Source organism: Mesorhizobium sp. BH1-1-5, assembly GCF_020165615.1.
Classification (GTDB): Bacteria; Pseudomonadota; Alphaproteobacteria; order Rhizobiales; family Rhizobiaceae; genus Mesorhizobium.
Map to the genome: position 1 here is coordinate 1 of NZ_JAIUIM010000027.1, position 57,439 is coordinate 57,439.

The 57,439-nt window shown below is 63.5% G+C and carries 49 protein-coding genes, 1 tRNA gene and 1 pseudogene; 27 read left to right on the top strand and 24 right to left on the bottom strand.

All coding sequences use genetic code 11. The annotated features are described in order from the left end of the window. Nucleotides 1–107: 107 nt before the first annotated feature. Together LB572_RS27645 and LB572_RS27650 are read right to left on the bottom strand one after the other, a co-directional pair. The gene (locus tag LB572_RS27645; protein WP_224669988.1) at nt 108–476 is read right to left on the bottom strand and encodes a four helix bundle protein; all 369 of its coding nucleotides are present in this window, start codon (nt 474–476) and stop codon (nt 108–110) included. Nucleotides 477–529: 53 nt separating this feature from the next. Next, a complete protein-coding gene (locus tag LB572_RS27650; protein WP_412033595.1) occupies nt 530–1,966 on the bottom strand; it encodes a glutamine synthetase family protein in 1,437 nt (478 codons plus the stop codon). A gap of 178 nt (nt 1,967–2,144) precedes the next feature. Here LB572_RS27650 and LB572_RS27655 point away from each other — a divergent pair, with 178 nt between their 5' ends. Continuing rightward, the gene (locus LB572_RS27655; protein WP_140806816.1) at nt 2,145–2,858 is read left to right on the top strand and encodes an HAD family hydrolase; all 714 of its coding nucleotides are present in this window, start codon (nt 2,145–2,147) and stop codon (nt 2,856–2,858) included. A gap of 194 nt (nt 2,859–3,052) precedes the next feature. After that, complete coding sequence (locus tag LB572_RS27660) at nt 3,053–3,856, top strand: MerR family transcriptional regulator (RefSeq protein WP_224669989.1); 804 nt, start codon at nt 3,053–3,055, stop codon at nt 3,854–3,856. 159 nt (nt 3,857–4,015) lie between these two features. Here LB572_RS27660 and LB572_RS27665 read toward each other — a convergent pair whose 3' ends face one another. The 3 genes from LB572_RS27665 to aceA form a co-directional block, all read right to left on the bottom strand. Further along, nucleotides 4,016–4,465, bottom strand: coding sequence for a response regulator (locus LB572_RS27665; protein ID WP_412033596.1), 450 nt, complete (start codon nt 4,463–4,465; stop codon nt 4,016–4,018). A gap of 225 nt (nt 4,466–4,690) precedes the next feature. Then, a complete protein-coding gene (locus LB572_RS27670) occupies nt 4,691–4,933 on the bottom strand; it encodes a hypothetical protein (protein WP_027168360.1) in 243 nt (80 codons plus the stop codon). Between the two features lie 54 nt (nt 4,934–4,987). Then, entirely contained in the window at nt 4,988–6,277 is a 1,290-nt protein-coding gene (gene aceA / locus LB572_RS27675; protein WP_224669990.1) for an isocitrate lyase, read from the bottom strand. Nucleotides 6,278–6,528: 251 nt separating this feature from the next. Here aceA and LB572_RS27680 point away from each other — a divergent pair, with 251 nt between their 5' ends. From LB572_RS27680 to LB572_RS27705, 6 genes are all read left to right on the top strand, one after another. Further along, on the top strand, nt 6,529–7,971 hold the full coding sequence (locus tag LB572_RS27680) for a helix-turn-helix domain-containing protein (RefSeq protein ID WP_224669991.1): 1,443 nt from the start codon (nt 6,529–6,531) through the stop codon (nt 7,969–7,971). A gap of 137 nt (nt 7,972–8,108) precedes the next feature. Then, nucleotides 8,109–9,074 (top strand): DMT family transporter, encoded by a 966-nt coding sequence (locus tag LB572_RS27685; RefSeq protein ID WP_140806801.1) that lies wholly within the window; start codon nt 8,109–8,111, stop codon nt 9,072–9,074. 337 nt (nt 9,075–9,411) lie between these two features. After that, nucleotides 9,412–10,509, top strand: a complete 1,098-nt coding sequence (locus LB572_RS27690; RefSeq protein WP_140806800.1) for a polyamine ABC transporter substrate-binding protein — start codon at nt 9,412–9,414, stop codon at nt 10,507–10,509. Between the two features lie 80 nt (nt 10,510–10,589). Further along, a complete protein-coding gene (locus LB572_RS27695) occupies nt 10,590–11,729 on the top strand; it encodes an ABC transporter ATP-binding protein (protein ID WP_140806799.1) in 1,140 nt (379 codons plus the stop codon). Between the two features lie 8 nt (nt 11,730–11,737). Further along, nucleotides 11,738–12,706, top strand: a complete 969-nt coding sequence (locus LB572_RS27700; RefSeq protein ID WP_224669992.1) for an ABC transporter permease subunit — start codon at nt 11,738–11,740, stop codon at nt 12,704–12,706. Further along, on the top strand, nt 12,703–13,521 hold the full coding sequence (locus tag LB572_RS27705) for an ABC transporter permease (protein ID WP_140806797.1): 819 nt from the start codon (nt 12,703–12,705) through the stop codon (nt 13,519–13,521). The genes LB572_RS27700 and LB572_RS27705 overlap by 4 nt, the downstream gene beginning before the upstream one ends. A gap of 33 nt (nt 13,522–13,554) precedes the next feature. On the opposite strand, the gene LB572_RS27710 is transcribed toward LB572_RS27705, so the two are convergent. After that, the gene (locus tag LB572_RS27710; RefSeq protein WP_224669993.1) at nt 13,555–15,435 is read right to left on the bottom strand and encodes an AsmA-like C-terminal region-containing protein; all 1,881 of its coding nucleotides are present in this window, start codon (nt 15,433–15,435) and stop codon (nt 13,555–13,557) included. 266 nt (nt 15,436–15,701) lie between these two features. On the opposite strand from LB572_RS27710, the gene LB572_RS27715 reads away from it, so the two are divergent. Further along, nucleotides 15,702–17,660 (top strand): acetoacetate--CoA ligase, encoded by a 1,959-nt coding sequence (locus LB572_RS27715; RefSeq protein WP_224669994.1) that lies wholly within the window; start codon nt 15,702–15,704, stop codon nt 17,658–17,660. A gap of 239 nt (nt 17,661–17,899) precedes the next feature. On the opposite strand, the gene LB572_RS27720 is transcribed toward LB572_RS27715, so the two are convergent. Continuing rightward, complete coding sequence (locus LB572_RS27720) at nt 17,900–21,871, bottom strand: PAS domain S-box protein (RefSeq protein WP_224669995.1); 3,972 nt, start codon at nt 21,869–21,871, stop codon at nt 17,900–17,902. Between the two features lie 259 nt (nt 21,872–22,130). Between LB572_RS27720 and LB572_RS27725 the strand changes: the two genes are divergently transcribed. The 7 genes from LB572_RS27725 (at nt 22,131) to LB572_RS27755 (ending at nt 33,174) form a co-directional block, all read left to right on the top strand. Continuing rightward, nucleotides 22,131–22,595, top strand: a complete 465-nt coding sequence (locus tag LB572_RS27725) for a phasin (protein WP_224669996.1) — start codon at nt 22,131–22,133, stop codon at nt 22,593–22,595. Nucleotides 22,596–22,938: 343 nt separating this feature from the next. Next, nucleotides 22,939–23,015, top strand: a tRNA-His gene (locus LB572_RS27730). Nucleotides 23,016–23,144: 129 nt separating this feature from the next. After that, the gene (locus tag LB572_RS27735; protein WP_224669997.1) at nt 23,145–24,506 is read left to right on the top strand and encodes a DUF6538 domain-containing protein; all 1,362 of its coding nucleotides are present in this window, start codon (nt 23,145–23,147) and stop codon (nt 24,504–24,506) included. Nucleotides 24,507–25,886: 1,380 nt separating this feature from the next. Further along, a complete protein-coding gene (locus LB572_RS27740; RefSeq protein ID WP_412033597.1) occupies nt 25,887–27,041 on the top strand; it encodes a DUF3991 and toprim domain-containing protein in 1,155 nt (384 codons plus the stop codon). 113 nt (nt 27,042–27,154) lie between these two features. Continuing rightward, on the top strand, nt 27,155–27,562 hold the full coding sequence (locus tag LB572_RS27745) for a DUF1419 domain-containing protein (protein ID WP_412033598.1): 408 nt from the start codon (nt 27,155–27,157) through the stop codon (nt 27,560–27,562). An 11-nt stretch (nt 27,563–27,573) separates the two neighbouring features. Then, nucleotides 27,574–27,972, top strand: coding sequence for a DUF3085 domain-containing protein (locus LB572_RS27750; protein WP_140803992.1), 399 nt, complete (start codon nt 27,574–27,576; stop codon nt 27,970–27,972). 84 nt (nt 27,973–28,056) lie between these two features. After that, complete coding sequence (locus tag LB572_RS27755) at nt 28,057–33,174, top strand: Eco57I restriction-modification methylase domain-containing protein (RefSeq protein ID WP_224669998.1); 5,118 nt, start codon at nt 28,057–28,059, stop codon at nt 33,172–33,174. A 1-nt stretch (nt 33,175) separates the two neighbouring features. Here LB572_RS27755 and LB572_RS27760 read toward each other — a convergent pair whose 3' ends face one another. Together LB572_RS27760 and LB572_RS27765 are read right to left on the bottom strand one after the other, a co-directional pair. Next, entirely contained in the window at nt 33,176–33,685 is a 510-nt protein-coding gene (locus LB572_RS27760; RefSeq protein ID WP_224670043.1) for an RES family NAD+ phosphorylase, read from the bottom strand. Beyond that, nucleotides 33,682–34,032, bottom strand: coding sequence for an antitoxin Xre/MbcA/ParS toxin-binding domain-containing protein (locus LB572_RS27765; protein ID WP_140803996.1), 351 nt, complete (start codon nt 34,030–34,032; stop codon nt 33,682–33,684). Before LB572_RS27765 ends, LB572_RS27760 begins: the two co-directional genes overlap by 4 nt. A gap of 505 nt (nt 34,033–34,537) precedes the next feature. Here LB572_RS27765 and LB572_RS27770 point away from each other — a divergent pair. Next, nucleotides 34,538–36,214 carry a ParB N-terminal domain-containing protein gene (locus LB572_RS27770; RefSeq protein ID WP_224669999.1) on the top strand — a complete coding sequence of 559 codons (1,677 nt, stop codon included), beginning with the start codon at nt 34,538–34,540 and terminating at the stop codon, nt 36,212–36,214. Nucleotides 36,215–36,426: 212 nt separating this feature from the next. Here LB572_RS27770 and LB572_RS27775 read toward each other — a convergent pair whose 3' ends face one another. Further along, nucleotides 36,427–36,726, bottom strand: coding sequence for a DUF1236 domain-containing protein (locus tag LB572_RS27775; RefSeq protein WP_140804000.1), 300 nt, complete (start codon nt 36,724–36,726; stop codon nt 36,427–36,429). Nucleotides 36,727–37,257: 531 nt separating this feature from the next. Between LB572_RS27775 and LB572_RS27780 the strand changes: the two genes are divergently transcribed. From LB572_RS27780 to LB572_RS27790, 3 genes are all read left to right on the top strand, one after another. Next, entirely contained in the window at nt 37,258–37,845 is a 588-nt protein-coding gene (locus tag LB572_RS27780; RefSeq protein WP_224670000.1) for a hypothetical protein, read from the top strand. Between the two features lie 540 nt (nt 37,846–38,385). Continuing rightward, nucleotides 38,386–38,571, top strand: coding sequence for a hypothetical protein (locus LB572_RS27785; protein WP_224670001.1), 186 nt, complete (start codon nt 38,386–38,388; stop codon nt 38,569–38,571). A gap of 277 nt (nt 38,572–38,848) precedes the next feature. Then, complete coding sequence (locus LB572_RS27790; protein ID WP_224670002.1) at nt 38,849–39,778, top strand: ArdC family protein; 930 nt, start codon at nt 38,849–38,851, stop codon at nt 39,776–39,778. Nucleotides 39,779–39,943: 165 nt separating this feature from the next. Here LB572_RS27790 and dinB read toward each other — a convergent pair whose 3' ends face one another. Both dinB and LB572_RS27800 read right to left on the bottom strand, forming a co-directional pair. Next, nucleotides 39,944–41,029, bottom strand: a complete 1,086-nt coding sequence (gene dinB, locus LB572_RS27795; protein ID WP_224670003.1) for a DNA polymerase IV — start codon at nt 41,027–41,029, stop codon at nt 39,944–39,946. Between the two features lie 12 nt (nt 41,030–41,041). Next, the gene (locus LB572_RS27800; protein ID WP_224670004.1) at nt 41,042–41,593 is read right to left on the bottom strand and encodes an SOS response-associated peptidase family protein; all 552 of its coding nucleotides are present in this window, start codon (nt 41,591–41,593) and stop codon (nt 41,042–41,044) included. A 59-nt stretch (nt 41,594–41,652) separates the two neighbouring features. On the opposite strand from LB572_RS27800, the gene LB572_RS27805 reads away from it, so the two are divergent. Next, nucleotides 41,653–42,243: an SOS response-associated peptidase gene (locus tag LB572_RS27805; protein WP_224670005.1), complete on the top strand. Its 591-nt coding sequence runs from the start codon at nt 41,653–41,655 to the stop codon at nt 42,241–42,243. On the opposite strand, the pseudogene LB572_RS34640 reads toward LB572_RS27805, so the two are convergent. The 7 genes and pseudogenes from LB572_RS34640 to LB572_RS27835 all read right to left on the bottom strand — a co-directional run. After that, a pseudogene (locus LB572_RS34640) lies at nt 42,229–42,318 on the bottom strand (exodeoxyribonuclease III); the annotation flags it as partial. The gene LB572_RS27805 and the pseudogene LB572_RS34640 sit on opposite strands and share 15 nt — an antisense overlap. A gap of 3 nt (nt 42,319–42,321) precedes the next feature. Further along, nucleotides 42,322–44,223, bottom strand: coding sequence for a DNA ligase D (gene ligD, locus LB572_RS27810; protein ID WP_318014076.1), 1,902 nt, complete (start codon nt 44,221–44,223; stop codon nt 42,322–42,324). A 55-nt stretch (nt 44,224–44,278) separates the two neighbouring features. Next, the gene (locus LB572_RS27815) at nt 44,279–44,464 is read right to left on the bottom strand and encodes a DUF3606 domain-containing protein (protein ID WP_224670007.1); all 186 of its coding nucleotides are present in this window, start codon (nt 44,462–44,464) and stop codon (nt 44,279–44,281) included. A gap of 99 nt (nt 44,465–44,563) precedes the next feature. Further along, nucleotides 44,564–47,836, bottom strand: coding sequence for an error-prone DNA polymerase (locus LB572_RS27820; protein WP_224670008.1), 3,273 nt, complete (start codon nt 47,834–47,836; stop codon nt 44,564–44,566). After that, nucleotides 47,833–49,353, bottom strand: a complete 1,521-nt coding sequence (locus LB572_RS27825) for a DUF6504 family protein (RefSeq protein WP_224670009.1) — start codon at nt 49,351–49,353, stop codon at nt 47,833–47,835. The genes LB572_RS27820 and LB572_RS27825 overlap by 4 nt, the downstream gene beginning before the upstream one ends. Continuing rightward, the gene (locus LB572_RS27830; RefSeq protein WP_140804016.1) at nt 49,268–50,020 is read right to left on the bottom strand and encodes an ImuA family protein; all 753 of its coding nucleotides are present in this window, start codon (nt 50,018–50,020) and stop codon (nt 49,268–49,270) included. Before LB572_RS27830 ends, LB572_RS27825 begins: the two co-directional genes overlap by 86 nt. Before the next feature lie 389 nt (nt 50,021–50,409). Then, nucleotides 50,410–51,225, bottom strand: a complete 816-nt coding sequence (locus LB572_RS27835) for an argonaute/piwi family protein (protein WP_224670010.1) — start codon at nt 51,223–51,225, stop codon at nt 50,410–50,412. 500 nt (nt 51,226–51,725) lie between these two features. On the opposite strand from LB572_RS27835, the gene LB572_RS27840 reads away from it, so the two are divergent. From LB572_RS27840 to LB572_RS27850, 3 genes are all read left to right on the top strand, one after another. Next, nucleotides 51,726–51,920: a transcriptional regulator domain-containing protein gene (locus tag LB572_RS27840; protein WP_224670011.1), complete on the top strand. Its 195-nt coding sequence runs from the start codon at nt 51,726–51,728 to the stop codon at nt 51,918–51,920. Nucleotides 51,921–52,164: 244 nt separating this feature from the next. Beyond that, nucleotides 52,165–52,476 (top strand): DUF2285 domain-containing protein, encoded by a 312-nt coding sequence (locus tag LB572_RS27845; protein ID WP_263498396.1) that lies wholly within the window; start codon nt 52,165–52,167, stop codon nt 52,474–52,476. Between the two features lie 391 nt (nt 52,477–52,867). Then, on the top strand, nt 52,868–53,098 hold the full coding sequence (locus LB572_RS27850) for a hypothetical protein (RefSeq protein WP_224670013.1): 231 nt from the start codon (nt 52,868–52,870) through the stop codon (nt 53,096–53,098). A 310-nt stretch (nt 53,099–53,408) separates the two neighbouring features. Here LB572_RS27850 and LB572_RS27855 read toward each other — a convergent pair whose 3' ends face one another. Further along, nucleotides 53,409–53,591, bottom strand: coding sequence for a hypothetical protein (locus LB572_RS27855; RefSeq protein WP_224670014.1), 183 nt, complete (start codon nt 53,589–53,591; stop codon nt 53,409–53,411). A 498-nt stretch (nt 53,592–54,089) separates the two neighbouring features. On the opposite strand from LB572_RS27855, the gene LB572_RS27860 reads away from it, so the two are divergent. Continuing rightward, nucleotides 54,090–54,266, top strand: coding sequence for a hypothetical protein (locus LB572_RS27860; protein WP_224670015.1), 177 nt, complete (start codon nt 54,090–54,092; stop codon nt 54,264–54,266). A gap of 363 nt (nt 54,267–54,629) precedes the next feature. Beyond that, nucleotides 54,630–54,839, top strand: a complete 210-nt coding sequence (locus LB572_RS27865; protein ID WP_140804022.1) for a hypothetical protein — start codon at nt 54,630–54,632, stop codon at nt 54,837–54,839. Between the two features lie 95 nt (nt 54,840–54,934). Here LB572_RS27865 and LB572_RS27870 read toward each other — a convergent pair whose 3' ends face one another. Further along, complete coding sequence (locus LB572_RS27870; RefSeq protein WP_318014077.1) at nt 54,935–55,156, bottom strand: hypothetical protein; 222 nt, start codon at nt 55,154–55,156, stop codon at nt 54,935–54,937. A 575-nt stretch (nt 55,157–55,731) separates the two neighbouring features. Next, nucleotides 55,732–55,941 carry a hypothetical protein gene (locus LB572_RS27875; RefSeq protein ID WP_224670016.1) on the bottom strand — a complete coding sequence of 70 codons (210 nt, stop codon included), beginning with the start codon at nt 55,939–55,941 and terminating at the stop codon, nt 55,732–55,734. A 17-nt stretch (nt 55,942–55,958) separates the two neighbouring features. Here LB572_RS27875 and LB572_RS27880 point away from each other — a divergent pair, with 17 nt between their 5' ends. Next, the gene (locus LB572_RS27880) at nt 55,959–56,222 is read left to right on the top strand and encodes a KTSC domain-containing protein (protein WP_224670017.1); all 264 of its coding nucleotides are present in this window, start codon (nt 55,959–55,961) and stop codon (nt 56,220–56,222) included. A gap of 80 nt (nt 56,223–56,302) precedes the next feature. On the opposite strand, the gene LB572_RS27885 is transcribed toward LB572_RS27880, so the two are convergent. Then, nucleotides 56,303–56,581, bottom strand: coding sequence for a hypothetical protein (locus tag LB572_RS27885; RefSeq protein ID WP_224670018.1), 279 nt, complete (start codon nt 56,579–56,581; stop codon nt 56,303–56,305). Between the two features lie 79 nt (nt 56,582–56,660). Beyond that, nucleotides 56,661–56,828, bottom strand: coding sequence for a hypothetical protein (locus LB572_RS27890; RefSeq protein ID WP_224670019.1), 168 nt, complete (start codon nt 56,826–56,828; stop codon nt 56,661–56,663). Nucleotides 56,829–57,439 lie beyond the last annotated feature (611 nt).

Consider the following 57,439-nt stretch of genomic DNA (forward strand, 5'->3'; position numbering starts at 1 on the left):
ATTTCCGTCTTTGAGGCATCAGTCCCTCTCTCAGGACTGTCCCTTATATCCTTGTCTCAGTTTTGGGGTGCACTCCAGGGAGTAGGGGAGTAGGGGAGTAGGGGAAGCTAGTCGGCTGCTAATTTTCGAATCAGAAGTCGAAGAAGCTTCCCCACGCTTTCGGTACTGGCCAGCAATGGAGTCGTTGTTTGTTGTGACGCGATACCAGTGCGTTCAGCGATCAGAAGCTGCGTTTCTAATTCCTTCAGCGACCCTTGAGCGATGCGGAGAAACTGCTGATAGGAACCTCGAATCTCCCTACCGTAACCCTCGGCTATGTTTGACAGCACTGAAGCTGCGGAGCGGCGCACTTGGCTGGTCAATCCATAGAGCTCTTCCTTGGGCCAGGATTTTGTCGCGCTGTAGACCGACACAGCCAAGTCCATCGCCTGCTGCCAGACTACCAAATCCTTGTAAGAGCCTGTCTTTTCGGCCACCCGTCCTACTCCCCTACTCCCCTACTCCCCTACTCCCCTACTGCCTTACTCCCCTATACGTTCAACAAGAGGTACTCCCGCTCCCACGGGCTGATCACTTCCATGAAGGTCTCGAACTCGGCGCGCTTGATCGCCGTGTAGGTGGCGGCGAAGGATTTGCCGAGGATGGCGCCGAGCTCCGTGTCGTCCTCGAACAGGCCTACGGCCTCCAGAAGGCCGCGCGGCAGGTCGATTTCATCCGCGTTGGCGGTCGTCAGGACCGGCGGTTCCGCCTTGATCTTGTTGTTCATGCCGATCAGCCCGCAGGCAAGCGACGCGGCAAGCGCCAGATAGGGGTTGGCGTCGGAGGACGGGATGCGGTTTTCGACGCGCCGCGCCGCCGGATCCGAGCGCGGCACGCGGAAGGCCGTGGTGCGGTTGTCATAGCCCCACTTGTTGTTGACCGGAGCCGAGGCCTGCTGCGTCAGCCGGCGGTAGGAGTTGACGTAGGGCGCGAACATCACCAGCGCATTCGGCACATGCCTCTGCATGCCGCCGATGAAGTGGAAGAACGCATCTGTTTCCGAGCCGTCCTCGGCCGAGAAGATGTTCCTGCCGGTCTTCTTGTCAACGACCGACTGGTGGATATGCATGGCCGAGCCCGGCTGGCCCTGGATCGGCTTGGCCATGAAGGTGGCGTAGATCTCGTGCTTCAGCGCTGCCTCGCGGATGGTGCGCTTGAACATGAACACCTGGTCGGCAAGCTCGATCGGGTTGCCGTGGCGCAGATTGATCTCGAGCTGGCCGGCGCCCTCCTCATGGATCAGCGTGTCGATCTCCAGGCCCTGCCGTTCCGAGAAATGGTAGATGTCGTCGATCAGCTCGTCGAATTCGTTGACGCCGGCGATCGAATAGCCGGCGCCGCCGCCGATCGGCCGGCCCGAACGCCCGACGGGCGGCGTCAGCGGATAGTCCGGGTCGGGGTTCTTGCGCACCAGATAGAATTCGATCTCGGGCGCCACCACCGGCTTCAGGCCGCGCTCGTCATAGGCCGCAAGCACGCGCTTGAGCACATTGCGCGGCGTGAACTCGACCGAGCGGCCGTCCTGGTGCACGAGATCGCAGATCACCGCGGCCGTCGGGTCTTCTTCCCAGGGCACGACGGTCAGCGTCGAGAGATCGGGCAGAAGCTTCAGGTCGCCGTCATCCTCGGGATAGTGGAAGCCGTTGCCGTCCTCGGGATAGCCGCCGGAGATCGTCGTCATGAACACGGCCGAAGGCAGCGCCAGCGATGTATTGGATGTGAATTTCTTCGACGGCATCATCTTGCCGCGGGCGACGCCCGCCTGGTCGGGCGTGATGCACTCGATGTCCTCGATGCCGCGCCATTCGAGCCAGGCGCTGGCTTCCTTCCAGTTCTTCACACCACGCTGGTTTTTCAGGAAGGCAGGCGTGCGGGCGCGTCCCCCCCGGCTTGACGGACGGACTTCCTTTTTTTCAGGCGGCATCATTCACCAGATTGTGTTGCGGATTTCGAACTATAGCCGGGCGCCATGGGGGAAGGGAAGGGGAGGCGCCGGGCATGCCAAGCCGGCTGCCCGGGGAAAGTCATTCGGCCGCCGCCATTTTCTGCTTGCTGGCGGCGCTGCGACGTCTAGATGTGCCTGTCAGGAAAGAGTGAGTGCGCTGATGGCCGCTTCCCGGTTGACGACGATCGGTTTCGATGCCGACGACACGCTATGGCAGAACGAGCAGTTCTTCCGCATGACCGAGCAGCGCTTCCTAGCCATGCTTGCCGAGCATGGCGATGCGAGCAAGATTTCGGCGAACCTGCTTGCAGCCGCCAAACGCAATCTCGGCCTCTACGGTTTCGGCATCAAGAGCTTCACGCTGTCGATGATCGAGACGGCGATCGAGGTTACCGAAGGCCGTGTTCCGGCCTCGACCATTGCGGAAATCCTGGCTGCCGGCCGCGACATGCTCAGCCACCCGATCGAGCCGCTGCCGCATGCGCGTGAAACGGTCGAGAAGCTCGCCGGCAGCTATCGCCTGGTGCTGATCACCAAGGGTGACCTGATGGACCAGGAGCGCAAGCTTGCGCAATCGGGACTGGGCGAGCTTTTCGACGCCGTCGAGATCGTCAGCGACAAGAGCGCTGCCACCTATGCCCGGATCTTCAGCCGCCATGGCGAGGGACCGCAAAAGAGCATGATGGTCGGCAACTCGCTCAAGTCGGACGTGGTTCCGGCCATCGATGCCGGCGGCTGGGGTATCTATGTCCCGCATGAATTGACCTGGGCGGCCGAGCATGCCGAGGCGCCGGTCGCGGCGCCGCGGTTCCGCCAGATCGCCGACCTGAGCGAACTGCCCGCGCTGATCGAGAGCATCGCCATGGCAGGTTGACGACGGCCGGAGGTTGTGTTCCCCAGCCTGCGCAAAAGCCCGCTGGCGGCATACCTCCGCGGCGTCGCGCGAGCCGACGCTCTGGACGTCGGTTCGGGTAAGCGGGCGGCGCGAACGAACCGACCGACGAAGCTCTTGCATCGGACCCTGGGGCCGCCCTTACAGAAGCGAGGGTCCGGAACGGAAGGTCGGCTATGAGCGGCGAAAAGGAGCAATGGTTCGGCCCGGGCGAGACAGCTCGGCGGGTCGGCGTCACCACCAAGGCGCTCAGGGTCTATGAGCGGGAGGGCCTCGTTATCCCTCACCGCGCCGAATCGAGATGGCGCCTATACGGCCCAGCTCAAATCGGCCGCTTGCACCAGATCATCGTGCTTCGCGATCTCGGCTTGCCCCTCAAATCGATCAAGAAGCTTGTCGGGGATCATTCCCGGCTTCGGGGTATTCCGCGGCTGCAACGCGAAACGCTGGAGTCCCAACAAGACAAGATCAGGCGCGCGATCGCCCTCATAGATGTGGCGCTGTGTCAGATCGATGAGGGACGGGATCTTTCTCTGGACGAGTTGGCAATTCTCACCAAGGAGACTCTCGTGCAGCAACCCACCGATAAAAAGAAATTCCTCGCAAGGTTCGAAGCTCTGATCGCGGAACAGGATCCGACTGGGCAGGCAAGCCGCACCTTTGACGAGATAAGGAAGGAATATGACGGAGACGCCCACAAGGCTGCGCTGAGGGCCCTCATGGAGGAAGCCAGCCGACTGAAGGAGGCGGGCGACGTCAATTCCGAAGCCGCCAAAGAGTTCGTTCGGCGCGTGCGATCCCGTACCGCTGGCATCAGGCGTTCGAGCCCCCAGGCTGAGCAAGAGCTTATACGCGACGCGTATACCAAAACGCTTGCCGAGGCGCAGGCAAGATCCGAGGCCCTCTGGTTCGACCCTGAGGTCCTCGAATTTTTCCGCCAGGTCGCGCACGGAATGAGGGAACGTGGCGAGCTGGACTGACCCAGCCTCACGAGAACAGTTCCCGAATGTCGCCTCGACGCGCCGGCCCAGCCTGTCGCGAAACGCCTAGAGCGTTTCGCGGAAACGGCGAACCGCTCTGTCCCCTTGTTTCAACGCAATTCCGCATGGAAAACCGCTCACACTTTTCCTGGAATTGCTCTAGCCGCGCCCGACCAGTCGATCGACCACCGGTTGCAGCTTCTCGGGCGTTATCGGCTTGGCGACCACCGCATCGACCAGGCTCGACAGGCCGAGGCCTTCCGGCGTGCCATTCCTGGTTGAAAGCAGGATCACCGCGGGCAGCGGCTTGCCGGAGGCGCGCCGCAACGCGTCGATGGCCGACATCAGCCGGTCGCAATCCTTGTTGTCCGGGCCGCCGTCCAGGATGACGGCGCCGGGCAACTGGCCGGTCAGCGTCTTCTCGGCGGTTTCGGGCGATTCCGAGATCGGCTTCAGTCCCGATTTCTCGACGATTTTCGACACCACGACCCGATTGATCGACGATTTTCCGACGACGAGCACCTTGGAAAAGTCCGCCGCGACCGCGCCAGTCCGGGCTGCCGGTTTCGGGCGTTTTTCGGAGTGGTCGTCACGGTCGGGGGGGCACATCGGCGGGCAGGCACTCTGGTTCAATGCAGGGTTGAAACCTGAGGCACAATTGGGTGAGATCACGGCCGGTGTCAAGCTGAAACGGTCGAGGTCGAAAATATAGCAAGAAATTCTGGACCTCGGCGCAAGTCGTACCTCTTGGCGACGAAGGCAAATCGAAAAAATGCGATAGTCTCCCGAACGTATAGCGCGCGGGAGACTGTCGCCGAGACTGTTGACGTTGCGTCAAGTATGACTCTGCTGGGTAACGATCACCGGGATCAAAAGGTCTCCCCAGTTGCCGTCGCCGCCATGGTGCCTGGCCGAACGCACCAGCTCCACCGAGACGCCGGCCTCGACTGCCTTCATGACCGACTGGTTGAGCCTGTGCAGATCGTTGGCGAGCATGCGGATCGTCGCCTGCTGGTCGACGCTCATCGCGCTCGATTGTTCTTCTGCCCTTTCCTTGACGCGGCTTATCGATGCCATTGGTCTTCTCCTCGATGCAAATGCCCTGCGGGCGTTTCCTCTGGTTGTTATCGGTTACTCGGCCGCCGGCCTGAACTGGGCGTGCTCGGTCGATTCATGCATGGCGGTGGTCGAGGACTGGCCGCCGGTGATCGCCATCGACACGGCGTCGAAATAGCCGGTGCCGACCTCGCGCTGGTGCTTGGTCGCGGTGTAGCCGCGGGCCTCGGCCGCGAACTCGGCCTCCTGCAGTTCCGAATAGGCGGCCATCTGGCGATCCTTGTAGCCGCGCGCCAGCTCGAACATGCCGAAGTTCAGCTGGTGGAAGCCGGCGAGCGTGATGAACTGGAACTTGTAGCCCATCGCGCCAAGCTCCTTCTGGAACTTCGCGATCGTCGCGTCGTCGAGGTTCTTCTTCCAGTTGAAGGACGGTGAGCAATTATAGGCGAGCAGCTTGCCAGGATGGTGCTTGTGCACGCCCTCGGCGAATTTCCTGGCCTGCGCCAGATCCGGCTTGGAGGTCTCGCACCAGATCAGGTCGGCATGCGGCGCATAGGCCACGGCGCGCGCGATGCAGGGCTCGATGCCGTTCCGCACATTGTAGAAGCCCTCGACCGTGCGGCCTGCATCGTAATCGACAAAAGCCCGGTCGCGCTCGTCGATATCGGAGGTCAACAGCTTCGCCGCCTCGGCGTCCGTGCGCGCCACGACCAGCGTCGGCGTGCCCATGACGTCGGCCGCAAGGCGCGCCGCGTTGAGGTTGCGGATATGCGCCGCCGTCGGGATCAGCACCTTGCCGCCGAGATGGCCGCACTTCTTTTCCGACGCCAGCTGGTCCTCATAATGGACGCCGGCGGCACCCGCCTCGATGAAGGCCTTCATGATCTCGAAGGCGTTGAGCGGGCCGCCGAAGCCGGCTTCCGCGTCGGCCACGATCGGCGCGAACCAGGTCTCGACCGACAGCCCGTTGCCTTCGGATGTCTCGATCTGGTCGGCGCGCTGCAACGTGCGATTGATACGCTTGACGAGTTCCGGCGCCGCATTGGCCGGGTAAAGCGACTGGTCCGGATACATCGCCGACGCGGTGTTGGCGTCGGCGGCCACCTGCCAGCCCGAGAGATAGATCGCCTTCAGTCCGGCTCGAACCTGCTGCATGGCCTGGTTGCCCGACATGGCGCCCAGCGCATTGACGAAATCCTCCTCGTGAATGAGCTTCCACAGCCGGTTCGCACCCATCTCGGCCAGCGTCTGGCGAACCTGCACGGAACCGCGCAACCGCTTCACATCCTCTGGCGAATAGGGACGCTCGATGCCGTCGAAACGCCCTTCCGGCGCGGAGGGGACGAGGTTGTAAAAATCGGTCATTGGTCACTCCGGATCGTTTGCTAACTGCTTCGGCTACGCGTCACAAAGGCCCAATCTGTGGCGTCTGTGTATGACATCATTTACATTGCGGTGCGAAAGCCATCTAGGAAAACCGCCTTTTGGCATCGAAAATAAAGGAAAAGCTGTGTTGCCATTGACAGGCCGCACCTGTAAATTTGTCACGATTGTAAAAACGGCGAAGCGACCGCCGGACTCGATGTTCATGTAAATTCTTGTCAAGGATGGCAGGGATGGCCGACCAGAAGATTTTTGCCGGGCCGCGGCTGCGGCGGCTGCGCACCGCCAGGAGCCTGACCCAGACGGCGATGGCCGAGGGGCTGGGCATCTCGCCTTCCTACCTCAACCTGATCGAGCGCAACCAGCGACCGTTGACGGTGCAGCTCATTCTCAAGCTTGCCTCCGTCTATAAGGTCGATCCGCACGAACTGCAGGGAGAGACAAAAGGCTCGATCGCTGCCTTGCGCGAAGCGTTCAGCGATCCGCTTCTTGCCGGCGAACTGCCCGGCGACCAGGAATTGATCGACCTCGCCGAGACGGCGCCGAATGCCTCGGCGGCGATGGTGAAGCTCTTTCGTGCCTACCGCGAGCAGGCCGAGCGCCTGTCCGACCTCAACCAGTTATTGGCCAAGGAGGGCAGGGCGACCGCGCTGTCCGGCACGCGCTTGCCTGCCGATGAAGTCCACGAAGTGTTCGAGCGCCGGCCGAACCACTTCGCTTCGCTGGAGGAAGAGGCGGAGGCTTTCACATCGGTCCTCGAGCCCGGCGACGATCTGTCCGGCGCGCTGAAGGCCTGGCTGAGGCGCGAGCACGGCATCGTCGTCAAGGTGTTGCCGGTCGCCACCATGCCCAATTGGCGCCGCCGTTACGACCGCCATTCGCAGCGCCTGTTCCTGTCCGAGCGGCTGTCGCCTTTCGACCAGCTGCGCGAGGTCGCCATGGAGGCGAGCCTGATGCGCATGTCGGTGGCCATCGCGGGCGAGGTCCAGGCGCTGAAGCTCGCCACTGACGAGGCGCGCCGGCTTGCCCGTTTCGAGCTCGGCCGCTACGCCGCCCACGCGCTGATGATGCCCTATCAGGCTTTCCACGCCGCCGCCGTCCGCGCCCGCTACGACATCGACGTCTTGCGTTCCCGTTTCGGCGTCTCTTTCGAACAGGCGGCCAACCGTCTGACCATGCTGCAGCGGCAGGGCGCATCGGGCGTGCCGTTCTTCATGCTGGAAGTCGACAATGCCGGTAACCGCTTCCGCAAGGCCGGCAGCCAGGGCTATCCGCAGAGCCGTTTCGGCGGCGGCTGCCCAAAGCTTCCCGTCCATGCGGCCTTCTCGCAGCCGGGCCAGATACTGGTCGAGGCGGTGGAGATGCCTGATGGCGCCGAATTCCTTTGCATCGCCCGCACGCTGGAAGGCCCGCAAGGCGCCTTCTCCGAACGGCCGCGTCGCACCGCGCTCTTGCTCGGTTGCGATGTCGGCTTCCGCGACGAGATCGTCTATGGCGTGGCGCTGCCGGCCGGAGCCACCGGCAAGCCCGGGCAAGGCATCGCCACGCCGGTCGGCCCCGCCTGCCGGCTTTGCGAGCGCGCCGGCTGCCTTGCGCGCGCCGAGCCGCCGGTGACGCGCCCGCTCGGCCTCGACGAGATGGTGACAGGCCTCAGCGCCTTCGATTTCCAGGGATGATACCGGCGGATGTGTCCCAAGCCTCGCCGAGCGCTGGATCACGCCGGTTTTGCGCCTTTGCGCTACGCGATTGAGACGCAGTTCCTCGTCGTCCCTGGTGCATCGTGTCGAACGCAAACCGCTGACAGTCATCTGCCATGACCGATACCGCCTCGCCCCACGTCGCCCCGTCCTCCACCGCCTTGCCAGCCGTCTCGCCGCGCGAGGAGCGGATCGGCATGCTCCTGGTCTTCCTTTCGGCGCTTATGTGGAGTTTCGGCGGCACCATCGCTCGCTTCATCCATATCGGCGACAGCTGGACCGTGGTGTTCTGGCGCTCGCTCTGGGCCGTGGCCTTTCTCATCGCTTTCATGCTTTGGCGCGATGGTTGGCGCGGTACACTGAACCTCTTTCGGCACATGGGCCTGCCAGGCCTTGGCGTCGCCTTCTGCTTCGCCACCGCCTCGACCAGCTTCGTGGTGGCGCTTGCCTATACGACGGTCGCCAACATCCTCCTGATGCAGGCAGGCGTGCCGCTCCTGGCGGCTCTGCTCGCCTGGCTCCTGTTTCGCGAACGGGTCGGTCCGGCGACCTGGATCGCGATTGCCGCCGTCATCACCGGCGTCGCCATCATGGTCTCGGAATCCCTGGGCGGCGCCGTCTCGCCGATCGGCGATGGACTGGCGCTGCTGATCGCGGTGATGTTTTCCGTCGCGACCGTGATCACCCGGCGCTTCGCCCATGTGCGCATGGTGCCGGCCAATTGCCTTGCGGCGCTGCTCGCCAGTGCTTTCGCCGCTTCCCAGGCATCGGAGTTCGCGGTCTCCGGGCGCGACATGGGCTTCCTCTTCGCCTTCGGCGTCATCAATCTCGGCGTCGGCCTCGCCTTTTTTGCCATGGGCGCGCGGCTGGTGCCGGCGGCGATCGCGGCGCTGCTCGGCACCTTCGAGCCGATCCTTGGGCCGATCTGGGTCTGGCTCGTCCATTCCGAAGTACCGTCGGTGCGCACCATCATCGGCGGCGCGGTCGTCGTCACGGCGCTGCTCGTCCATATCGGCCTGGAGTTCAAGCGCCAGACACGGCCGGCGCGTCCCGGCGTCACCGGCCTGCCGTCGCCCAATTGACGATAGGCAGCGTTCCCCATTGACAACCCAGTTGCCGGACGGGCAGGCTGCGATTACGGCAACAACAAGACAGGCGTATCTTGCCAAGTGTCTCCGCCGGCCTGCTCGGGACCGGACAGCATCGTGATCGCTATGCTTACGCCGCGGTGAATGCCGCTGACGCGGCCCGGGTGCCTCGCCGAGGAGGCTGGAATGCCTTCGACCTTGATGTCGTGATCGAGCCTGGCGTGGACAGTTCACGCTTGTCGCTCTCCGGAAAGCTCAATAGTCTGAAACCAACGCCGCGCCGCCATATCGCGACGAGCCGGCGAGGGAATACTCACCAAAGGAGAACACCATGATCCGCAAAGCGCTCTTGCTTTCGGCGACGTCGGCATTTCTGACGCTTTTCACAATAACCGGCCATGCCGAAGACCGCGTCGTCAACGTCTACAACTGGTCGGACTATATCGACTCTTCGATCATCGACGACTTCACCAAGAAGACCGGCATCAAGGTCGTCTATGACACCTTCGATTCCAACGAGATCCTGGAGACGAAACTGCTTGCCGGCGGCAGCGGCTATGACGTCGTCGTGCCGAGCGCCAATTTCCTGGCGCGCCAGATCCAGGCCGGCGTGTTCCAGAAGCTCGACAAGTCGAAGCTGCCCAACATCTCCAACATGTGGGACGTCATTTCCGAGCGCACCGCCAAATACGATCCGGGCAACGAATATTCCGTCAACTACATGTGGGGCACGGTCGGTCTAGGCTATAACATCAAGAAGGTGCAGGCCGCGCTCGGCACCGACAAGATCGATAGCTGGGACACCTTCTTCAATCCCGACAAGCTGGCCAAGCTGAAGGATTGCGGCGTCTACGTGCTGGACTCTCCCGCCGACGTCATTCCGGCGGCGCTGAAATATCTCGGGCTCGATCCCAACAGCACCTCGCCCGATGACATTTCCAAGGCCGAGGAAGCGTTGCTGAAGGTCCGGCCTTATATCCGCAAGTTCCATTCGTCCGAATACATCAACGCCTTGGCCAATGGCGACATCTGCCTGGCCATCGGCTGGTCGGGCGACGTCTTCCAGGCGCGAAACCGCGCCGAGGAAGCCAAGCAGGGCGTCGAGATCGGTTATTCGGTGCCGAAGGAAGGCGCCCAGATGTGGTTCGACCAGATGGCGATCCCCGCGGACGCGCCGCATGTCGCCGACGCGCTCGAGTTCATCAACTACATGATGACGCCCGAAGTCATCGCCAAGTCGTCGAACTACGTGCTCTACGCCAACGGCAACAAGGCCTCGCAGCAGTTCGTCGACAAGGCGATCCTGGAAGATCCTTCGGTCTATCCGGACGAAGAGACCACGAAGAAGCTTTATACCGTTGCGCCATACGATCCCAAGACACAGCGTGTCATCACGCGCACCTGGACCAAGATCGTCACAGGCCAGTAAGCATTGAGACACGACCCCGGCAGCCAACTGCCGGGGTCGCTTTCTTTTGGGGAATTCAAAAAAGTAACGGAGTGGGGACCATGAAATCGCTTGGCAGCATCCGCAGGGATTTCGCGCCATGGAACGACCCGAACGCCAAGCCGTATATCCAGTTCGACAAGGTCACCAAGAAGTTCGGCGACTTCACCGCCGTCAACAATCTGTCGCTGACCATCTTCGAGCGAGAGTTCTTCGCCCTGCTCGGCGCTTCCGGCTGCGGCAAGTCGACCCTGCTCAGGATGCTCGCCGGCTTCGAGGAGCCGTCGGCGGGCCGCATCCTTCTCGACGGGCAGGACCTGCGCGGCATCCCGCCCTACAAGCGGCCGGTCAACATGATGTTCCAGTCCTACGCGCTGTTCCCGCATATGACGGTGGAAAAGAACATCGCCTTCGGCCTGAAGCAGGAAGGCATGCCTGGGGCCGATATCGACAAGCGCGTCGCCGAGATGCTGAAGCTCGTCAAGCTCGAGCAGTTCGCCAAGCGCAAGCCGCACCAGCTCTCGGGCGGCCAGCGCCAGCGCGTGGCGCTTGCCCGCTCGGTCGCCAAGCGCCCGAAGGTTCTGCTCCTCGACGAGCCGCTCGGCGCGCTCGACAAGAAGCTGCGCGAGGAAACGCAGTTCGAACTGATGGACCTGCAGCAGGAGCTCGGCCTCACTTTCGTCGTCGTCACGCATGACCAGGAGGAGGCCATGACCATGGCCGACCGCATCGCCATCATGGACAAGGGCGAGGTGATGCAGGTCGCGACGCCTGCCGAGATCTACGAGGCGCCGACCTCGCGCTTCGTGGCGCATTTTGTCGGCAATGTGAACATGTTCGAGGGCAAGGTTGCCGAGCGCACGGCAAGCGCCACGCGCATCACCGGCGCGACCGGAGCGCAGATCGTCGTCGACAATGGCAGCGACGCCGCTGCCGGCTCCGACATCATTTTCGCGATCCGGCCGGAGAAGATCAAGGTTTCTTCCAAAAAGCCGGTCGATGCGGTCAACGCGCTCGAAGGCGAGGTCTACGATGTCGCCTATCTCGGCGACATGACCGTCTATCATATCAAGCTCGACGACGGTCAGATCGTGCGGGCAAGCGCGCTGAACGCCTCGCGTGTCACCGAGGATCCGCTGACCTGGAACGACCGCGCCTGGGTTTCCTTCCGGCCCGACGCCGGCGTCGTGCTGACAAGGTAGGAGCGGACATGACAAACATCGCAGCTGCCGCCGCTCCATCGACGACCGCTACCGCCGCCACGCCGCTGACGCGGCTGGCAAAGGGCTTCGTCAACCGCCTCGTCATCATCATTCCCTATCTCTGGCTGCTGTTCTTCTTCCTCGTCCCCTTCATCATCGTCTTCAAGATCTCGCTGTCGCAGACGGCGATCGCCATGCCGCCCTACACGCCAGTGCTCGATTTCAGCGATGGCGTTTCCGGATTCTTCGCAGGCTTCCGCGATCTCAACTTCGATAACTACACCTGGCTCACCCAGGACGCGCTCTATTTCAACGCCTATGTGACGAGCCTGATCATCGCGGGGATCTCGACGATACTCACCCTGATCGTCGGCTATCCGATCGCCTATGGCATGGCGCGCGCGCCGGCGGCGATCCGCCCGACCCTGCTGATGCTGGTGATCCTGCCGTTCTGGACCTCGTTCCTGATCCGCGTCTATGCGTGGATCGGTATCCTCAAACCCGAGGGGCTGCTCAATCAGGTCCTGCTCGCGACCGGCCTGATCAGCCAGCCGCTGGTTATCCTCAACACCTACACGGCGATCTTCATCGGCATCGTCTATTCCTACCTGCCCTTCATGGTGCTGCCGCTCTATTCCTCGCTGGAAAAGATGGACTATTCGCTGATCGAGGCCGCGCAGGACCTCGGCTGCCCGCAGACCAGCGCCTTCTGGAAGATCACCTTCCCGCTGTCGCTGCCCGGCGTCGTCGCCGGCTGCCTGCTGGTGTTCATTCCGGCTGTCGGCGAGTTCGTCATCCCCGATCTCCTCGGCGGTTCGCAGACGCTGATGATCGGCAAGACGCTCTGGAACGAATTCTTCTCCAACCGCGACTGGCCGGTCTCGTCGGCGGTGGCCGTCATCCTGCTCCTGGTGCTGACCATCCCGATCATGTTCTTCCAGCAGGCGCAGGCGAAGGCACAGGAGCAAGGCAAATGAACGCGACCTGGAGCCGCTTCAACATCACCTCGATCGTGCTGGGCTTTGCCTTCCTCTACCTGCCGATCGTGCTTCTGATCGTCTTTTCCTTCAATGAATCGAAGCTCGTCACCGTCTGGGGCGGCTTCTCGACCAAATGGTACGTGTCGCTGTTCCACAACCAGGGTCTGATGGATGCCACCTGGGTGACGGCGCGCGTCGGCGTCATCTCGGCCACGGTTGCGACCGTGCTTGGCACGCTCGCCGCCATCACGCTGACGCGCTACACGCGCTTCAGGGGGCGGGTGCTCTTCTCGGGCATGGTCTTCGCGCCGCTGGTCATGCCGGAAGTCATCACCGGCCTGTCGCTGCTCTTGCTTTTCGTCGCCGTCGGGCTCGACCGCGGCTTCCTCACCGTGACGCTCGCGCACATCACTTTCACCATGTGCTTCGTCGCCGTCGTCGTGCAGTCGCGCCTGGTCACGTTCGACCGCTCGCTGGAGGAGGCGGCGATGGATCTCGGCGCGCCGCCGGTGAAGACCTTCTTCCAGATCACCTTGCCGGTCATCCTGCCGGCGATCATCTCCGGCTGGATGCTGGCTTTCACGCTCTCGCTGGACGACCTGGTCATCGCGAGCTTCACTTCGGGTCCCGGCGCCACCACGCTGCCGATGAAGATCTATAGCCAGGTGCGCCTCGGCGTGACGCCGGAAATCAACGCCGCCTGCACGATCCTGATCGCGGTGGTGGCGGTCGGCGTCATCATCGCCTCGATCGCCAACAAGCGCCGCGAGATGCAGCGCCAGCTCGACGAGCAGGCCGCGCAGCGCGGTTGAGAACCAGGGACGGGGACGCGTTGCGCCCCCGATTTACTGGCCTGAAACGCCGGGGGCGATCGGCGATATGAACGGCGCGCTCCAGTTGCCGCCGACGAAGAACAGCGATTGACTCGGCGGCGCGGGTGCCGGACTGGCCGCCTGACCATTGGCCTGCTGGGGCTGCTGCGCCGGCTGTCCGTTGGGTACCACGCCGCCCGAAAGCGCCAGCCCGCGTCCGACATAGGAGGCGATGCCGGACAGCCAGATCTTGTATTTCTGCGAATTGATCTCGGCCTTGTCCAGGCGCGCCACCCCCTTCGAAATGCTTGCCTTGATCTCGGCGCCGTCGATCGGCAGCGAACCATTGGCGACGTCGTCGAGCGCGAAGAAGCCGCCTTGCTGGTTGCGCTTGAGGAAGGCCGGCAGGTCGAGCCCGTTGAGCGTGCCCGGCCCGAAAGTCGCAGAGAACGATCCGTCGGCATTCTCGAAGATCGAGTTCCACGCCTTGCCCGGCCCCTTGAGGATGACCGACACCGTCCCGGTGCCGACCGGCACCAGCCGCGTCATTCCCGCCGCCGTGGCAAAGGCTCCCGTGTCCACATCCGATGCCAGGAGCCGCATCTCGACCTGCGTGCCTTCCGGCTTGCGGTCGAAACGCAGGCTGCTCTGGACGGTGCCGCCAAAGGCTGACGCGTCGGATATGTCGAACACGGCAAGACCGTTCTTGACCTGCGCGGTCGCCGCGACGTCGGCCAGCTGGACCGGTCCGGCGGTGGCGTGCGCCGCCGACAGCCTGAGGTCGAGGTTGATGCGGTCGGCGAAGCTGGTGTCGATATCGCCGGGGCCGGCCTCGCCGGTGGGCACGACGGGCGTGAAAGCCGACAGGAAGGATCTCAGGTCCAGCGTATCGAAGGCGAGCGTGCCGGCAATCACCGGGCGCCCCTCGGCGAAGGAGAAATCCAGCGCTCCCATGCCCGGATTGTTGTTGAGCGTGACCGTGGTGTTCTCGAACTTCGCGCGTCCCGCCGAGGCGTTCACCTTGCTGCTGACAGAGACGGTGCCGATCGCAGCACCTGGCGCGATGCCTGCCTGCGACCACTCCAGCACGCGCCGCAGCGACGGCGCGGCGAACTTTGCCTGGCCGTCCAGATAGGCATTGTCCGAGATCGAGGCCGTTCCGTCGAAGGAGAACGTCGCGGGCGCCGCCTTGAAGGAGAGGGTGACGGGGGCCGCCCCTCCGGCAAACAGGACCAGCGGTTTCGCCGAGGAGAAATCGAGCTGCACGCTTTCGCCGCGCCAGATTCCGGTCGCGGTCAGCGATGCATCGCTGTTCATCGCTTCCCAGTTGACCTGGCCGTTCAGGCTGCTCAGGATTTCGGCGTCCTTGCCGTCAACCGAAGTCACCACGCGGCCATCGCGGAATTCGACGGTGCCGAACGGATCGGAAGGCAATTTGCCGAGATCGGGTTTTTGCGGGTTGGCGGTGACCAAGCCGCGCGCGGTATCGATGGAGCGCGTGATGCGCCCGCCGGTCGGAAGCGGCGGCAGGTAGAAGCCGTTCGCCATGCGCTGGACCCTGATCGTCGGGCGCACCAGCCTTGCGGTCGAGAAGGCGACGTTGCCCTGCAAGGCCGCCATGGCGGAGAGATCGACTTCCACGCGATCGGCCTCGACCACCGGCGGCGCGTCGGTCTCCGTCCACTGCGACAGCGTCACGTCGCTGAGGATGGCCCGGAACTTCGGCCACACCTCGATGCGCGGCGAGCCGTCGATCGTGACCCTGAAGCCGCTCCAGGCACTCAATTCCCAGGCGATGCGGTCGCGCACGATGCGGGTCGAGGCAATCAGCGGCAACGCCGCGACCGCGAGCGCGATGACGAGCACGGCAACGCCGATCGCCCACACTCCGCGCCGGATCAGAGATGATGGCATTTCGCCCCGTATGCTTTCATTGCCGATAAAATCGCCCGACGGGTGTAACCGAGCGCCGACGCTTTTCAAGTCTTTATGGCCTTGCGATGGCATTTGCGCAGCGACAGCCGTGGCTCGTCCGAACAAAATCTTGCTCTGCTGCGCCGCAATATGCATAAGCGGTCTGCACGATCCCGATCCGCAATCGCGCGCCGCTTCTGGGACGATGGCAGATGCGACGATGAGCTTAACTGGCTCGAACGCGACGCGCTTTGGGAGGAGCGATCATGGCCGCCGACACAGCTTTGTGGACCCCGACGCAGGAGCGGATCGATGCAGCGCCCATCACCGCGTTCATGAAGGCGGCGGAAGCCAAGGCCGCGCTTTCTTTCTCCGGCTATGCCGAACTCCATCGCTGGTCGATCGACGACCGCGAAGCCTTCTGGAGCCTAGTCTGGGATTTCTGCGGGCTTGTCGGCGACAAGGGCGAGCGGCACCTCGTCGACGGCGAGAAGATGCCCGGCGCCAGCTTCTTCCCCGACGCCAGGCTGAATTTCGCCGAGAACCTTTTGCAGAAGACCGGCGGCGGCCCGGCCATCGTCTTCCGTGGCGAGGACAAGGTCGAGCGGCGACTCTCCTGGAATGAGCTCCATGCGCTGACCTCGCGGCTGCAGCAGCTCTTCCTTTCGCTCGGCGTCAAGGCCGGCGACCGCATCGCCGCCATGATGCCGAACATGCCCGAGACCATTGCCGCGATGCTGGCGGCAAGCTCGATCGGCGCGGTCTGGTCGTCATGCTCTCCCGATTTCGGCGAGCAGGGCGTGCTCGATCGTTTCGGCCAGATCGAGCCGGTCGTCTTCATCGCGCCGGACGGCTACTGGTACAACGGCAAGGCGATCGAGGTGGCCGACAAGGTCCGCGCTGTAGCCGCGAAGCTCGCCACGTTGCGCAAGGTACTGATCATCGACTATCTCGGCACCTCGAGCGATGTCGCCGCCACAATCGACAAGGCGGCCGCGCTCGAAGAGGCGCTCTCGCCCTTTGCCGCCAGGACCGTCAGCTTCGAGCGGCTGCCCTTCGCCCATCCGCTCTACATCCTGTTCTCCTCGGGCACGACCGGCATCCCGAAATGCATAGTTCATTCGGCCGGCGGCACGCTGATCCAGCACGTCAAGGAGCACCGGCTGCATGCCGGTCTGCTCGACGGCGATCGCCTGTTCTATTTCACCACCTGCGGCTGGATGATGTGGAACTGGCTGGTCTCGGGCCTCGCCTCCGGCGCGACGCTGCTGCTCTATGACGGCTCGCCATTCTATCCCGACGGCAATGTCCTGTTCGATTTCGCCGATGCCGAGAAGATGACCTATTTTGGCACCTCGGCCAAGTTCATCGATTCGGTGCGCAAGGCTGGTCTGAAGCCGATCGCGAGCCACGATCTGTCGAGCGTGCGCACCGTCTCCTCCACCGGCTCGCCGCTGTCGCCGGAGGACTTCCGCTTCGTTTATGACGGCATCAAGAAGGACGTGCATCTGGCCTCGATCTCGGGCGGCACCGACATCGTCTCCTGCTTCGTGCTCGGCGTGCCGACCGAGCCGGTCTGGACCGGCGAGATCCAGGGCGCCGGCCTTGGTCTGGCCGTCGACGTCTGGGACGATGACGGCAAGCCGATCCGGCAGGAGAAGGGCGAGCTCGTCTGCACGAGAGCCTTCCCGGCGATGCCGATCGGCTTCTGGAACGATCCTGAAGGCAAGAAGTATCACGCGGCCTATTTCGAGCGCTTCGACAATGTCTGGTGCCATGGCGACTTCGCTGAATGGACGGCGCATGGCGGCATGATCATCCATGGCCGCTCCGACGCCACGCTCAATCCAGGCGGAGTGAGGATCGGCACGGCCGAGATCTACAATCAGGTCGAGCAGATGCCGGAAATCCTCGAGGCGCTCTGCATCGGCCAGGATTTCGACAATGATGTCCGTGTGGTGCTGTTCGTGCGGCTCGCCGCAGGCGTTACCCTGGACGAGGATCTGGAAAAGCGCATCCGCGCCAGGATCCGCACCGGCGCCAGCCCGCGTCACGTGCCGGCCAGGATCGTCGCCGTCACCGACATCCCGCGCACCAAGTCCGGCAAGATAACCGAGCTTGCGGTACGCGACGTGGTCCACGGGCGCACTGTGAAGAACAAGGAAGCGCTCGCCAATCCCGAGGCGCTGGAGCTGTTCAGGAACCTGCCGCAGCTCGCAAGCTGACGGTTAACAAAATATGTCCGCCGAATTTACCTAGATTTCACGGGTGGTACACATTCGTAAACTTTTTTGCGGCCCGGTAAGGACTTGTTAAGGGACGACCCCGATAGTCGCGGGTAACTTGAGGGAGAAATCCCGTTCCTCGTCCCCTGAGGTTCAGCTCAAGCCCCCGTTGTGACAGCATCCCATTTCTCAAGGCGTCCTCCAGGACGCCTTTTTCTTTGGCGCGGCTCGTCGGCAGATTACTCCGCGAGCACGCGGGTCGAGGGGAAGCCAACCTCGACAAGGGTTCCTTCGCCCGGCGTCGAGGTGATGGCGAAACGGGCGCGGTTCGCCTCCACCATGGCCTTGGTGAGGGGCAGGCCGAGGCCGGTGCCGTCGCCGCGGCCGCGCTTCAGCGCATTGATCTGCTTGAACGGCTTCAGCGCCTGCTCGATCTCGGCCTGGGTCATGCCGATGCCGGTGTCGCGCACGCGCATCACGACATCGCCCGAGGCTTCGTAGGCGGTCGAGACGATCACCTGGCCGCCGGCCTGGGTGTAGCGGATGGCGTTGGACAGGATGTTGAGGGCGATCTGGCGCACGCTTCTCAGGTCCGCCACCACTTCCGGCAGCCGCGAGGCGAAGCTGGAGCGGATGATGACGCGTTCGCGATTGGCCTGCGGCTGCATCATCGCCACCGTCTCGGCCAGCGTGTCGTTGAGCGACACCGCCTCGTAGTCCATCTCCTGCTGGCCAGCCTCGATCTTGGAGATGTCGAGCAGGTCGTTGACGAGGTCGAGCACATGGTTGCCGGACCGGTTGATGTCGCGCAGGTAGTCGCGATAGCGGTCATTGGTGATCGGGCCGAATTTCTCGTCCACCATCAGCTCGGAAAAGCCGATGATGGCGTTGAGCGGGGTGCGGATCTCGTGGCTGATGCGGGCCAGGAAGTCCGTCTTCTGCGAGGAGGCGCGCTCGGCCACCGCGCGCGCCTGCGTCAGGTCTTCCTCGGCCCGTTTCCATTGCGTGATGTCGCGCACCACGGCACAGAAGCCGCTGTCGTTGGGCAGCCGTCCGATGGTCATGAACAGCGGGATGAAACGCCCCTGCGCCTCGCGGCCGATGACTTCGCGGCCGTCATTCAAGACGCTCGCAACGCCCGGCTCCGAAAGGCCGGCGAGATAGTCGCGCGCCGCGCGCTGGCTTTCTATGGCAAACAGCGAGGCAAACGGCTTGCCTGCGACCTCGTCGCTGTCGAAACCGAACAGTGCCTCCGCCGGCCGGCTGATCGAGCGGATGTCGCCGTCGCGGCCGATCAGCACGACGCCGTCCGTGGCGGTGTCGATGATGGTGCGCATCTCGGCGATGCGCGACTTCAGTTCCGGCACGTCTGGCTGCAGCGCCGGTTCGTCATTCGCGGCGGTGAAATGCGCCGCATCGTCCTCGCCGGAGCGCCGCACCACCAGCATCAGCGCCTTGCCGCCGCGCCACGGCACGGAGCGCAGCAGCGCATCGATTGGGAATTCCATGCCTTGGCGGGTCTTGAGCTTCAACGAGTGGTCGCCTTCGTCCGCCGCGGTGTCCTCGGCGTAAGGATCGGCGAAGAGCGCACCCAGGCCCCCGGCATCGGCGAGGTCGTCCAGCGCATCGTAGCCGGTGAGTTCGAGGAAGGCTTCGTTGGCATAATGCAGCACGTCGCCCGAATGGATGAGCAGCGGCACCGGCAGCCTGGCGAGGATCGACGTATCGGGCGCCTTGGCTTCTTCTCCGGTCGAAAAAGCCGATGGCACGAAACCCGACAGTTTGAGCGGCGGTACGTCGAGGCGCGGCCGCGCCGGCGCCGCCGCTTCTTCCGGCCGTTCTTCGGCGGCCGTCGCGGCGTCCGCGTCGGAGCCTGCCCAATCCTCATTGTCCTGCGCGTCGCGGAAATCATCCGCGGTCATGCTGTCGTCGCCGGCCGTCGCATTAAGGTCAGGCTGCCCGGCCGCGACCGGCTGCGCCGCAGGCTGTTCCACCGGCTGCTGCTGCTCCGCGGCGGCAGGTTCGGCCGCCTGCTCGGCGCTCGGCGCCTGCTCGTCCTCGGAGACCGGTTCGGTGCCGGCTGCTTCGGTGGATTTCTCGCCATCTGCATAGCTGAGCAGCGAGCCGGAAACGGCCGGGGTCTCGGTCTGACCGGCGTCGCTAGTCTCGGCGGCGTCATCGATGCCGTCGAGCCGCGCCAGGTCTTCCTGATCCTCCGCCTCGGTCCGCGCTTCCGCGGTCTCCGCCTCGGCCTTCGCGTCTTCGGCTTCCGAGGCCTTCGGTTCGGTGGCCGGTTCCTCCACCGTCGCCCTGTCTTCGCGGGCAGCGGCCGCCTCGGGCTGCTTGTCGGCTTCGGCGGCGCGTTCCTCGGCAGGTGCGGCACTGTCCTTGCGCAGCCGCTCGCCGATCTCGCGGAAGGCGCTCCGCTCGAGGATCGACAGGCCCCGCTGATTTGCCGGCGCGTCGCCTCCCGGCTGCTTGTCATTGGCCGGCTGGCGATGTTCGGCCAGCCTTATCACCTTGTCGGCGAAGCGCCGCTCCGGCTTCGGCACGATCGTCAATGCCGGCACTTCGCCCTGGAAGGGGTCTTCAGGCTTCGACTGTTCGGTCTGTTCCGAGCCTTGCGGCCCCGCCGGCGGTTCGGCCCCGGCCGGTGCGCTGCCGGCTGGCGCGGCATTCGGCACCAGAGCCATGCCAAGCGCCTCCGGATCGACCACGGCGTCGGCGCTGCGCGCGACGCCAAAACCGCGAAAACCCTCGAAGGCGCGGCTGCGGCCATAGACGGGCAGCGCCGCCAGGTCGACGGGGATCTTCAGGCCGGTTCCGGCCACCGGCCACAGCACCGAGCGGCCGGACCAGGTATCGCGCCGGTCGAGCAGGCCGGCGATCTCGCCCGATGCGTCGAGGCCGAAAGTGGCCGCGACATCCCTGAAGCGGCGGCCGATCACATCGGCGGCTGGCTGGCCGACGATGTCGGCGAATTCGGGCGACAGCGCGCTGAACCGGCCTTCGGCATCGGTGCGCCAGACGAAGCGAAGCGGCGGCGCGGAGCGGTCGATGTCGCGGGGCGCGGTCGGCTGGGCTGGCGCGGCGGCTTTGTCAACATCCTGCCCCTGGCCTTCGGCCGTGGCGGCCCCCTCCGGCGCGTCCTTCGCCGGCGCTGCCGGTTGAGCATGCCCGGCGTCCTCGTTGCCGGCATTGAAATACCAATGGTCGTGCTGGCCGGCGCCGGCATCGGCTGCCTGCTGGCTGGAGCCGGCGGCATTGGCCTTGTGGTCGGCCTGGGTGGGCCGCTGCTCGGCCAAGGTCCGGCTCTCAGCGTCGGGCCGCGCATCGCCGTCTGGAGCCTCTGGGGCTTGCTCGGCTTCTTCGCCGGCCGCCGCGGCCGGCACCGGCTTGTCCAGGGCGGACTGGGGCTCGGGCTCGACCGTCGGGCTTTCACCTGACGGCGTAGCGACAACGGCCTCAGGCGCCGCAACCTGTTGACCGCTGGTCTGATTTCCCTGATCCGCAGCCGGCTGATCGTCCTTGTTGCCATCCGAGTCTTCGAGCTGGTTCTCGTCGATCACCACCAGCAGATGGCGCGTGTCGGTGAGCCGCGCAAAACCAGCCGGGTAGGAGCTGTCGGCGCCCGGCACGAGGCGCTTGACGATGCGGTCGCCGCTGCTCGCCACATCCGCAACCAGGGCAGCCAGCGTCCGCGGCTCGATGCCGAGCGCCGCAAAGCCATCCGAGGCCGCTTCGACATCGCCTTGCGCGTCGACGAAGGCGATGAAATGCCCGGCCTCGGTGAAACCGCCGATGGCGCGGCCGGCGATTTCGCCGGGGCTGCGCGAGCTGGTCTGCGCCGCCGGTACCGCGAGCAGGATTGCCTTCTCGCCATCTGGCATCGCCACGGCGCTGGCCAGGAAGCCGACGGCCCGGCTCACCATGCCGGTGGCCAGCCTTACCGTGATGGCGCGGTCGCCGCCGATGTCCGGAAAACCGCTGGTCGCCATGATCTGCCGCCGGGCGATCAGCGGCAGCCGCGCCGAGGCGCCGATGATGGCTTCGATATCCGGGTAGCCGAACACCGACGCCCCCGGACCGTTCGCCCAGATCACCTGCTCGAGGTCGATCGACAAAATGGCCAAGGCATCGCCCGCGGCAAAGCGCTGGCGCACCGCGTCGAGCACGGCGACGTCGAGGAAGGAGTAGTTTTCAGGCGGCATGCGCGGGCCAACCCTCCGGAGCGGGCATTTCAGTTAACGCTTTGTTAATAAAAGCCCGCGGCTCGAAGGTCCACAAGCCTGGCTTGCAACGGTCGAAATCTCTGGGCTCTTGGTTAACGGCCTTCGCGCCTGACGTATGGGAAGATTTTTATGGTGCGGTGCAACAAAGATATTGCAACGCACAAAAAATCCTTTATATTGCCATCATACATGAACGAGACGGCTTTCTGTCAAAGCCGCTGCCCCGAAAGGTTGGAAAATGTCCAAGACCGCCGCCAAGACCGCTGAGACCATCGAGAACGTTGAATTCCCGAGCTTCGACGCATCCAAAGCCACCGACCAGATCCGCGCCTTCGCCGAGAAGGGCGTCGAGCAGTCGAAGGAAGCTTACGCCAAGCTGAAGACCGGCGCCGAGGAGACCCAGAAGGTTCTGGAGTCGACCTATGAGACCGCCAAGACCGTTTCCAGCGACGTTTCGCTGAAGGCCATCGCGGCGCTGCGCGCCAATGCCGAGGCCAGCTTCTCGTATCTCGAAGCCCTGGTCGGCGCCAAGACCCTTTCGGAAGTCGTCGAGCTGCAGACCGCATTCCTGCGCAAGCGCGTCGAAATGACCGTCGAGCAGGCCAAGGAGTTCCAGACCGTTGCCACCAAGGCGGTCGAGGATGTCTCCAAGCCGGTCAAGAGCGCCTTCGAGAAGGCGATGAAGGACGCCAAGGTCGCCTAATTTCGGCGCACAACCCTGCGATGCATCAAAACGTCGCATTTCGTCAGACAAATAGTCGTGCGATAGGGTTGAATAACCAGATACCCGGAAATGGAACCTCCTCCCTCCGTTTCCGGGGTGACCAGCCAGCACCTCCTCCCGCTGGCTCGTAACAGGAAAAGGCCGGCACCTCCTCCCGCCGGCCTTTTCTTTTGCCTTGACGAAAGGCGGATGAGGAAACCCGTCCTTTCCCTCATCAAGGCCCTTGAATTAGAATCCGATAGCCCGTATTTGACGCATCGCCGAACGACAGAGCGGATCACGGAGGAAGAAGCTTTCGCCTCGATCCAATTCAGGCAGACGTGCCGTTGTAGCTCAGCTGGTTAGAGCGCCGGATTGTGGATCCGGAGGTCGCTGGTTCGATCCCAGCCAACGGTACCACAGCCTTCTCCCTTAAGTGGCTGAATTTCCTTTTGAAATTGCTATATTCGATGATGAGGCTTGCGCCAAGTGGCGATTTTGTGTCACAAATTGTGCTACCTATTGTGATACAAATGGGCATCAGAGACTGTGGGACGAAGGCGCGAAGAGCACGATCCTGATCGCTACCTGCACCTCAGGGGCGGCCATTTCCACTACCGTCGGCGCGTGCCCCAGGAGGTTCGCCACCTAGATGATCGCCGCAGATTCGTTCGCAAGGCGCTCAACACATCGGACAGAATAAGGGCGAGGACCGTCCGCGATATGTATGAGGCGGCCGACAACGCGCTTTGGGCGTCGCTAATGATTGGCGAAAATCCTCAGGCTGCTCGGATGCGCTACAAGCTGGCGATTAAGCGCGCCGAGTCTCTCGGCTTCGTCTATCGGCCGCTCGCCGAGATTCTTACTGCGGAGCCACTGGAAACCATCTTGCAGCGCGTAGAGAGTACCATTGGCGAGCCAGCGAAGTCGCCTGCCGTGGACGCCATCACTGGCATGGTCGAGCGACCTGAAGACAAGATATCCGACGCTCTGAAGGTTTATTTCTCCGACATCGTCCGTGACGAGCTGCGCACCAAGAGCCCTGACCAGCGTAAGCGCTGGAAAGCCAAGCGGCAGATGAGCGTCGATGTGTTCATTGAGTTGGTCGAAGACAAACCTATGAGCACGATCACACGTGATGACGCACTCAAGGTTCACAGGTACTGGCTCGACCGCATCGCGCCGGAGGAGGGGCCTGGCGATCGCTCGGCGTCGACGGGCAACCGCAATATGGGCAATCTTCGGACGCTTTATAGCGATTATTTTCGCCACTTGGGCTTTCCGGAGCAGAAGAACCCGTTCGCCGATCTCTCCTTCAGTGACAAATCGAAGCGAAGCCGACCGCCGTTCCCGACCGACTGGATCAGAGACAAGATTCTCGCGCCTGGCGCATTGGCGAAGCTCAATGCCGAAGCTCGGGGGATTGCGTTGGCGTTCGTCGAGACAGGGTGTCGACCGAGCGAACTAGCAAATCTTCATAAAGGCGTGATTCATCTCGATGATGAGGTTCCACACATTTCGGTGGAGCCACGGGAGGATCCAGAGGACCCACGCGAGATCAAGACCGCATCTTCGGTGCGAAAGGTGCCGCTCGTCGGCGTCGCCCTGGAGGTGTTCAAAAAGCACCCGAACGGATTTCCGCGATACAAGGACCGCGGGACGCAGCTATCGGCCGCCGTCAACAAGCATTTCAAGAAGCACAATCTCTTCCCCACCGAGAACCACACCTTCTACTCGCTCCGCCACTCCTTCGAGGACCGGATGAAGAACGCGAGGCTCGATGAGGAACTGCGGCGTATGCTGATGGGCCATACGATCGACCGCCCCAAATACGGCGAAGGCGGTGAGATGAAGATGTGGCAGGAAGAACTTATGAAGATCGCGCTGCCGTTCGATCCTGCAATCGTTTGACACGCTCGTGCACCATGGCGATCCGTTCTTTCCTCGCCCGGTGATCATGTAGCGCGCGTTCCAGGTGGTCGTACAGGGGAAGCCATGCCTCACCCTTGTCGCCTCGCGACACGATTATCTCAGCAACGCGATCGAGCACCCGCTCGATGCGCTCTGCCGTAACGGGCCGAGATGCCGGCGAGTACGACCTCACGATTTCACCCTTCTCGCAACCACATCTGTCCACACGTTCCAAGTGTCCTTGCGGGAATGAGATTGAGGCGCGAGTTCCAACGTTGGCAAAGGCGAAATCCGACACGCGTAGTCTGGCGTGTCATTTCGCGCATAGGTCGATCCGCGATGCGGCCGGAGCCCCACGGAAGTGCGAGACTGCAGAGCGGGATTTTCCGGGGAAGGTTGAGAGCCGGAAGAGAACCTTCCGATGCCATGCCCATTGTGGAGAACCGCGATGTCTAGTCACAGCAATCGAGTCCGCGCAGGGCCTTTTCCAGCCGCGACGGAGGAGTGTGGGAAAAGATCGTAGCGGAAGAGCGAGACCGCCTTTGCGCACTCATCCAGTTGCCAGTTCTGGCTTCGCCGCAATGGCTGAGCGGTTTGGGCCAGCGCATTTGCTTTTCGATGCCATCAGCATCAGAAATTGGCTTCGCGGCGCACTACTCCGCAGGATTTCTTACCGAGCAGACTTCGTTCGCATCGATCGGACTGGTCGCCGTCATATGGCGCCCTTCGCCGGGGGCTGTCGGTCCCGCATCCCGCCTTGGGGCGGCGCTATGCTGATGCTCCTTCGGCCGCCCTGTTGAACCGGTCTCAGGGCCACGAACTTTCTCCAGCACCGAACTGACTTGGTCCCGCTTATGGACATTTCGGTGCTTCCGCCCTGTACGCCCTTTTGACATTGGCCAGGAGAGCCGTGGCTCTCCTGGGGCACAGAGAAGCGTCGGGTTTTCAGCTTTGAAAACGGAACGAGAGGCATTCAGTGCCCGTCGCGCAGAATCACATGTCGGCATAAGGCTCAATCGACCTATGCCGTTGCCGACCGATCGAACCTCGATGCCGAAACCACTGCCAGGGTGATGCCGAGCTGAAGCCCGTCGCATTCCATGGGTGTGGCCTTGGGGCAGCTCTGCGGTAAAGGTCTCGCCCTGTCTGCCGAAGAGCCAGTACGAATGTCCGAAGAATGCTAAAAGTTTAGGACAAGGGACGTTCGCGCAGCACCACGATGCCGTGCCCATGTGCGCGGCGGCAGGGCCGAGTTTCTATCACTGGCCCAAGTTGGTTGCGAGGTCGACTCCGTTTCATGGAAAATGGAGATGGACACGGAGCGTGTAGTGGTGGTGGACGAGGAGCGTCGCCGAAATTGACGGTGGCACGCCGTGCCGCTTGCGCGCTGCGTCCGGGCAAGGGGAGCTGCGCCGCGGCCTGTTACGCACATGCAACCTGGCACAAATGACGGGCTGCCGGCCGCGCCCTTGCCCGGCTTGCTCTTCGCGGCGTTCGGTTCCTGTCCCGATGACCGGGCGGGAACGAAAGAGAGGAGCGCAAAGGCGCTGGCGAAAGATGGAAAAAGCAGAACTGGAAGAACTGAAAGAGAAAGTGCCCTGCGCCGCGGTGCTCGAGCACCTGGGATTCGCGCTTGATCGCAAGGAGAGCACCCGCAGGGCGATGAAGTATCGCCGCGCGGCCGAGATCGTCATCGTCATCCACGATGGCAAGGGCTGGTTTGATCCGCTCGGCGACGACAAGGGCGATGTCTTCCGCCTGATCGAACATCTCAAGGGTGTGCCCTTCGTCGAAGCCATAAAGGACATCGCCAGCCTAGTTGGCTTCGTGCCGTCCAAGCCGGTCTGGCAGCGTGAGTGCCGTGAGCGGGAACCTGACCGCTCGATCCCGGAGCGCTGGCAGGGACGGCGCAGGCCGTGGCGCGGATCGGCGACCTGGCGATATCTCACCGGGGCCCGCCATCTTCCCGACCGTGTCGTCCGGGCCGCAATCAGCGCCGGCGTTCTGCGCGAAGGCCCGCATGGCAGCATGTGGGCGGCGCATCTTGATGAGGATGGCGCGGTCACCGGCTGGGAAGAACGCGGACCGGACTGGCGCGGCTTTGCTACCGGCGGCGCCAAGGTGTTGTTCCGGCTGGGGCGACCCGATGCGCCGCGCCTCTGTGTGACCGAAGCGGCGATCGACGCCATGAGCCTTGCCGTACTCGAAGACCTTCGCGCCGACACGCTCTATCTCAGCACCGGCGGCGGCTGGTCGCCGGCAACCGATGCGGCAATCCGCGCACTGGTGGCAAGAACTGGGATCCAACTCGTGCCCGCCACCGACAATAACAAGCAAGGCGACGTCTATGCCGATCGGCTGATCGCTCTCGCGGGCGAGACGGGCTGCGTTGGCCAGCGTCTGCGCCCGGTCGCTGACGACTGGAACGCCGATCTGAAGACGAGGAATGGGGAAGGAGAAGAGGAGGCAAACCGAGTGCCGCATGCCCGCCGGCCGCCTCAAGGTGAAGCTTCGCCCGGCTTCGCCGGCCCTTGACCCGCCCGGACGCAGAGGCGGCCGCGGGGGTCCGGTCCGGAAGGGCCGAAGAAGATGGTGATCCATAGGGGATGAACCGCGCTCCGGCCCGAGAAATGGCCAGGAGCCTTCCCATGACACAGTCTTCTATCCGCAAAATCTACTTCGACGTCGCCGATCGCCGGCAGATGTTCCGCCTGTTCGACCGGCACGCCCAACGGCCCAATCGCTGGGAGAATAACGACTGTGCGCTGTTTGCCGGCGAGTGGTTCGAGATCACTCGAGCCGAGCACGACTACATGCCCGATCTGCTGCCGCCGCTCTGGATGAGCGGCGAAATGTTCGCGCTCAGCGAATTCCTCACCGAGACCGTCACAGGCGTGTTCTATATGCTGCGCATCGGCGGCAGGACGCGCTACTTCCACGCCTATTGCGATCTCCCGGGGACCCGCTCGCCGGTCGAGACGCGCGATGCCATCATCGAGCGCAAGTGTTGGCCGATGATGCATCTGAGGCACCTCCCCATCCGCGCGGCTGCGTGAGGGAGGCGATCATGTTCACATTCCCGATCGCGGCGGTGCGCAGGATCATCGAGCGCGGCATCGAAGACGCCGCCGCCAATGGCGGTTTCCGCAATCCCTATTATGGCGCCCGCCCCGGCGAGGGCGAGAAGCCCGGCCTATGGGTCGTCGGCGATGAGGGCGTCTACATCATGTCCAACGGCAGGCTAGCCGAAGGGACACGCGCGCTAGTCATCTATGCCGAGCAGTGCCATCCCAAGGGCGACTTCGACTGGTGGGACTACAAGCACCGCCATTTCGGCGCAGATGACGGCATCGAGTTCATCGAGGCCGACCGCCTCCTCCCGCTCTTCGACCGCAACCTGCGGGCGACGCACCTCAACATCGCGCTCACCGAGACAGAAATCGCGCTCTCGCTGATCACCCGCTGACTTCCCCGAAACCCCGACATCGATCGACTGGCCGACCCGCTCGGCCGGGGAGATCGCGTGGGCCCTGACACAAGGAATTCTCGCATGTCCAACAACGATCCCTTCCCCCTCGACCTGTTCAACACCAACACCCTCTCGTCCGGCCTCGGTTTGGGCGTCACCGCCTTCGGCAGCGACTTCGGCGCCGGCGAGCACGACGCCGAGCAGGCCTCGACGACCGCCCTGCCGGAGCCACAGCCGGTCGCCCAGCCTGTGCAGTCACCGAAGCGCGCGGGCAGCGCCGGATGGGGTGGCGACAACTTCGTCCTTGAGACCGATCGCGGCCTCGCCAAGGGCTGGAAGATCCGCGCGCAGGATAATCTCGGGGCGATCCGTCTCGCCGCCGAGATCGAGACCGCCGATCGGCAGGCGACGCCAGAGGAACAGGCACGGCTCATCCGCTTTACCGGCTTTGGCGCCTCCGAGCTCGCCAATGCCATGTTCCGCCGGCCCGGCCAAGATGGCTTTCGCGCCGGCTGGGAGAAGATGGGCGCCGAGCTCGAGGAGGCGGTGTCGAGCGCGGATTACGCCTCGCTTGCCCGGTGCACCCAATATGCGCACTTCACGCCCGAGTTCATCGTCCGGGCGATTTGGGCAGGCCTCATGCGGCTCGGCTGGCGCGGGGGCAGGGTGCTCGAGCCTGGCATCGGCACGGGATTGTTTCCCGCGCTCATACCGACGGCGCTGCGCGACCAGGTGCATGTCACCGGCGTCGAGATCGATCCGGTGACCGCGCGTATCGCGCGCCTGCTGCAGCCGCGGGCCCGCATCCTCAACGCTGACTTTGCGCGCGCCGACCTGCCGGCAGGCTTCGATCTCGTCATCGGGAATCCACCGTTCTCGGACCGGACCGTGCGCTCCGATCGCGCCTATCGGTCGATGGGGCTACGCCTCCACGACTACTTCATCGCTCGCTCGATCGACCTCTTGAAGCCGGGCGGCCTCGCGGCGTTCGTCACCAGCTCGGGCACCATGGACAAGGCCGATTGCTCGGCGCGTGAGCACATCGCCAAATCGGCCGACCTTGTCGCTGCGATCCGGCTGCCCGAAGGCAGCTTTCGCGCTGACGCGGGGGCCGATGTCGTCGTCGACATCCTCTTCTTCCGCAAACGCCGACGCGAGGAGGCTGAGGGCGACGCCTCCTGGCTCGAAACCGACGATGTCCGCCCCGCCGATGGCGACGACAGCTCCATCCGCATCAATCGCTGGCTCGCCCGGCATCCGGAATTCGTCTTGGGAAGCCACGCCACCACGTCGGGACCATTCGGCGATGCCTACACCTGCTTGCCCCACCCCGGCGTCGATCTCCCGCAGGCGCTGTCGGATGCCCTCTCTCTCCTTCCAGAAGCCATCTATGACGGCGAGCCCGAAGCGATCGATCCGGACGCCGCCGCCGTCGTCAACGATCCCGGTGATGACCCTGATGCCGCCGTGGTTGGAATTCGTGAGGGCAGCTACTTCATTGCCTCGAACACCGCGCTGACGCAGATCGTCGATGGGGAGCCGGTGATCATAACGGTGCGCGAGGGGCGCAGCGTCGATGGCGTGCCTTCGAAGCACGCCCACATCATCCGCAAGCTGATTCCGATCCGCGATGCGCTGCGCGAGGTGCTGAGGTGCCAAGAGCTTGACCGGCCGTGGAAGCCAGCGCAGGTCAAGCTGCGCATCGCCTGGTCGAATTTCGTGCGCACCTTCGGCCCGATCAACAGCACTGTCGTGTCGACCAGCGAGGATCCGGAGACCGGTGAAGTGCGAGAGACGCATCGCCGCCCGAACCTCGTTCCCTTCCTTGACGATCCCGATTGCTGGCTGGTCGCCTCGATCGAGCACTACGACCTCGAGACCGACACCGCCCGCCCGGGTCCGATCTTCACCGAGCGGGTAATCGCGCCGCCCTCGGCCCCGATCATCAATTCGGCGGCTGACGCCCTCGCGGTGGTGCTGAACGAGCGCGGCCATGTCGATGTCGATCACATCGCCGAGCTGTTGCATGTCGACCCCGAGACCGTCATCGCCAATCTTGGTGACGCTATCTTCCGCGATCCGGAGAGCGGGTCATGGCAGACCGATGACGCCTATCTCTCCGGCCAGGTCCGCGACAAGCTCAAGGTCGCCGAGGCCGCAGCGGCGCTCGATCCGGCTTTCGAGCGCAATGTCCGCGCGCTCATCGAGGTCCAGCCCGCCGATCTCGGTCCGTCCGACATCACAGCGCGTCTTGGCGCGCCGTGGATCCCCGCCGCCGATATCGCAGCCTTCGTCAAGGAGAGGATTGGCGCCGAAATCCGCATTCATCACATGCCGGAACTGGCATCGTGGACGGTCGACGCTCGGCAGCTCGGCTACATGGCGACCGGCACATCGGAATGGGGCACCGACCGCCGGCATGCCGGCGACCTCATCGCCGATGCGCTCAACAGCCGCGTGCCGCAGATCTTCGACTTCATCAAGGATGGAGGCAGCGAGCGCCGGGTCCTCAATGTCGTCGATACCGAGGCAGCCAAGGAGAAGCTGACCAAGATCAAAACCGCGTTCCAGGCCTGGATCTGGAGCGATCCTGATCGCGCCGACCGGCTGGCCCGGGTTTACAACGACCGCTTCAACAACATCGCCCCGCGAAAATTCAACGGGGACCATCTCGTTCTTCCCGGCGCCTCGGGCGCCTTTTCTCTTTATCGGCACCAGAAGCGCGGCATCTGGCGCATCATCTCGGCCGGCTCAACCTACCTCGCGCACGCTGTTGGCGCCGGCAAGACCATGACCATGGCCGCAGCCGTGATGGAGCAGAAGCGGCTCGGCCTGATCGCCAAGGCCATGCTGGTCGTGCCCGGCCATTGCCTGGCGCAGGCGGCGCGCGAGTTCCTGGCGCTCTATCCGACGGCTCGCATTCTTGTCGCCGACGAGACCAATTTTACCAAGGACAAGCGGCAACGCTTCCTGTCCCGTGCGGCGACCGCGACCTGGGACGCAATCATCATCACGCACTCGGCCTTCCGCTTCATCGGCGTGCCCTCAGCTTTCGAGCAGCAGATGATCCAGGACGAGCTCGAGCTCTACGAGCGTCTGCTCACCAAGGTCGAAAACGGCGATCGTGTTTCCCGCAAGCGCCTCGAACGGTTGAAGGAGGGTCTCAAGGAACGGCTGGAGGCGCTCGCCACGCGCAAGGACGACCTGCTGACGATCTCCGAGATCGGCATCGACCAGATCATCGTCGACGAGGCGCAGGAGTTCAGGAAACTCTCCTTTGCCACCAACATGTCGACCTTGAAGGGCATCGACCCGAGCGGCTCGCAGCGCGCCTGGGATCTCTATGTGAAGTGCCGCTTCATTGAGACGAAGAACCCGGGCCGCGCACTCGTTCTCGCCTCGGGCACGCCGATCACCAACACGCTGGGCGAGATGTTCTCGGTGCAGCGCTACTTGGGCTACGCGGCCTTGTCCGAGCGCGGCCTGCACGAATTCGATGCCTGGGCTTCGACCTTCGGCGACGTCTCCACCGAGCTTGAGCTGCAGCCCAACGGCAAGTACAGACCCGTGACGCGCTTCGCCACCTTCGTCAACGTGCCCGAGCTCATCGCCATGTTCCGGTCCTTCGCGGACGTGGTCATGCCCGAGGATTTGCGCGAATACGTGAGGGTGCCGGCGCTCTCGACCGGCACGCGGCAGATCAGGACATCCAAACCCTCGGCCGCCTTCCAGCGCTATCAGGCCTTGCTCGATCAGCGCATCAAGGCCATCGAGCAGCGCGAAGGTCCGCCCGAGCCCGGCGACGACATCCTGCTTTCGGTCATCACCGACGGCCGCCATGCCGCGATCGATCTGCGCCTTGTCGATCCCGATAACGACAATGAGCCGGACAACAAGCTCAACGACCTCGTCGCCAATGCTGTTCGGATCTGGCAGGAGACGGCTGGCAGCGCCTATGTCCGGCCTGACGGCAAGCCGTTCGAGCTGACCGGCGCCGCACAGATGATTTTCTCCGACCTAGGCACGATCAATGTTGAGAAGACGCGGGGCTTCTCGGCCTATCGCTGGATACGCGACGAGCTCGTTCGCATGGGCGTCCCGGCTTCCGAGATCGCCTTCATGCAGGATTTCAAGAAGTCGGAGGCCAAGCAGCGCCTGTTCGGTGATGTTCGCGCCGGTAAGGTCCGTTTTCTGATCGGCTCGTCTGACACGATGGGCACGGGCGTCAATGCGCAGCTCCGCCTGAAGGCGCTCCACCATCTCGACGTGCCCTGGCTCCCGTCGCAGATCGAGCAGCGCGAGGGACGCATCCTGCGGCAGGGCAACCAGCACGATGTGGTCGACATCTTCGCCTATGCCACCGAGGGATCGATGGACGCCCAGATGTGGCAGAACAACGAGCGCAAAGCCCGCTTCATCGCCGCAGCACTTTCGGGCGATACCTCGATCCGCCGGCTCGAGGACCTCGGCGAAGGGCAGGCCAATCAGTTCGCCATGGCCAAGGCGATTGCCTCGGGCGATCCGCGCCTGATGCAGAAGGCCGGCCTCGAAGCGGAGATCGCCCGGCTTGAACGCCTGCGCGCCGCGCATCAGGACGATCAGTTGGCCATCCGCCGTCAGATCCGCGACGCCGAACGCGACATCGAATATTCGACGCGTCGGATCGGCGAGATCGGCCGTGACCTCGAACGACTTGTTCCGACCGCGGGCGAGGCGTTCCGCATGACTGTTGGGGTGGAGGCCTTCACCGAGCGCAAGCTCGCCGGCCGAGCGCTGATGAAGGAGATCCTGGCGCTGGTCCAGCTCCAGCATGCCAGCGACAGCGTCATCGCGACGATCGGCGGCTTCGGCCTCGAATATTCCGGGCAGCGCTTCGGTCAGGACGGCTATCGCTATTCCACAATGCTCCTGCGCGCCGGCGCCGAGACCGAGATCGAATTGCCGGTTACCACGACCCCGCTTGGCGCGATTGCCCGGTTGGAACACCTGCTCGGCGCCTTCGAGGATGAACGGGAACGCTATCGGCATCGCCTATCCGACGCCGAGCAGCGCCTGGCGTCCTATCGTTCGCGCGAGGGCGGCATGTTCGCCTTCTCGGGCGAGCTAGCCGACAAGCGCCGGCAGCTTGCCGAGATCGAAAGGTCCTTTGCCGCTGACGTTGGTGCAACGCGCGAGGGAACGCGGGCAGCGGCCGCCTAGATCAACCGAGCCGATGCTCGTCGTCGATCAGCTCGAGCCTGGATGGGGCAGCGTCGCCCCATCGCCACAGAACGAGATTCAAGTCGCCGACTACGGCGCCCTTGGCAAAGCTCGGCACGAGCAGGCCATTATAGCCTTGCGCGACGAGCTCACGGGCAAATCGCTGTGTATGCGCCTCGCCATGGTCTCTCATCTGATCGCGCCATGTCGGGTCGGCGAGGGTCGCCGAATCGAGGCCCATTGCGGCAAGGGCAGTGGCGTCGCCCGCATCGAATACAGCCTCGATCTCGGCGCGATAGGCGACCAGCGTCGTTGGCTGCAGATCGCCCACCTGGTTGCCTTCGCGCAAAGCCGTCAGGACCGAAGTCGACGCATAGAGCGCAGGCATCCCTTTGGGGTTGAAACGTCCTCCATAGAGCTCGGCGCCGCGTCCCGACATAGGCTCGCGGGCATATACTGGATTGAGGGCGCGGTAGATCCGGCCCGAATAGGTGACGGCGACGACGCTCAGGCGTAAACCCCCGCGTCGACCGCGTCGATGAAGTCGAGGACCTCATCGGCCCGCCCCTCCCGAACCAGCTGCATGGCCGTCCGCCCCGAAAATCCGGGCAGCGGCTCGGAGCGGTACCAGGCATAGGCCATGAGCGCGGAGCCAAATCGCGGCTCGACCTTGTTCACGATCTCCACCATCTCGCGCAGGCGGCGCTGCGTCTTGTCTGAACGCACCCGCTCCCGGCGCTGAACCGCGTCTTTCCCCAGACCAGCGGTACGCGCGATCTCCTCGCTCGTCGTGCGGAAAGCGTCCGCAATCTTCTTGGGCGCAAACAACCCGTCATCCGCATATTGTGCCAGGCCCATCGCAGCACCTCCGTGCATTTGCCAACAGTTATGACGCAATATAGCGTCAGAAACACTGGCACACAAGGTCTGGCAGGCGTTTCGGCGCTACGATGGCTGTTCGAGCGGCCTAACCTCGATCGCTCCGTGGGCGACCGCGCAAGCGTGCGTGAAACCATATCGATGGCCTCTGCGGGATCGACCGAGCTCGCCTGCTGTCACAAGTCGGCTGACGGCGTCGCCCCGTGGAGCAACATTCCAGAGGGGAAGTCAGGATAAAGGAAAGAGAAAAAGAACTGCTCGCAGAGCGGGTGGTCCGCCGACGCTGGCGCTCAACCGCGCCCGTCGCGATCCCGGCCCGTCATCCTGCGCAGGGCTGAAGAAGCCCCGCTTGTCCAGCCGGGCAGGGATGCTCGGCCGCAATTGCACCGGCCCGCCCGCTCCGCGGCTCGGAGGAGGTCTTCGGAAAGAAGACGGAAAAGGACGGGTGAAAAGGCCGCGTCCGCAACCTCCCAGGAGCATTCCCATGGAACTGAAGTTTGTCGATCCGCGCTCGCTCAAGGACAATCCTGACAAGGCGCGCCGCTCCAAGTCCAGCCCGCAGGCCGACGCCCTGCTGCTGGCGACGATCAAAGCCATCGGCGTTGTCGAGCCACTGATTGTCTTCGCTGAAGCCGATGGCGGCAATGGCTTCGTCATCGATCAGGGCCATCGCCGTGCCAAGCAGGCAATCGTCGCCGGTCTGGACGAGATCGCGGTTCTGGTCGTACCTCGCGCTGAGGACGGTGGTGCGATGCGCTCGTTGGCCACGTCGATCACGCACGAGCAGCTCAACCCGGTCGATCTGTGGCGCGCCATCGAGCGTCTTGTCGCGCTGAACTGGACCGAAGAGTCCATCGCGATCGCCCTGGCGCAGTCGGTGCGCCAGATCAAGAAGCTGCGCCTGCTCGCCAACGTGCTGCCGGCGATGCTCGACGCCATGGCCAAGGGCGACATGCCGAACGAGCAGCAGCTCCGCACCATCGCGGCGGCATCGCTCGACGAGCAGAAGGAAGTCTGGAAGGCAAACAAACCCTCCAAGGGCGACCCGCAGGTCTCATGGTGGAGCGTTGCCAACGGCTTGACCAAGCGGCGCATGTACGCACGCGACGCAAGCTTCGGCGACGAGCTTGCGCAGGCCTACGGCATCGCCTGGGTCGAGGACCTGTTCGCCCCGGCCGACCAGGACAGCCGGTACACGACCGACGTCGAGGCGTTCCTTGGCGCGCAGCAGGAATGGATGACGCAGAACCTGCCTAAGAAGGGCGTCATCACCGAGTCGACCACCTATGGCGAGGTGAAGCTGCCGCCGAAGGCCGAGCGCGTCTATGGCACGCCCAAGAAGTCGGACCACACCGCGATGTATCTCGATCGCGAGGGCAAGGTGAAGACGGTCCACTTCCGCATGCCCGAGGTGAGAAAGAAGGGCAAGGCGGCGGACACCGCTGACGACGCGGCGATCGTCATGCCGAAGTCGCGTCCCGATGTGACCCGCAAGGGCATCGAGATGATCGGCGACATCCGCACCGATGCTCTTCACGAGGCGCTGTCGCGGGCGCCGATCGAGGACGACATGCTGCTGGCGTTGCTCGTTCTCGCCTTCGCTGGCCAGAACGTACGCGTCGACTCCGGTGCCGGGGGCGATCACGGGTTCGGCCGCCGCATGCCCCGGCATGCCGCCACCCTCTTCGATGCCGAGGGCAAGTTCGCCTTCGACGCTGAGACTTTGCGCATCGCGGCCCGGGGCGTCCTCATCGACGCGCTCTCCTCCCGCGAGGGCATGAGCAAGTCGGGCCTGGTGGCGCTCGTCGCCGGCGAAGCGATCGGCGCGGGAGGCTTTCTCGCCAACATGGGCACTGAGGACTTCCTCTCCTGCCTGTCGCGTCCCGCACTCGAAAGCTCGTGCGCCAACACACCTGTGCTGCCGCGGGCGCGGGTCAAGGACACGCGGGCCGCGCTCGTCGAGCACTTCAAGGAGGGGCGCTTCGTCCATCCGGCCGCGCTGTTCGCTCCCGATGCGACCAGCCTGACGGAATGGCTGGCGAAGAGCGCGGTCGCCGAGGTCGATGACGACGATAGTGTCGACCCCGAAGGCCTCGATGATGAGAAGCAGTCTTCCGGGGAAGGCGAGTTCGAGGAGGGCTATCGCGAGGCCGCCGAATAGCCTCGCCTCTCCCTTTCGATCCTTCCGCCGCCGGGCCGCCCGGCGGCGGTTTCGTTTTCACCTGCAGCAAACGGAGGACACTATGTCCGCATGCGATATCTCGCACGCAATCCCCCGAGCGTTTCAAAGAGTTCACAAACCCTGACCACCCGATAGGCGGCGATCCGACCAGGGGCGGGGGCGCCGATTGCGCTCCCGCCAGGATATGACCGTCAGTCGAGAACCTTGATGATCGTATGGGTTTCGGGATCAACGACCACGGTCCGATTGTCGATCACGGTGTATTCGTATTTCACCTTGGGGACTTTATGAAGCTCCACCTTTTCGGGCACCTTGCTGCCGATCTTCAACTCCACGCCCGGCAACTTGATCGATGCCAGGGGTTCCTTCTTGACGTACTCGCGGATGGTCGTTTCCTGTTCAGGTGCCAGAACCACAGTATCCGCGATAGCGACGCTGATGCCGGACAGCAGCAACAGTCCGGCAACAGAATTGGTGATCATCGTCTTCATTTCCGTATTCTCCTTATGCGCCCCTCGCCCAACGCCGGCGCGAAACCGGCAGAAACGCCGATAGGGGAGCGATTTCGGCGATCCGCCAAAGCAATGACGTTCTCGGCTTGATTGTTTCACCGGCGATATCGAGTAGGACCAATGCGCGCCAGCATCAGACCAAAGGCCCAGCACCTCCGGTCGATGAAATCGGCAGGTGGTCATGATCAGCTCTCATCAGGTTCCCACTTCGAAATCGAGGCCTCCCTGCCGGTCTTCCCTCGGGCTTATTGCGGTCCTAAACCGGCGGCCGTCCGCTTCAAGGCCGCGTTCCGCGCCGCGAGGCGGCCGGATCGGTCCGGTCTCGCCATGGCAGGCCCGCATCCCGCGCGAGGCCTGAAGAGCCCTGCTTGGCCGCAAGCCTTCCATGCTCACCTCGGTCCGCCCGGACCCTGAAGCGCCCGTCATCCCGCCGTTTTTGTTGGTCCGCGCCCGAGGGAGGCCCGGCATGGAGCCGGTTCGAGCTTCGGGAACCAGAAGAAAGGACATGTCATGACCAAGAAAGCCGCAAATTCCGGCGCAGCCGGCCGCATCGTTCCGATCCGCAAGGGCACTACCTTGCAAATGGTCCGGCTCGCCTGTCCCGATGCCGCGCAGTGCTCGCTGGTCTCCGAGAGCTTTGGCCTCCAGGTGCTGGATAGCGACGGCATCCGCGACCTGCACGAAAAGCTCATTATGGAGACCGCCGCAGCGCTCGATGAAGGGCTTGGGGAACGCGCCATGCAGATCCACTTGCAACGCGTCGTCGGTGCCTTCGTCGGTTCCGCCTACGGGGCCGGCCAGTTCTACAGCCGTGCGGTGACCGAAGCCCGGGATGCGACGGCCAAGTCGGCCTGCGACGATCGGAACGAAGACGTCGGCGGACCGGTCGGCTTCGACAGCGCCGCCCAGCGCAAGCGTGAGTTCGCCGCCGATATGGCGCTCCAGGCCCATGCACTACGCATGGCCGCCGAGGGGGCCGTTGCCGCCTACGAGCAGGTTGTAGGCGAGGTCTGGAAGCCCTTCGAACGCCCTGTCGAGAACCCCGGCCAATCTGTCGACCGCAGGGCTGCTGAACTGCAGATGGCGGCTCTCGGATGAGCCGCCGAAGGGCGGGGCTCCGGTCCCGCCCTTTTTTCCCTGTCACGCAGCCAGCCTCATTCACCAGTCGCATCAACTGTGCGGGCCTGCCCCTTTCATCGCGAGTGCCGTCCCTGGCTGACCAAAGAGACGACCTGCTACCATGCGGTGCGCCGAGCAAATATGGCCTATCGTCTGCCAATCTTCCGCCCGTGGCGACCACCTCCACTAGGGACGTTCTTGTTCCAGCGATTTCCTGTGCGCGCCTTGGCGCCAGGGTTCGGATGTCATTTCCGGCGAACGAACTTCGGGACGGCACGCGCAGCGCCAGCTCCTTTCGCCCGCATCGGCCGTTGGACAGGTTGGGTTCCTTCACGACCCAATCCCGCTCTCGTGTGATGGCTTTCCTGGTGCGGCGGCGGATCTTCCACGATCAACCCGCAAGGGGTCCGCTAGCATGCTGCGGCCGCTCGGCTGACGCCTTCGGATGATCGCGCCCGCCGCCGCACACTGACGGAGCCATCGAGCGGGAATTGGCCCGCTCCAAGATGGAACCCTCGGATGTCCCACGATCTCACTCTCGCCCAGAAGGCCGCCTGGTCCCTCGCACGCACCCTCATGGTTCCGGTCATCCTCTTCCAGGTCGGCAACGAATTTGGCGTCATGCCGGCCGACGAGCTCGACGATGCCGAGATCGAAATCCTCTTCGAATACGATCCGTATAGTGGCGGCCGATCGGTTCATTGACCCGACCTTCTCCCGACTGCATTGAGGCGACTCCAGCGCCGCCTTTCTCCTTTCTGGCGGCCGCTCGCGCCCCGTCCTGCCCGAGGCCCTGGCGGAGCCAGGCTGTCGGCGCAACGGCTCCGCCGTCCTCCGCTATCGCTGCGGCCCATGACCACCCCGTCGTGAGAGCACGACGGGGCCCCCGGTCGGGTGCGCGGCCCGCCTTCCTGCTCCGCCCGGCGGACCCCGTGACGGGGCCGCGATCGGCGCGGCCTCCAGAACTGGAGGTTGATTGAAAATGAGCAGGAAGGAAAAAGCACCGCGCATCGACATCTATGCGCGCATCACCGACCGCATCGTGGCCGAGCTGGAAAAGGGCGTTCGCCCCTGGATGCAGCCATGGCATTCGAGCAATGCCATCGGCCGCGTCACCCGGCCGCTGAGGCACAATGGCCTGCCTTATAACGGCATGAACGTGCTGTTGCTTTGGTCGGAGGCCATCGCACGCGGCTTTTCCAGCCCGGTCTGGATGACGTTCAAGCAGGCGCTGGAACTCGGCGGGGCTGTCCGCAAGGGCGAGAGTGGCTCGATGGTGGTCTTCGCCAGCCGCTTTACCAGAACCGAGACCGACGCCGGCGGCGAGGAAATCGACCGCGAGATCCCGTTCCTCAAGGCCTATTCCGTCTTCAACATGGCGCAAATCGACGGACTGCCGGACGACTTTTATGGGCGGCAGGCGGAGCTGGTATGCGATCCGATCGCTCGCATCGCGCATGCCGACCGGTTCTTTGCCAACACGGGCGCGGTGATCCGCCATGGCGGTGACCGCGCCTATTTTGCCCCGGCGACCGACCACATCCAGATGCCGCCGTTCCAGACTTTTCGGGACGCTGCATCATATGTGGCAACGCTCAGTCACGAGGCCACCCATTGGACTTCGGCCCCCCATCGTGTGAACCGCGACCTTAGCCGCTACGCCAAGGATCGCAGCGAGCGAGCACGCGAGGAACTGATTGCCGAGCTCGGAAGCTGCTTCCTATGCGCCGATCTTGGTATAGCGCCGGAGTTCGAGCCGCGGCCGGACCATGCGAGCTATCTCGGCTCGTGGTTGAAAGTCCTCGCCGACGACAAGCGCGCGATCTTCTCGGCCGCTGCCCATGCGCAACGGGCCGTCGCCTTCCTGCATGGCCTTCAGCCGGAGGCCGCAGAACAACGCGAGGCCGCCTGATATTTCACGCATCAAACTTCGGAGGGGAGGGCATTCGCCTTCCTCTTCTGTTTCGGCGGCCATGCCGTTCGACGAGCATGACCGAGAAAGCCTCCACGATAGTCGCGAATCGATCCATCCACGCGCCGATCTGGCGAGCCGGCGGACAGGTTCCTCCCCACAATCCTAAAGTTGGAACCGAAGTTGCCGTTGTTCCGGCGGCGAGACATCGCCTAGCGACGAAACCGTGACGCCCAGAAGGCGGATTCCCTTCCGTACCGGAAAAACCGATCTCAGGAGATCGGCCGCGAGATGCTCGAGATCAACGCGTTCGACCGGCACCGCCACCGTACGGCTTCGTGTGATCTGCTGGAAGTCGGCGAATTTGATTTTCAGCGTCACGGTCCTGCCCCGGATGCCTTTGCCTTCGCAGTATCCCCAGACTTTGGCGACCAACGGCTTGAGTTCGGCGATTGACGCATCGAGATCGACGATGTCGGCTGCGAACGTGTCCTCGGCCCCAATCGATTTGCGCGGCCGATCCGGTTCGACCGCGCGTTCGTCGATGCCGCGGGCGATCTGATAGTACCAGCGCCCCGACTTGCCGAAGTGCTGCTGCAGGAACGGAAGCGACCTGTCCTTGAGATCGGCGCCGGTCTTGATGCCAAGCGCTTCCATCTTCGCGGCTGTCGCGGGGCCGATGCCGTGAAATTTCTTGACTGGCAAACTCTCCACGAAGGCGGGCCCGTGGCGCGGCGTGATGACAAACTGACCGTTCGGCTTGTTCTGGTCGGACGCCATCTTGGCGAGAAATTTGTTGTACGAGATGCCCGCGGAAGCACTGAGACCGGTCACCAGCAGAATCTTCGCCCTGATCATCCCGGCAATCGTCGTCGCAGACGAAATGTTCAGCCGGTTCTGGGTGACGTCGAGATAGGCCTCGTCAAGCGACAAGGGCTCGATGAGGTCGGTATGTTCGGCAAACACTTCGCGAATCTGGGCCGAGACGGCCCGGTAGACGTCGAAGCGGGGCGGCACGAAGATCAGTTCGGGGCATTTGCGCTTTGCCGTGACCGAAGGCATTGCGGAGCGAACGCCGAAGGCGCGGGTCTCGTAGCTCGCGGCCGCTACCACTCCTCGGGCAGCCGCTCCACCGACGGCAAGCGGCTTGCCGCGCAGCTCCGGGTTGTCGCGTTGTTCGACCGAGGCGTAGAACGCATCCATGTCGACGTGGATGATCTTGCGCGGGTCGGCGGCGCTGTCAGGGTCCATTTGCCTGCAATGTCATTTCGCCAGGGTCTGAGCTTCGTGCCGCAGGATTCTACATTCTTCAGATCGCGAATTCAGCCTGTGCGCGACCCTGGCGGAGGCGCGAACCAAAAAACTTGCCGCGGGAAGGGGACGAAGCGCTTCGTGTTCCGGATACGTCATCTCGAGCCACGCCGCGCGCTCCTCCCGGCGCAGCACCGCCAGCTGCCGGTCATGGTAGGGTGCGATGTCATCGTTGGCCTGGATCGTAAGGATTGCGTAGGCTTCCGGCCAATTACGCGTCGCTGGCCGCCAGATGCCGGCGAAGTAGAACCAATCACCGTTTGCGAGCCGAAAGCTGTAGTTCTTCCCCTGGCTGCGGTGCCGGAATTCGGATGCCGGCACGAGGCAGCGATGGCTTGGGAACGTTCGGCCTTCGGCGCGCACCATCGTGAAAGGTCGCCCGCCGGATTCCTTGGGTTGAAGTCCCCACGGCAGCTCCAGCATCTCAACATCGCCGCCGTAGCGCCTTATGATGATACGGCGTTCGTCGAGCGGCGCGTCGGAATCGAAAGCTCTTGCGCTCATGACCGAAAGAACATAACAGGAACACTATTGCCGCGCAACGCCGCAGAGGCAGGTGACACATGTGCAATGATTATCGGCTGATGGTGGATGTCGCCTCGATCGTCGAGGATTTCGCCGATCTCAAGATCAAGATCCGCTTCAGCGAAGGCGCGCCGAACGTTGGGCCGCGCGAGGATATCAAGATAACGGATCCCGGGCCGATTGTTCGCCCTGTCGACGGAGCGAGCGGCGAGGCCGATCTGGTTCAGCGCCGGTGGAGCTGGCCCGGACAAAACAAGCGGCCGGTTTACAACTTCCGCTCGGACGGCCGCGAGTTCGCCTCGAACCGCTGCCTGATCCCGGCCGATGGCTTTTATGAATTCACCGACCCGACGGAGAAGGGCAAGAAGCGCAAGGACAAGTGGCTCTTCACCAAGCGCGACGAGCCAATCTTCTGCATCGCCGGGATCTGGCGCGAGACAAACGATGTCGGCGAGGCGTTCACCATGCTTACGATGGAACCCGGTCCGGACATCGCCCCGTATCACGATCGGCAGATCGTAGTCCTTGAGCGCAAGGATTGGGCGAGCTGGCTTGATCCGTCGGTGTCCGCTAAATCCCTGATAAAGCCGCTTCAGGCCGGGAGGCTGGTGGTCGAGCAGGTCGGGTGATGCGAGGTAGCGCCAGCGCAGTGACACTGGCAGGCGGCCGTTCACGCCGTTGACGTTATCGGTCGCAATTCTCATGGATCACAGATCCGGCAGGACCTGGTCGGCCCGTCCCCATCCCGAAAGAGCCTTCGACGCGGCGCGCTTCTTCAACTCGGTCGCATTGGCGACATGGAAATGGGAGGGGGCATCGATCGTCTTCATTTCCGCCCAGGTGATGGGCGCCGCGACCGGGGCGCCCGGCCGCGACCTGGCGCTGTACGGCATGATTGCCGTCGCGCCACGCTGGTTGCGCAGATAATCGACGAAGATCCGTCCCTTCCGTTTCGCCTTCGACAACACGGCCGTGAAGTGGCTTGGATCGCTCTGTGCGACCGCCTGAGCCAGTCTGGAGGCGAAATCCTTCACCTGAGGCCATTCGGCCCTGGGCGTGAGCGGCGCGATAACATGCACGCCCTTGCCGCCCGTCAGCATCGGAAAGGTCGTCAGCCCCAGTGATTTGAGGATATCCCGGAACTGGAACGCGGCGGCACGCACAGCCTCGAAATCCAGCCCCTCGTCTGGGTCGAGATCAAACACCAGGCGGTCGGCCTTCTCGACGTCTTCGATGCGCGCTCCCCAGCCATGGAATTCGATGGTTCCCATCTGGACACAGGTCATCAGCCCCTCGGCATCGTCGACGTAAAGGTAGGGTTCCTCATGACCGTCCTTTTCAGTGATCCCGACATGATGGACGTTGTCGCCGAAGCTGCCGGCGTCATGCTTCTGGAAGAAACACTTCTTCGCTCGGCCCTGCGGACAACGAACAAGGCTGATCGGCCTGCCGCCGGCCCAGGGAAGCATGATAGAGGCGACGTCGGCGTAATAATCGGCAAGTTGTCCCTTGGTGATGTTGGATTCGGGGTAGATGACGCGGCCGCGGTTGCTGATCGCGACCGTGCTTGTCGCCGGCGGTGGCAGCGTCGCTGTGCGGTGTTCCGTCTCAAGCACGACGGCTTCCGGCTTCTTGTCCTCGCGCAGCCCGAGATAGCTTGGATGGCGCAGCGTCCCTTCGTTGGTCATCTCGGTGTAGGCTATCTCGGCGACGAGCTTCGGACGCAGCCAGTGCGCGCCGCGAACCTCCGCGCGCGGTGCTGCGACCGTGGCGGCCTTCTGCTCCAGCGGCGCCATAATCCTCATGAGCCGCGCCATCTCGGCGGTATCGAAACCGGTTCCGACCTTGCCGGCAAAGCGTAGCTTTCCGCCGTCATGGACGCCAAGGATCAGCGATCGAAACGCGCGATCCTTGTCCGACGGCGTCCAGCCGACGAGCACGAATTCCTGGCGTTTGATGCACTTGATCTTCAGCCAGCTTCCATCGCGGGCGCCGACATAGTCCGAATCCGCCAACTTCGAGATAACCCCCTCGAGGCCGGCGTCGCAGAAGCGGTTCAGCAATTCTTCGCCGCGGCCCTGGATATGATCGGAGTAGCGAAGGATGGGACTCTTCGCCGGCAGGATTTCCTTCAGTTTCTCCTTTCGCTCCAGGAGCGGACGTTTCGTCAGGTCGTCGCCGTCGAGCTGGAGCAGGTCGAAGGCATAAAAATCGATGCTCGCGGGGTCGCCCTTCAAGGCGTTCTGGAGAGCCTGGAAACTCGATCGCCCCTCGGCGTCCATGACAACGGCCTCTCCGTCGATGAGCGCGGAGCGCACCTTGAGCTTGCGAGCCTCCGAGAGGATAGAGGGGAAGCGGCCGGACCAGTCCAGGCCGGAGCGCGTATAGGCGCGCGCCTCTCCGCCGCCCACGGCGACGAGAATGCGGTAGCCGTCGTATTTCATTTCGTGGATCCAGCGATCGCCGGCGGGGACGGTGTCCACCAGCTTTGCGAGCTGGACCGGCCGGAACGCAGGTGGCGTGAGATTGGTCGCGCGGCGCGGGGCTGGCTTGGCAGGGCGAGTGGAAGACACTTCGATTGTGGGCCGACGCGACGCTGACTTACTCACCTGACCTCACTCTGACGAAACTCAATTGCCCGATGCGTCATTCGCAATCCGCGGCCTATTTCTTCAGTTTCTCCGCGGCGGCATTGAGCTTGTCGCGATCATTGCCGACCCGCTTGATGAGCGCCCCGGCCTGCTCTCTGCTGATGCCGTGCTTGCGGGCAAAATAATCGACCTCGTAGCCTTCACCGCCGGAGACCTGCCGACGGTCGGCGCCGCCTCGCTTGGATTTGTCGTCTGCCATTGTCCTCTCCCTGTTTTAGACGGCCGCGTCGTCTCGATGTTCGACCTGTAACGCTTTGGCGCGGCATGCGATCCTGAGCCGGGCAAGAAATTCCGCGTTTCACCTGAAGTCGCGCGTCTTGACCTTGATGTTGTCGATGTGAAGGTCGGGAATGTAGATGTCGCGGCTGCGCAGCCCCTTGGGTGGCAGCTCGCGCGGGTCGGGTCCGGAGCCGCCATTGCGTACCTGGTCGCCGCGGGCGTGCGGCACGGGAAAGCTTCCCTCGCGCTCGCCGACGCTGGCCAGCTCGCCCGAGAGATCGACGATGCGTCTGGCGACAAGGTGAACGACTTCGCCCTCACGCTGGATGCGCCCTTGCACCGCGACCATGCCTGCCGACAGAACCGTGCGCCGGTGATGCTCGAACACTTTCGGCCAGACGACGAGATTCGCGATGCCGGTCTCGTCCTCGAGGGTGATGAACATCACCCCCTTGGCCGAGCCGGGGCGCTGCCGGACGAGCACCAGGCCTGCCGCTTCCAGCCATCGGCCGTCGCGCGCCTCCATCGCTTCGGCGCAGGAGACGATGCGGCGGCGGCGTAGGTCTTCGCGCAGGAAGGAGATCGGATGGCTGCGCAGCGTCAGGCCGATATGGCGGTAGTCTTCGACGACCTCACCCCCGGCCGTCATGGGCCGGAGCGCTACCGCCGGTTCGCTGACCTCTGGCAGCAGCTCCGCCTCACGGGCCGACGCGGCCGCGAACAGGGGCAGCGGCTCGTCGCGCAGCGCCTTGATTGCCCAGAGAGCCTCGCGTCTTGCGAGGCCAAACGCCGGCCGGAACGCGTCGGCCTCGGCGAGCTGGATGAGCGCTGTCTGCGGCACGCCGGCGCGGCGCCAGAGATCGTCGACAGAGGCGAAAGGCTGGTCGGCGCGCGTGGCGACGATCGTGCTCGCATGGACGTTTCCCAGGCCGCGCACCATGCGCAACCCGAGCCGCACGGCGAAGCGTCCGTCTTCGGCGACAGGCTCGAGCGTACAGTCCCAACGCGAGGCGTTGACGCAGGCCGGCCGGATCTCCACCCCGTGCGCGGCAGCGTCGCGCACGATCTGCGCCGGCGCGTAGAAGCCCATCGGCTGGCTGTTCAAGAGCGCCGCGCAGAACACGTCCGGGTGCCAGCATTTGAGCCAGGCCGAGGCATACGCGATCAGCGCGAAGGACGCGGCGTGACTCTCCGGAAAACCGTAGGAGCCGAAGCCTTCGAGCTGCTTGAAGGTCTGCTCGGCGAAGGCGCGTTCGTAGCCATTGTCCACCATGCCGTCGATCAGCTTCGTCTTGAACGACGAAACCCCGCCGGTGAACTTGAAGGTGGCCATCGATTTGCGCAGCATGTCCGCTTCGCCCGGTGTGAAGCCTGCGCATTCGATCGCCACCCGCATCGCCTGCTCCTGGAACAGCGGCACGCCGAGCGTCTTGCCGAGCACTTTTTCGAGCTCGGGCTTCGGGTAATGCACCGGCTCCAGCCCTTCCCGCCGGCGCAGATAGGGATGGACCATGTCGCCCTGGATCGGCCCGGGGCGCACGATCGCGACCTGCACCACCAGATCGTAAAAGGTCCTCGGCTTCAGCCGCGGCAGCATCGACATCTGCGCCCGGCTCTCGATCTGGAAGGTGCCGAGCGTATCGGCTTTCCTGATCATGGCGTAGGTGCGCGGATCCTCCGCGGGGATGGTGGCAAGGTCGAGCCGGATGTCCTTGTGCTCGGCGAGGAGATCGAGGCCTTTCTTCATGCAGGTCAGCATGCCGAGCGCCAGCACGTCGACCTTCATGAATTTCAGCGCATCGATATCGTCCTTATCCCATTCGATTACCTGGCGGTCCTTCATGCTCGCCGGTTCGATCGGCACAAGATCGTCGAGACGATCATGGGTGAGCACGAAGCCACCCGGATGCTGGCTGAGATGGCGCGGGGCGCCCATCAACTGACGGGCAAGGTCGAGCGTCAGCCGCAGGCGGCGATCGGCGAGGTTGAGATTGAGTTCCTCGACATGCTGTTCTTCGACGCCCTCCTCGGACCAGCCCCAGACCTGGCCGGAGAGCGTGCGGATAAGATCTTCCGGCAGGCCGAGCGCCTTGCCGACATCGCGCAGCGCGCCCTTGGTGCGGTAGCGCACGACCGTCGAGCACAATGCCGCGTGGTCACGGCCATAGGTGTCGAACACCCATTGCATGACGATCTCTCGCCGCTCATGCTCGAAATCGACGTCGATGTCGGGCGGCTCGCGGCGTTCTTCGGAGACAAAACGCTCGAAGAGAAGGTCGTTGCGGCCGGGGTCGATCGAGGTGATGCCGAGCACATAGCAGACCGCCGAGTTGGCGGCCGAGCCGCGGCCCTGACAAAGGATATCCTTCGACCGGGCGAAGCGCACGATCGAATTCACAGTCAGGAAGTAGGGCGCATAGTCGAGCTTCTCGATCAGCCGCAATTCGTGACGCAGCGACGCGACGACGCTGTCCGGTATCCCCTCGGGGTAGCGCGTGGCGGCGCCCTGCCAGGTCAGCTTTTCGAGCGCCTGCTGCGGCGTCAGTGAAGGATCGTCGCGCTCCTCCGGATATTGATAGGCAAGCTCGTCGAGCGAGAACCGGCAACGGTCGGCGATCTCGATCGTGCGTGCCAGCGCTTCGGGATAGCGCGCGAAAAGTCGATGCATTTCCTGCGGCGGCTTGAGGTAACGGTCAGCATGCCGCTCGCGGCGGTCGCCCAGCGCATCGATGGTGACGTTGTGCCGGATAGCAGTGACGACGTCCTGCAACATGCGGCGGCCTGGCTCGTGAAAGAGCACGTCGTTGGTGACGACCGTCGGCACCCTCATCTGAAAGGCAAGCGCCGCCAGCTCGTGAATGCGAAGCTGATCGTTGGGCCGGCGTCTGACCGACAGCGCCATATAGGCGCGATCGCCGAATGCCTCGCGCAGATGCCTGAGGCGCAGCGCCAAGGTCTCGTCGGCCAGATCGGGAAGGAGCACGGCGATAAGGCCTTCGCCATAGGCGACAACGTCGCTCCACTCCAGCCGGCATTTCGCCTTACCGGCACGTCCCTTGCCGAGCGAGAGCAGCCGGCATAGCCGGGAATAGGCGTCGCGGTCCGTCGGATAGACGAGTAGCGACATACCATCGGTGAGATCCAGCCGACAGCCGACGATGAGGCGCACGCCTGTCGTCCTGGCCGCCTCGTGGGCGCGGACAATGCCGGCGAGGCTGTTGCGATCGGCGATGGCGAGCGCCTCGATGCCCAGAAGGGCGGCCTGCGAGAAAAGCTCCTCGGCCGAGGAGGCGCCGCGCAGGAAGCTGAAATGCGAGGTGACCTGCAGCTCGGCATAACGGACGTCGTTCATCCGAACACCCCATGCAGGAACCATCGGTGCGACCCAGTCGCCGCATCCTCGCCGTCGCCGGCGCGGTAGAGCCAGTACCGCTCGCCGGCGTCGTCCTCGACCCGGAAATAATCGCGCACCGCCACAAGCTCGGCATCGCGCTTCCACCATTCGCCGAAGACGCGCTCCGGCCCGTCCGCGCGCTTCACGCGCCGGCGCACGCCGCGCCAGGTGAAGGACACCGGCGGATGATCGGGCAGCAGCGCCACGGTCTCGACCGGATCCGGCTGTGGCAGCAGGCGCGATGGCCGCGGCCAATGGCCGGGCCAGCTCGCGCCTGTATCGGGGGCGATCGCGGAGATCTTGGCAACCGAACGCTCCGGCACATCGCTAGCGACGGACGCCAGGCGGTAGATGGCGCGCTCGCCGACGCGGTTCATCAGCGTATCGATGAGGTCGGAGACGTCGGGCACGGTTTCTTCGACAAGGAAGCTCACGACCTGGCCGCGCTCCAGGGGCTCGGCCGCTGTCGCAGCCAGGATCATCGTCTCGATGCCAAAACCGGGTGCGATGGTCTCGACCTTGTCGCTAAGCAGCCGCGTCAGCCGTCTGGCATCGCGGACAGGTTTGGCCAGGCCGACACGGACCGCCTGCGCTTGGCTGTCGACCCGCTGGCAGATGAGATCGAGACGACGCGCGCCAAGCCCGCGCTGTTCCATCAGGCTGCAGAGCTGGGCGACGAGCTTGCCGATGTAGCGCGCAATTGTCTCGGCCGCGCCGATCGGCTCGGCGAAGGCACGGCGGACTTCCACGATGTCGGGCGGGCGAACCGGGTCGATCGGCTCGGCTGTGTTGCCGAGGGCCTGATCGATGCGGCGACCGATCTCCGGACCGAAGCGCAGGGCAAGCGGCGCGCGGGGCTGTTTCAGGAGATCGCCGATCCGTTGGAAGCCGAGCCTTCGCAACTCGGCCGCCGTCGAAGAGGCGATCCGCAAAGCCTCGAGCGCAAGTGGCTCGAGGACGGACTGGCCGTGGCCAGCTGGCGCGATGCGGATGGCTTGGCCGCCATAGCGGGCCAGCGCATGCGCCGCGCCCCAGCTGTCGGCGATCGCGGCGCGGGCGACGATGCCGGACATCGCCAGACGCCCGACCATGCCCTCCAGCATCGCGGCCTCGCCGCCATGGAGATGGTCGGCCCCTGTCGTATCTATGACAATCCCGTCGGGAGGATCGGGCGCCGCGATCGGCGCAAATCGAAGCATCCAGACAGCGAGGCGCTCGAGCGCCTCGGCATCGGCTTGCGGCTCGGCGTCCTGGACCGCAAGGCTCGGCACCAGCACCTGCGCCTTCGTCACGGGCATGCCGGGGCGCAAGCCGGCTGCGAGTGCCGCGGCGTCGGCCGCAAGCACCACGCGCCGGTTTTTGTCGCGGCCGATCAGAACCAGCGGGGCCTCAGCCGGCGGCGCTGCGTCGCCGGCCTTCCGCCGCACCCGATCGGTGGGCCAGGTCGGCAGGAACAGAGAGACGACCCGTGCCATCGCACGCCTCCAATTCGAAATCGGCACTTTCGCCCGCGCGGGCGCGGATCAATTCGACCAGCCATCGGTGACGGCCGACGCCTGGTACCGGCAGCGGCGTCGAGGGCAGGACGGAGATGCGCCACCGCGTCATGGCGGCCGTCGGCTGGCCGAAATCGGCTGCCTCCGTCTGCCGTCGCCACCGCCGCAGCGCGATACCGATCGTGTGGGCTTCCTCGGCGGCGAGCTGCAGTCGCCGCGAAGCCGTCATGGTCAGGCGCGCGACCTCACCGACGACCGCACCCAGGCCGCCATGCCGGATGCCTTCTTCCATGCAGGCGAGGATTGTCTTGTCGTCGCCGGCCTCGACATAGATCACGCGGTCCGGTTTCAGGCCGGCCTGCGCCAGCGCCGGGGCGAACAGGTCTGGTCGAGTGATGCACCACAAGACCTTGCCGCGCGTGCGCGCCGCCACACCGCCGGCGAACAGCGCCGCGGCCGCGCCGTCGATGGCGCCGTTGCCGCCGCCCGCGATTTCATGCAACGCACCGAGCGCCAGCCCGCCGCCCGGGAGCCGCGTATCCAATTCGGCGATGCCGAATGGAAGCACTGATCTGGCGCGTCGGCTCCGGCCCTGGATCTTCTCGATCCGCGCACGCAATGACTCTATGGCGGGCTCCGGCCGCAAGATGGTCGTTGACCTCCAGGAAAGCGTATATAAGCATGTTCTCTATTTGTTCTACGATTGAGCAGCGAGAGTCAAGTGGGTACGGCGCGGCTGTTTCCCATGACCGTTTATACCGGGAACCCAGCTTCTGGCGAAAGCGAACGGCAGCTTTGCGCCGCATATCTGCCGTAGGGCGTACGGCGGCGTTTTCCCGAAAGCAGACGTCGATCAAGGCAAGATTTGACGGCATCAATGCGCCAATTCCGGTCATCCGGACACATTCTGAAATTTCCCAACAGCCGCCGTTTCCAGTCGCGCTGACGATGCTTGGCCTGTGTTCCTGCCTCAGGCCGGGACAACTTGAGGGGCGAAGCCAGTTTCGATCACCTGCCTGCCAGCATCACCGTTAGCTACATGTAGAAGCTGTAACTGACCTGCGGCTTCTCGGTCGGACCGACATACTTCATTATGTCGCCGATCTTTTTCGCGCATTCGAGGGTAATGGGCAGCCGACCATCCATCTGGGTATTGTTCCAGTTCATCTTCGTGAGGCCGAGGATCTCCTTGCACAGGCTTTCCAGTGACGAGTCCTGCTCGCAGGCCGTGATCCTAAGCGGGGCAGGGACGTACATCCCAGGGTAGGTCTTGTAGAAATCGACCATTCCGCGCGTGTAGAGGATACCTTCGTCTTCCGAAAGGCCTAGGAGCGTGCCCCGTTTAGGCGGGTAGTTGTTATCGCCAAATAGGCGGATGTCGGTGTCGGTTATCGAGACGAAATCCTTGCTTCCGACGCCCTTCTCCTCCAACGCGCGCAGGAACCCTTCCCTTTCGCTATCACGGAAGTGGCTGGACTTATGGATCACGATACGGGCCGGCATATGCGCGAGCGCCTTGTCGTATTCTTCGAGTGCGTCGGTCAGAAGACGATAGGCCTGTTCGGCGGTGAGGTATGGGTGGCGGTTTTGCTTGTCAATGGATACCGGGGTGCCGCGGAGAATGATCCCATGGCCGAATTCGTCGAAGACTTGGGCAAGGCTGGATGAAACGGTCTCGCCATCCCTGCTCTTGTAAAAGCCGATGCCAATGTAGCAGGAGCGGAGCTTCGCGGTGTCTTCGACGAGCCGCCAGGGGATAGTGCGATTACCTTTATAGTAGAGGGCGGTACAGAAATTCCAGGCCTTGGTAGCTGCGTCCTGCTGGTCTCCCACCTGTTTGGTTACCAGCATGGTTTTCTCCCGGATCAATTGCAGAGGCGTGCCCAGGTGCATGCACTTTGCCTTCAGAATGCGCCTGAAGTTATGTTCCAGATGGCTTGCTTCCTCGTCGTCGGGAAGCGACTGACAACACCGACCTCTGCGAATTTCCGCTGCAGCACATCCGCTCGGCATTGGCCGATCTGCGGCGTCTCGCGCATGAACCGATAGGCGATCGCCCCGCGGGCTGGGCCGCCGGCGATCAGTCGATTGGCGCTCTGTTCGAGCAGCCCGCCTCGTCTTTCGCCGCCTGGCGCGCCTTCACTGCGTGGAGCCAAGGCGATGATGAGGCCTATCGCACCTGGACGCAGACATTCAGGACACTGCAAGGCACTAGCCAATAGGCTCGCGGAAGTCCTAGCCTGACCGCTCGGCGCTGAGGCCTCTCCCCGTCCATTCGTCAATGACGGAATCCAAGGATTTCGCTCAACGCCGCATCCCCTTATCAGATCCTTGAGAAGGGAAGGATGCGGATGAAGCCGGATACATCGCAGTGGCGTGACCCACAGGCATATGCGTTCCTCAACGGCGCCGCAGCCGATGTGGTCGCCTGGGAGTTCCTGCGACGCAATCCGCAGTATCAGCAGGACTTCGCCGCCTCCCGCTCTGCCAAGGCCATGCGCGCGTTGCGCAAACGCTGGGGTTTGCAGTTTCGCCGCCCGGCCTGATCAGTCCGCGGTCGAGCAGCCCGTCTATTGGGCGCCTGAGATCGACCCTGGGATCGTCAATCTTATCGAGGTTCCGCGCGATCTGCGCGCAGGGCAGGGCGGCGCCTATGACCTTCCGCTTGCCGGGGGCCGGCATGACGAGATCGGACTTCACGCACGTTCTTTGCTGGGCCGGACGCAACTGGCGCTTCTCGAGGATGCGCGGCCAGGTGAGCCGCTTGCCGCCGTAATTCCACTCGATGACATGGCGCACGAACGTCTCAAGGCGATCGAGCGGTTCATTCGCTCAATCCATAGGCAACACCTTCCCGACGCCCGCTTGACTGCGGCCCAGCGTCGCCGGCTCGGCCACATGCTTCGATGCCTGGATGGCCGCGACCAGAAGGCATCCCACTTCGAAGTCGCGACCACCTTGTTTGGCCGGCGGCTGGTCAGCGCCGCCGACTGGCACGACTCGGCTTTTCGATACCAGACGCATCGCCTCGTGCGCGATGGCCTCAGTATGGTCGAGCGCGGCTATCGACAATTGCTGCGCGCGCGGCGGCGCCATTCCTGAAGGACTTCCGCCCGCCGACCGCTTCACTTCCTTGCTCCGCACGCACGCTTTCGTCCTTAAGAGAGACGGTGCTTTGCGCCTCGCGCCAAGCCCTTGAAATCAATTCCTGCACCTGATCGGGGATCCGTGATGGCTCGCATTAGGTTTGCCGAGGGGCATTTATGTTCATCCTGACATAACCGCGCGAGCGGTCGTGTTACGTTGCCCGCAATGTCCTCGACATTCGCGGAAGCTTGGCATCAAATTAAGAGGAGAGATCACTACGACCAGGATCAATCGCCGCGCCTTGCTCGTCCACTCCAGCGCCGTTGTCCTTGCCTCGGCAGTGGCGGAAACAGCATGCGCCGCAGAGCCGCCGCCCAGCAAGTTACGGGCGCTAATCGAAGCTCACATGACGGCATATGCCGCGCTCGGCAGGGCTGTCCACGAGAAGGCTGCAAGCAGCAGTTACGACCGAGCCAGTCGAGACGAGGAGGGGGCGCTGCTGGCTATCTGCGCCTATCCTGTGGTCAGCCCGGACGATAGCGCGGCCAAAGCCCGATATCTTTTGGAGATCGAGGCGCGCGGCGAGCTCGACCTGCCAGAGCACATGCAGGCTCTTCTTTATTCGACGATTTCGTAGCGATGAGACTTCCGAAGACGGTCATTGGCGGAATCACGATCAACGCCTTGCGACATCCGCTTTGCGCCCTCATGTCGGTCGTTCAGCCTGACCGGATCGATCTCAGAAGCGGCCGTTCGTTCATCCGGGCAAGTGGCCGCTCAGGAATAACAGGCTTCGGGACATTCCAGTCGGTCCACCTTCTGGGAGCGGTGCATCAAAAGCAGCCTCATAGATTGGAGCGGAGAACGCCGCTGGCGAGTGAGTACGGGACCGCGTTCCATTACCGGCGACGGCTTTGCGCCAGATGTCGGCCGCTTCAGAGCGGCCCTTAGGCCGACTTCTTGAGCTCCGTCACCTGAACGTCAAGACGGAATGCTTGACCGTCAGCATAGGAGCGAGCGTAATCCTCCGCCTCGAATGGGAAAGTCAAGGTGCTGCCATAGACGGTGACCCGTACCGCCCATTTGGCTTCTCGGATGATCTCGACCGAATGATGTTCGTGCGCAGCCATACTCTTCCCCTACGGCAAGCTGCATCATAGCGCCCAAAAGATACTTTGCATACGAACAATTTAGGGGCGCGTACGAATTCATTTCGGCCTGAGCCTAATTGGACTCAATCCGGCGCTTTAAGCTAATGGGGCCCCCGCCGTTTCGCAGGTACGGCGGGCGCTCCTGAACCGGCGATGAAGGGACTATGCTCGCCGGCGCACTCCAATGACCATCTCCGGAAGATGTTTCCGGCTCCGGACTTATGAATTGCCAGGCAAGACCTTTGTCTCAGGACCAATGCGACTGAGGGTCGAGGCTCGAGTCCTCGGGGAACAACGCACGCGTTTTGTAGTTCCCTGATCGGCCTGCCGCGTACGTTGCCAACCTTGCGCACCCAGGCTACTCCAGCACCTGCCCGTCGGCTTCGGCCGGCGGGCTTTTTCACAATCTGTTACATTGAGCAAGACGCCCGAAACCTTCTCCACGCCGCTCCATTTCTGCTGAAGCGACGGAGATGGATGATACGTGACGATGAAAACGGCGAAGACTTTCCGAGCCAAGCCGAATTGCTAATCCCTCGCCTCGTCAAAGAGGCCGAAATTTCAGAAGAGCGGGCGCGGGAGCTGGTTGGCCTGATCGGCACAGACTGGCCGTCCCTGCTTCGCGAGGCGCGCTTTCTGAAAGATCGACATTGATTCCGGCGGGAACATGCCAAGCGGATGCTCGGACGCGACGATAGCCTTTCGCTAGGTGTAAGCGTCGTGTCGGGCTCCGGAACCCGGAGCGCTCTCCCTCGGCTGCGGAGTCTACAAGGCCCGCGGCACTTGATTTGTCTCTTTTGTAACGAAATGGAACGAAGGCTCACGACAGGATGGGTAGCGAGCAGCCCGCCAGACCCGCAGTCCCCAGGAGTCCGCCATGGCATCTGACTCCGTGGCGCTCGGTGCGGGACACCTTCCCCTGCTGGCTTGCATCGGCGGGTTTCCTTGATTGACAACTGACCATGTCAGAGATCAGTTAATGGCGTTTGAGGGCTCGGCCGGTGTTGGGAGGACCTCATGCCAATTTACCAGAAAGTCAGAGAGGCGGGCGTCTTCAGTCCTCCAGAAGTCGCGCTGCTCGGTCGCATGTTCGATAAATTGAAGGACGAACATCAATCACCTGAGCGACGCGAAGCCCTCGCATCTCGCCTCCTGGCAAATTACCTGGCGGGGATCAGAGACGAGGCCGAGCTGCTGTCGATGTCTAAGCTGCCGCTCGGGCGATAGATCACCGTTCCCTCAGCTCGCCTCGTCAACCAGCGGATTCTTCCGCCTCGGAGGGACATAACGTGTCACCAGCCTGAGGGTGCCGGCGTTCACCGTCACAGGCACTCCGAGATTGACGGTGAACTGGTTCCCATCGCGCGCGTGACGTCGCCGACCAGTTCTATTGGCTGGCCCTTCGTCACCTTGGCCGTCTCGATGATCGAATGGGGTTGGTTATAGGTCGGGATCGAAACGCTTACACGGTCCTCCGTGACACGCCGGCGCACAGTCGCGGGGATTTCGACTTCATCGCCGATCTTGAATAAGCCCTTCGCCATAAAAAGAGTCTGGAGCGACGGGCGGCTTAGTCAAGCAATTGCTAATGGAACATCGGGCGCGGTGTGCGGTTGAACAAACAGGTGGCGCGCCGGCTGGGCTGCTTTCCATCCGCGCACCGCGTCGGGTGGGGTGTAGCCGCAACCAGCCCCACACTGGAAACTGCGGTTGCCCGCAGGGAGGCCCGATAAAGAGCCCGTCTAGCGCCCAATGGCAGGCGGGCTCTTTCACGACGTTAAAGATAGACTATCGCAAGGAGCGAAATCGGACCTCAGTCCTCATTGCAGTATGAGGGGTTATCGACCAACTTTGCTCACCGCCGGCTTTTGAAACCGCTTGTCGGCGGCTAGGCCCGGCTCGCACAATCCTGTGTCACCCTCGATCTGCGAGCCGGGCTCGGATTTCGCATCACTACCTGTGGGCACGAGGCGCGCGAGCCTCAGTTTCGGCGGAACATTCCAGTCAGACCGAGGTTTGGTAGCCGCGACGCAATCCCCTCCCAAAACCCCGCACGCGTCGTGTCGGGTCGGTATTCCCCCGACATCAGCCCGCACCGTTCCCCGCGGTGCGGGCTCTTCTATTGTCGCCCACGCAACTCAGCCGCCAGCGCCTCCAGGGCTTTCACATCCTCTGCATACGATCCCGCATGTGCGGGATAACGCTCCATTTGCTGGCGATAGAAGTGGAACCACTTCTGCAGGTCGACAATCGGAAACGTCCCTCGCCAGATGCCTTTCTCTAGCGTGAATGTGCCCGCCGCCGAGTCGTAAGTGGCTGTCGTCTTCATGGGTGGCGTTACAGTTCGTGTTGTTGAAACAAAAACTGGTTCCGATCGTTGGCGATATGCAAACGATGGGTATGCCAATGCCGTCCACCTCGATCAAGAAGACCGAGTACGATCCGGCGAGCAGGACACTGTCAGTCTGGTTCGTGAGCAGCGGCAAGCGCTACGATTTTGAGGAGGTACCCCCTGAGACCTACGTCGCGTTCCGTTCTGCGTTTGTCAAAGGTCGCTTCTTCAACGAGCATATTCGCGACCATTTCCGGTATCGCCCCATTCCTGACTAGCTACCTGCTCCAACCGGCTGATGCTCTTGCCTCAAGTCTTGGCGTCGCATGAATCATCCCTGGCATGCGGGTTATCGGATCTAGTTCGACGCGTCCGCGCTGTGCCCCGCTGCCTCGGGGTCAAGAGCGGCCCGTTGCGAGGTGAACAGTTCATTGTCCGCAGCCTTGCGTTGGAGCCGCGCCAAATGCTTTCGATGCAGCTCCTGCATGTCCTCCAATTGATGGAGGAAATCGATGGCTTGGGCTGCCGGCAGATCGTCGCGCGTGAGCTGGGCAATCAGTTCGTGTTGACGAACCAAATGCCATTCGCCCAACCTCACATGGCCTTTCACCATTTCAATGTCATCTTCTAGAGCCATGAACAGGAACGCCCCTATCCGTCGCTCGTTCCGCCCGCCAGGATAGCCAGCGATTTGAACAGGCCGTTGTTTCTGGAGCCTATTTGAAGGCGTACTTATACACGGCGCGGCTGCTTTCCTCGGTGACGCGAACCCATGCTCGTTCATCTCTGTGCGGCTGGACGTCCTTCTTGGTGCCGACCGTGGCAGCCTCCCACGGCGTGTTGGCGATTACAGTGTGATGGGAAACCGGCGTGTCGCCGGCCATCTCTTCAACCAGTTAGGTTTTCATGCAATGCGTCACCGACCCAACGACCAGGGCGAAGCCCTTGTTCCGGCTCGAGGCGGGAGCGCGCGGAAAGCCAAGGGGAACAGGCGGTTACCGTTTGAGGCCACTTACGACTTCATGCTTGCCGTGGGTGGCATGTGTGGCGGGTCGGAGCTCAGCCGTTTGACGGTAGCAACGATCGCCGCCGATAGGGCCTCGGCTTCGGCCAGCAGCGATGGTCCGTCCTGCCATTGATATACTCTTCGCTGGGAAGCACGCCCGGCGGGCAATATTCCTCAATCGTGGCCCTTACCAGCTGCAGCGCCGCACGGCAGTCGGGATCGTTCGCGGCCATCTTAAGAGTGCTCTCTATCCGCTCGGCGCGGCGACGCCCCCTTCACGGTCCTGGTTGGAACCGGCGGCGCCTCGTCATCACTGGGCTTGGTCCCCTTGATGGCCTTCTTCAGCGCGCGGTCGAAGGTTCCTTCAGAGGTAGATTTCCGGCTTCGTTCTGGCCGGACTGTGGATGATCGATTTTCGGGCTTCATGCATCCAACTCCAGCGGCTCATGCTCGTCCTGGAACCGGTGCCACATTACCTGTCTGATGTCT

Excerpts from the sequence above, each read along its gene's own strand:
- LB572_RS27650 (WP_412033595.1), bottom strand. The coding sequence starts at position 1,966 with ATGATGCCGCCTGAAAAAAAGGAAGTCCGTCCGTCAAGCCGGGGGGGA.
- LB572_RS27655 (WP_140806816.1), top strand. The coding sequence starts at position 2,145 with ATGGCCGCTTCCCGGTTGACGACGATCGGTTTCGATGCCGACGACACG.
- LB572_RS27660 (WP_224669989.1), top strand. The coding sequence starts at position 3,053 with ATGAGCGGCGAAAAGGAGCAATGGTTCGGCCCGGGCGAGACAGCTCGG.
- LB572_RS27665 (WP_412033596.1), bottom strand. The coding sequence starts at position 4,465 with ATGTGCCCCCCCGACCGTGACGACCACTCCGAAAAACGCCCGAAACCG.
- LB572_RS27670 (WP_027168360.1), bottom strand. The coding sequence starts at position 4,933 with ATGGCATCGATAAGCCGCGTCAAGGAAAGGGCAGAAGAACAATCGAGC.
- aceA (WP_224669990.1), bottom strand. The coding sequence starts at position 6,277 with ATGACCGATTTTTACAACCTCGTCCCCTCCGCGCCGGAAGGGCGTTTC.
- LB572_RS27680 (WP_224669991.1), top strand. The coding sequence starts at position 6,529 with ATGGCCGACCAGAAGATTTTTGCCGGGCCGCGGCTGCGGCGGCTGCGC.
- LB572_RS27685 (WP_140806801.1), top strand. The coding sequence starts at position 8,109 with ATGACCGATACCGCCTCGCCCCACGTCGCCCCGTCCTCCACCGCCTTG.
- LB572_RS27690 (WP_140806800.1), top strand. The coding sequence starts at position 9,412 with ATGATCCGCAAAGCGCTCTTGCTTTCGGCGACGTCGGCATTTCTGACG.
- LB572_RS27695 (WP_140806799.1), top strand. The coding sequence starts at position 10,590 with ATGAAATCGCTTGGCAGCATCCGCAGGGATTTCGCGCCATGGAACGAC.
- LB572_RS27700 (WP_224669992.1), top strand. The coding sequence starts at position 11,738 with ATGACAAACATCGCAGCTGCCGCCGCTCCATCGACGACCGCTACCGCC.
- LB572_RS27705 (WP_140806797.1), top strand. The coding sequence starts at position 12,703 with ATGAACGCGACCTGGAGCCGCTTCAACATCACCTCGATCGTGCTGGGC.
- LB572_RS27710 (WP_224669993.1), bottom strand. The coding sequence starts at position 15,435 with ATGCCATCATCTCTGATCCGGCGCGGAGTGTGGGCGATCGGCGTTGCC.
- LB572_RS27715 (WP_224669994.1), top strand. The coding sequence starts at position 15,702 with ATGGCCGCCGACACAGCTTTGTGGACCCCGACGCAGGAGCGGATCGAT.
- LB572_RS27720 (WP_224669995.1), bottom strand. The coding sequence starts at position 21,871 with ATGCCGCCTGAAAACTACTCCTTCCTCGACGTCGCCGTGCTCGACGCG.
- LB572_RS27725 (WP_224669996.1), top strand. The coding sequence starts at position 22,131 with ATGTCCAAGACCGCCGCCAAGACCGCTGAGACCATCGAGAACGTTGAA.
- LB572_RS27745 (WP_412033598.1), top strand. The coding sequence starts at position 27,155 with ATGACACAGTCTTCTATCCGCAAAATCTACTTCGACGTCGCCGATCGC.
- LB572_RS27750 (WP_140803992.1), top strand. The coding sequence starts at position 27,574 with ATGTTCACATTCCCGATCGCGGCGGTGCGCAGGATCATCGAGCGCGGC.
- LB572_RS27755 (WP_224669998.1), top strand. The coding sequence starts at position 28,057 with ATGTCCAACAACGATCCCTTCCCCCTCGACCTGTTCAACACCAACACC.
- LB572_RS27765 (WP_140803996.1), bottom strand. The coding sequence starts at position 34,032 with ATGGGCCTGGCACAATATGCGGATGACGGGTTGTTTGCGCCCAAGAAG.
- LB572_RS27770 (WP_224669999.1), top strand. The coding sequence starts at position 34,538 with ATGGAACTGAAGTTTGTCGATCCGCGCTCGCTCAAGGACAATCCTGAC.
- LB572_RS27775 (WP_140804000.1), bottom strand. The coding sequence starts at position 36,726 with ATGAAGACGATGATCACCAATTCTGTTGCCGGACTGTTGCTGCTGTCC.
- LB572_RS27780 (WP_224670000.1), top strand. The coding sequence starts at position 37,258 with ATGACCAAGAAAGCCGCAAATTCCGGCGCAGCCGGCCGCATCGTTCCG.
- LB572_RS27785 (WP_224670001.1), top strand. The coding sequence starts at position 38,386 with ATGTCCCACGATCTCACTCTCGCCCAGAAGGCCGCCTGGTCCCTCGCA.
- LB572_RS27790 (WP_224670002.1), top strand. The coding sequence starts at position 38,849 with ATGAGCAGGAAGGAAAAAGCACCGCGCATCGACATCTATGCGCGCATC.
- dinB (WP_224670003.1), bottom strand. The coding sequence starts at position 41,029 with ATGGACCCTGACAGCGCCGCCGACCCGCGCAAGATCATCCACGTCGAC.
- LB572_RS27800 (WP_224670004.1), bottom strand. The coding sequence starts at position 41,593 with ATGAGCGCAAGAGCTTTCGATTCCGACGCGCCGCTCGACGAACGCCGT.
- LB572_RS27805 (WP_224670005.1), top strand. The coding sequence starts at position 41,653 with ATGTGCAATGATTATCGGCTGATGGTGGATGTCGCCTCGATCGTCGAG.
- LB572_RS27815 (WP_224670007.1), bottom strand. The coding sequence starts at position 44,464 with ATGGCAGACGACAAATCCAAGCGAGGCGGCGCCGACCGTCGGCAGGTC.
- LB572_RS27820 (WP_224670008.1), bottom strand. The coding sequence starts at position 47,836 with ATGAACGACGTCCGTTATGCCGAGCTGCAGGTCACCTCGCATTTCAGC.
- LB572_RS27825 (WP_224670009.1), bottom strand. The coding sequence starts at position 49,353 with ATGGCACGGGTCGTCTCTCTGTTCCTGCCGACCTGGCCCACCGATCGG.
- LB572_RS27835 (WP_224670010.1), bottom strand. The coding sequence starts at position 51,225 with ATGCTGGTAACCAAACAGGTGGGAGACCAGCAGGACGCAGCTACCAAG.
- LB572_RS27840 (WP_224670011.1), top strand. The coding sequence starts at position 51,726 with ATGAAGCCGGATACATCGCAGTGGCGTGACCCACAGGCATATGCGTTC.
- LB572_RS27845 (WP_263498396.1), top strand. The coding sequence starts at position 52,165 with ATGGCGCACGAACGTCTCAAGGCGATCGAGCGGTTCATTCGCTCAATC.
- LB572_RS27850 (WP_224670013.1), top strand. The coding sequence starts at position 52,868 with ATGACGGCATATGCCGCGCTCGGCAGGGCTGTCCACGAGAAGGCTGCA.
- LB572_RS27855 (WP_224670014.1), bottom strand. The coding sequence starts at position 53,591 with ATGGCTGCGCACGAACATCATTCGGTCGAGATCATCCGAGAAGCCAAA.
- LB572_RS27860 (WP_224670015.1), top strand. The coding sequence starts at position 54,090 with ATGATACGTGACGATGAAAACGGCGAAGACTTTCCGAGCCAAGCCGAA.
- LB572_RS27865 (WP_140804022.1), top strand. The coding sequence starts at position 54,630 with ATGCCAATTTACCAGAAAGTCAGAGAGGCGGGCGTCTTCAGTCCTCCA.
- LB572_RS27870 (WP_318014077.1), bottom strand. The coding sequence starts at position 55,156 with ATGGCGAAGGGCTTATTCAAGATCGGCGATGAAGTCGAAATCCCCGCG.
- LB572_RS27875 (WP_224670016.1), bottom strand. The coding sequence starts at position 55,941 with ATGAAGACGACAGCCACTTACGACTCGGCGGCGGGCACATTCACGCTA.
- LB572_RS27885 (WP_224670018.1), bottom strand. The coding sequence starts at position 56,581 with ATGGCTCTAGAAGATGACATTGAAATGGTGAAAGGCCATGTGAGGTTG.
- LB572_RS27890 (WP_224670019.1), bottom strand. The coding sequence starts at position 56,828 with ATGGCCGGCGACACGCCGGTTTCCCATCACACTGTAATCGCCAACACG.